This window comes from Streptomyces sp. NPDC016845 (genome assembly GCF_044332585.1).
Lineage (GTDB): Bacteria > Actinomycetota > Actinomycetes > Streptomycetales > Streptomycetaceae > Streptomyces.
The window spans coordinates 896,092-953,400 of record NZ_JBIRPI010000001.1; the positions used below are offsets into that span (position 1 = coordinate 896,092).

Sequence of the window (57,309 nt, forward strand, 5' to 3'; positions counted from 1 at the left end):
AGCCTGCCGATGCTGCTCGACCGCCGGATCGACGTAGCCGTCGCCGTCGAGTACCGGGGCGCCCCGGGCGCCGACGACGACCGGATCACCAGGGTCCCCCTCTATGCGGAACCCTTCGACGCGGTGCTCCCGGTCTCCCACCGCCTGGCCGACGCCGACCGCGTACCGCTCGTGCCGGTGGCCGAACTGGCGAAGGACACCTGGATCGGCCCGTACCCCGGCAACCCCTGCCACGACGTGGTCGTCCTGGCCTGCGAACACGCCGGTTTCTCCCCGCAGTTCGAGCACCTCTCCGACGATTTCCGCGCGGTCGTCGCCCTCGCCTCTGCGGGCGCGGGCGTGGCCCTCGTACCGCGCTCGGCGCTGGTCGGCATGGACCTGAGCGAGGCCGTCGTCCGCCCGATCGAAGGGGTGGCGCCCACGCGGAAGGTGTTCGCGGCGGTGCGGCACGGGGCGGAGACGCATCCGCTGATCCGGCCGGTGATCGAGGCGCTGGGGGAGGCGGCGGGCAGCTGAGCCGAGCTGGGCTTCGCCGGGTTTGGTCGGGTTGGGCTTCGCCGGGTTTGGCTGGGCTGGGCTTCGCCGGGCTTAAGGTGCGGCTGATCCGGGCGGTCTGCTCGCGGACACGGTGAACGGCGGCAGCTCCCTCGGCCTGTGGCACGAGCGAAGGCCCGCCGTCGAGCGCGGCGACCTGACCGTGTGGATCGCCGAGGACGGGACCGGGACCTCGGCCCGTTGCGTCGGCGCGATCCCCCTGGCGCGCAGCGACAAGGCCACCGACTGCCACCGGGCCGAGGTGCTGATGTCGATGGTGCATGGTGCATGGTGCACAGCTCGGCGCGTCTGATCGGCAGGTGTGAGAGCGGAGGAGTACGCGCACGGCCCCGAATGTGCATGGAACACGTACGGGCATGGAACGCGTACGAGCACGGAGGGCGCCCGCCCGTCCGCGACCGTGCCCCACAAACTGCAGCCCGGGACCAGGAGCCGCCCCATGACCGACCCCGCGTACACCACCAGCGTGCTGAGCACCGGCGACGGCGCGACCGTGGCCACGTACACCTGGCTGCCCGAGGCAGCCAGGCCGCGCGCGTTCGTGCAGATCGCGCACGGCGCCGCCGAGCACGGCCTGCGCTACGACCGCTTCGCCCGCCACCTGACCGCGCAGGGCTACGGCGTCATCGCCTCCGACCACCGCGGCCACGGCGCGACGGCGCCGAGCACGGGCGGCTACGGTGTGACGGACGACGCCGAGCCCGGCACGGTCGACGCCTGGATCGCGATCGTCGAGGACCTCAAGGCCATCGGCGACCAGGCGCGGGCCCTCAACCCGGACGTGCCCTTCGTCCTGCTCGGCCACAGCCTCGGCTCGCTCCTCGCCCGCGAATACGCGCAGCGGCACGCGGACGACCTGGTCGGCCTGATCCTCTCGGGAACGTTCCGCTCGCTGCCCGGCTCGGACACCGAGGGCTCGATCGCGGCCCTGGAGGAGGCCATCGCCCGCGCGGGCCGCGCCGCACCCTCCTCCTACGTCACCGACCTCTTCGCCTCCTTCAACGACCCGTACGAGCACCGCACCGGCTTCGAATGGCTGTCGCGGGACGAGGCGGAGGTCGACGCGTACGTGGCCGACGAGCGCTGCGGCTTCCCCTTCGCGGCGGGCCTCACCCTGGACTGGGTCCGCGCCGTCCGCCGCATCAACGACCCGGCGAACCTGGCCCGCATCCCCGCCGACCTCCCCATCCACGTGGCGGTGGGCACCGAGGACCCCTGCAACCAGCGCATGACCCTCGTCCACGAACTCCTCGAGGACTTCCGCTACGCCGGTGTCACCGATCTGACCTGGCGCGGTTACGAGGGCGCCCGTCACGAAATCCTGAACGAGACGAACCGGGATGAGGTGCAGGCGGATCTGCTGGGCTGGCTGGACAAAAGGGTGCCGTAGCCGGGCGCCTGCCTTGGCCGGGGCGCTGTGATCGGCCGATGTCAGTGCCCTTGGTTACGGTGCTCCTCATGCCGGACGCCGAGGATGTACGCACCATCGCCCTGTCACTGCCGGAGACGACGGAGAAGACCGCCTGGTCGATGCCGACGTTCCGGGTCGCGGGGAAGATGTTCATCACGCTGCCCGCGGAGGAGACGTCGATCGCTGTGCGCTGCCCGAAGGTGGAGCGCGACGAGCTGGTCATGGCCGAGCCGGACAAGTTCTGGGTGGCGGAGCACGAGGCGTACTCCGCCTGGGTCCGCGCCCGGCTGTCGGCCCTCGACGACACGGACGAACTCCGGGTGATCCTCACCGACTCCTGGCGCCAGGCGGCCCCGCCCCGACTCCTGGACGCACACCCGGAGTTGGGTGCGCCGCCCATGGACTGAAATCGCCTGGGGCGGAGCGCGTGCACATGGCATGATCCGCCGGTGCGGCGGGCCGCGACATCCGCCGACATGACGAGGACGTGGCGCTACGAGGGGACGGACGGGCATGACGGGGGCGGGGGAGGCGGGCGACGCGGCGGGGACCGGGAAGACCGGGGAAGGCGCGAGAGGCTGCGACCAGTCGGGGAAGGCCGAAGCCGCCGCTCCTCGACCCCCCGGTACCGATAGCAATACGGGTACGGGTACGGATAAGGGCAGGGGTATCGGTATCGGTATCGGCATCTGGTCCCGCGACTTCGGCCTGTTCTTCACGGCGCGGGCCGTGGCCAAACTGGGTGACACGATGCTGCCCGTGGCGCTGGCCGCGGGTCTGCTGCAGTACGGGTACGGCGCGGGCGCGGTCGGTCTGGCGATGGCGTCGTCCGTAGCCTGTTTCGCCGGGCTCGTCATCTTCGGCGGAGTCTTCGCGGACCGCTTCAGCACCCGCTGGCTCATGATCGGCGCCGACGCGACCCGCCTCCTCACCCAGTCCCTGGCCGCGGCGATGTTCTTCACGGGCCACGTGGTGCTCTGGCAGATATGCGTCATAGGCGCCCTGAACGGTGCGGCGTCCGCACTCTTCCAGCCCGGCGTGGCCAGCACGGTGCCCCGTCTGGCGACCGACGTACAGGCGGCGAACGGCGCGATCCGAGTCGCCGAATCCGGCTCGCAGCTGGCGGGCCCCGCGGTGGCGGGCCTGCTCGTAGCCTTCGCGTCACCGGGCATGGTCTTCGCCGCACACGCGGCCACATACGCCTTGAGCGCACTCTGCCTACTCCTCCTACGCCTCCCGAAGCCACCACTCGAAACCGTCCGCCCGGCCGACAGCGGCTTCCGTGTCGACCTGACCCAGGGCTGGCGCGAATTCCGCTCGCGCCCGTGGCTGTGGGGCGTGATCGCGGTCTGGTGCTTCTTGATGATCGGCGCGTCGGGCCCGGCGATCCCGCTGGTCGCCACGCAGGTCACGCAGGAACACGGACCACGCGTGTACGGCCTGGTGAACTCGGCACTGGGCGCGGGCACCGTCATCGGCGGCCTGATCGCCCTGCGCCTACGCCCCCGCCGCATGCTCCGCGCCGGCTCCATAGCTTTGTTCGGCTTCGCCCTGTTCCCCGCATCGGTCGGCGCGGGCCTCGGCGTACCGGGGATGATGGCGGGCTGCGCGGTGGCGGGCGCGGGCACGTCGTTCTGGGGCGTGATGTGGGCAACCAGCGTCCAGACCCAGGTCCCCCACGACGTCCTGAACCGCATCCACGCCTATGACGTGGCGGGCTCCCTGGCCATGGCCCCGGTGGGCCAGGCACTGGCAGGCCCGGCGTCGAACGCGTTCGGCATCCACCACGTCCTACTGACAGGCGGCCTGGTAACGGTGGCCTGCGCCACAGCCCTCCTCGCGATCCCCCCGATCAGAAACCTCCCCCGAGCGGACACCGCACCCGTGCATTCCTCCCTCCCCACCACCAGGGACCCCGCCCAACGCGCGGCGCGACCGAGAACCCCCTGACCCATCCCCACCGCCGCCCCACCCCACAGCGATGCGCGACCACGCCCCCGAGTGCGGTATGGTTTCTGTGCACGTTCGGCCAGGGGGAAAGCCCAGGTCAGCGGGTATCGGGACGTGGCGCAGCTTGGTAGCGCACTTGACTGGGGGTCAAGGGGTCGCAGGTTCAAATCCTGTCGTCCCGACAAGTTCGAACGATCGAACGTCGCAGGTGAAGGGCCGTTTTCGAACGGCCCTTTTTCTGTTGCTCCCACGCTCCCAGGGGGAGCGTGGCGAGTGGGAGCGTGCTCCCACTGTCCCCTTGCCTGTTTGCTCCCACTCGCACGGATGCACACATATTCGATTCCTTGCGCGGGCGTTCACATCCGTGCCCGGTTTGTGACCTGTGGCTCCCCGTCGTATGGGTGGGTTTCTGGTTATGGGCTGGCGCTCTTGCTGCTGGTGGGGGTTGCTCCCAATGGGAGCGGGGTCGGGAGCGGCGACACCATGTCCGGAATCTGGGTTATGGGGGCGTGCGAAATCTTGACCCCAGTTCCGATTTCGAGTGGGTGGAATGCCGGTTTTCGGGGACGGCTGTTGCGTGACGCATGGAGATGTTGAACGCGGTTGGGAGTGGGTCGGCGGTCTGGCGATCAGCGCGCCGAGGCTGTGACGGGGCCTTCGGCGCTGTAATGCCGGACTCGCTGTTCTGTGCAGCACATCCGGCGTGTCCTATCGACTCCGCGTCCGATCAGATTGCGGCGCGGGTCCGGTGGCGAGTGGACGACGCGACGCGGGGCTGAGGTTCAGGGGGTGGTGTCGGGACGCTGTGCGCGTGAGAACGGTGAGCGCGACATGAAGAGGGTTCTCCGGTTGAGCGTCCGGCACTCGCCGCGGTCGAGAGTGAGTCATCGGAACGCCGTGCCAAGGAGGTAGGGGGCTTGGCTGCCGAGTCGATGTTTTTCCGATGACGCATCATGTGGAGTGCGTGGCGATTCTGGAGCCTGCGGAAAAGGGGCTCTGACCTGCGGCTTTGCCTAGCGGGGTGCGGGTTGCCCCGGTTTCTGCGGGCGGCTGCGGTCAGACGGCGAACATCGAGCCGTCGGCGGTCGGCAGTTCGGTGATCTGCGCGGGGACAGGCCGCCGGAGCGTGTGCTCTGTTCCGTCACAGCGCGGCGCATGCGCGTTCCCGTTCCGGCAGCGCCCGACAAAACATCTGCAACGACTCCTCGGCCCCGCGCTCATACCGGTTCATGACCTTCCCCAACCGGTTCCAGACCCGCCCCTCCGGCATCCGTATGCCCACGGGCTGCCCGAAGTGGGCCCTGCCCCTCGTCGAAGTCCACCCACACGGCACCGGCCCGCCGGGCGAGCACCTCCGTCACGTAGGCCCCGAGCCCGAACAGCAAGCCCCCCTGCCGCCGCATGTCGCACGCTTGTGTCCCGGCCTCAGACATGATGTGCACCCACCCCTTTCAATAGGTCAGCGGGCGAGTGCACTCAGGCATCACAGGCTTCTGTCATGTCGCTTCGCACGGCGAGATCGCGGAGCGCGTACGACTTTCCCGTCACTCGGGAGTCGCCCGGCGTTCCGCGCGCACGACCCGGGCTCACACCCGCGCCGGCCCGGCCGCTCCGGGAGGGAGCCTGATCACCCGATGGCGATCCGAGGATGCGCCCCCGGCTGAATCCATCCCATGATCCGGTCCATCGTGGCGCGCGGCACCGACACGCAACCGGCGGTCGACCCGGCCCCGTTGACGTGAAGGAAGGCCCGCGCCGCGGCCCGGCGTGGCGGGCCAGCGGTTGAAGTTGATGACGAGCGCCTTGGCGTACTGCGTCGGGTGGTCGATGAGGTGCTCGCTGCCACGGTCGCCGCTTTCGGTGAGCGGGAAGTCGACGCCGGACGCGCTGTGCATCGAGTTGTAGTATTTCGATTCGGGGTCCTCGACCCACCAGTGGCTCGAGTTCAGGCGTGTATAGGGCATGTTGGTGCCGCCCGCCTCGACCCCGAAGCCCTCGGTGAGGGTGTAGGTGCCGGAGGGCGTGGTGTATGTGTTTTGCCGCCGTGTCGCACCGTCGACGACCCCGTTGGACCCGACGCGGCCGGCGGTCGTGGACAGCACGGATTTCCAGCCGCTGGTCCCCTTCGCCCAGGCGGTCACGGTGGCGTACGAGCCGCTGGACTTCACGGTGATGACCTGGGTGGCGTTGCCCACGGTGACGAGGACGGGGAAGTTCGGGGCCGGTACGGCGGCAGGGGCCGACGTTCCGCGCGGCGCCGAGCCGGGCGTCGCGGCGTCCGCGTCCGCCCGGCTCGCGTGTGCGGAAGGCGACTTCACCGCGTCCCGTGCAGCGTAAGGCGCGGCCGACCTGCCGGCCGACGCAGATGCGGAAGGAGAAGCCGAGGGGGAGCCGGACCCTTCCGGCGACGAGTCGACACGGTCCCCCTCGACCCCGGGCGACACGACAGCAGCCGCCGAGCCGTCACCGTCGCCGTCGGCACTGCCCCCACAGCCCGAGACGAGGAACAGTGCCCCTGCGGTGGCGACGGCGGATCTGTGTATACGCGAGCGCGAACGTGTTCTGGGCAGCACGAAACGGCCTTTCGACAAGCGGGAGTTGAGTCGGAGGCCGTGGTTATACAACAGGCAAGGGGCTCTTTCGCAAGCGTGGGGACAGATCGGTCAAATACGTGGGGCTTGCGCGGATGTGCCTGTGGCCTGGCTCAGAGCCGGTCGGAGTTCAGCGTGCCCACCGCCGGGAGAGCGGGCGATTCCTGCTCATGTCCGTTGCGCCCCGGAGCCCTTGCGTCTTCCCCGCACCGTCGCCAGTTGATGCGCCGTGGAACCTTGAGACGCTGCGCTACCAGCCCTGGTAGCACAGTCTCCATGGCCGGGCGTTCGCAGAGACGTGGACGCGGCCCCTCTTTGTGATCAGCAGAGGCCGCGTCCGATGTCCCTCATCCGGGGAAACAGCCAAGCCCTATGGGAGGAACTCCCAAGTAGGCCCTCCAGACGTGAGGTTCCGAGAACAAACGGTCACGTCCTCGCCCCTGAGGTACGCCAGCAGCCACTCGCCGAACGTCATCTCGTGAAGGACCCAGGAGAAGCTGTCGAATTCCTGTACCAGTACACGCCAAGGAGACGACGGCCCGTCGGGAATGCGGAGAAATACCGTCTCTCCCGTCATGGCGGCTGCCACCGGCATCAATTGCCCGGGATTCACCCCCACCGGACTGGGCAGAAACTCGATCATGTCGTCCTCGCGCCAGAGTTCGAGATCGCCTCTGATCTCTTCACCCAGGTTGTGCTGGAGGTGACGTGCCGGGTGGCTCAAGTACAGCTGCCCATTGATCGAGATCGAACCGTAGGCGTCCACGATCTGTCGGAAGTCGTCCGGGAAGACCATGCCGAGTTCCTGTTCGAGCTCATTCCATGGAGTGGGGTCCGACCAGTTGAACTGAGGCTCCCCCAACAATGGCGAGATCTCCGCAAGCGTGGACAACTCAGATCCCTTCTAGCAAGTCGAGCCGAATCCGGTCTTCGAGTTGACCGCCGTGCACGAGAACGAGTCTTTGATCTGCCCGTCCCCGTTGTAGACCGTCATCCCGACCTGAACCGATGTGGGCACGGCCGAACGAGGGTCCCCGTAGACGGGGGTGACCGACATGAACAGTTGGTTACCCGAGTTCAATGCCTGCCAGCCGAATCGCTCCACCTTGCTGGCCATTCTCGCATTTGCCCGCCGGTGCACGGCGACCAGATTTCGGGTATCCGCACCAGTGCCCTTGCCCAAATAACCTATCAGGTGGCCGGCTTGCGGCTGTCCGCCACCGGCTGCGATTTCTCCCATTCCTTCTGGCTCGACCGAAGGCTCGCATTCCGGGCACTTTGGCAGTCCCTGTGCCCCTGTCCGTGACCTGCGATCGCTTTTCGTGAGAAAAGCCATCGCGCCCGTGGCCCGGCAGCCCTTCTGTCCCTGGTGATTGGTGTACTCCTCCAAGCCTCCGTAGATCCGACCTCCGTCGAACAGGGGCATGGTGTTGCAGGAGGAGTCGTCGTCACCGTCCGTCCGAGGCTGGGGCCTCGGCATGGGACCCGGAGTGGGCGATGGGGTCGGTCCCGTGTCCGGCTCGTTGTCCGAGTCGGACGAACTGGCTTCGTCGGCAGATGGCATCAGCAGGTCGCCGAATGCCTCGCTGGCGTCCCGCAGATTCTGTTGGCCCTGCGGAGTCGCGGCGTACAGGGCCGTGGCCAAAGCCGCCACCGCCAACACACCCAGTGCGATGGCGAAGTGGCCGTCGAGCTCCACCGCAGACACAGGGTTGCCGCCGGCGAAGGCGTATCGGTTGCCGGTGTAGGGGTCGGCACCGAGGTTCATGTCGGCGAGGGCGCCGTTGTACATGTCCCGGGTGGTGAAGCGGTTGAGCCCCGGGTTGTAGTCGCGGAAGCCCATGTCGTAGGTCCCGGACTGGGCGTCCCATCGCTTGGCGTTGAAGCGGTAGGGGTTGTAGTCCTCCTTGGTCGGGTCGGTGGTGTCGGGCTTGTCGATGCCGGTGAACTCGGAGTCGTCGTTGCCGCCGTAGGGGGACTGTAAGACGTTCGGCTCTGCCAAGATTTTCGTAGCCGGTGATCGGCTGTGCTCCGTGATCAGTTGATGAGGATGCGGTGGCGGAGGAGGCGGAAGCCTGCCCGCCCGTACATCTGCCGCTTGATCAGTTTCGTTTTCGTGTTGACGCCTTCGGCGCCGCCGTTGTGGAAGGGGAGGGTGAGGGCGTTGTTCACGGCGTCCTGGTCCCGTTCGAGGCCGCGAGTGAAGGCGTGCAGGTGGGGAAGGTCGTCCTCGCGGACGGCAGCGGTCCAGTCCCGAAGATGCTCGGCGTTGTCGGCGTCGGGGGTGAGCAGGCCGGCGAAGGTACGGATGTGTGAGGCCAGGGCGGTCATCTCCGGGCAGCTTGCGACCAGGGGACTAAGGAGTGCGCGGTCCTTGTCCTTGAGGTAGTCGGGTGAGGTGCACAGCAAGCGGGCCAGGCGTTTCGGTGAGACGGCGGTTCGGTCGGCCTCGACGCGCCCCTGGTTGATGTACTTGTAGAGCAGATTCCGGCTGCCGCGGTAGCCCATCTCCTTGATCTCGTCGAGGAGTTCGGTGACGAAGACAGCGGGCTCCTCCTCGCGGCGTCGGCGTAGGTGCTCGCGGAAGGGGTCGACCAGGCAGGGCCGGTACTGCGGGGCCTTGACCAGGCGTTCGGGCTCGGCGGCCCGGGCGTAACGCTTGACGGTGTTGAGGGCGAGTTGGAGTCGCCTGGCACATTCGAGCAGGCCCACGCCCTGGTCGAGAAGACCGTGGATCTTGCGCCAGCGTTCGCGGGTCGTCTCCTCGCGACCTTGAGACTGCGGTGGCGGACCGCTCTTCGCCCAGCAGGAGGCGTGGGCGTGGACCTCGCGGCGCACGGCCTCGGTGAGGTTGTGCCACAGGTGCCAGCGGTCGGCGACCTGGATCGCCTCGGGCAGCGCGTCGGTGATGGCCTGGGCGTAAGTGGCCGAGCCGTCCCTGCACACCACCAGCACGCCAGGATGCGTGCGCAGCCAGTCGGCGAGCGTGTCGGCATTGCGGTCGGCCAGTACGTCGATCCGCTCCCGGGTGACGGCGTCGATCAGGATCGTGGCGTACCGGCGCGAGCGCCGCAACGCGAAGTCGTCGACCCCGAGGACCGCGGGCACCACCGGTTCGGGTAAATCGATCCGTAACAGCCAGGCCAGCACGGTCGCGCAGCTCAGCGTCTGGTGCAGCTGTCCGAGCAGCCGGGCCCCGGCCTTCCCGGCCAGCGCCCGGGCGACCTCGGCGACCACCGTCTGCAGCGCGGGAGTCCGCCGCTGATACCGGGTGGTCAGACCCGTAATCTGCTCGGCGAACGTCGTCTTCGGGCAGTCGGTGTTCTCGCAGTACAGCCGACGGACCGACAGATCGATCCGTACCGGTCGGCCGCCGACCGCCTCGTCGGCGACATGCCGCAGGTAGCGGCTGTGCTGCCAGTCCGAAGGCCGCCCACAGCCGGTGCAGTTGGCTGGGCCATCACGCGTGCGCGCGGTGATGACGACCGTATCGCCGTCGACGACGACCGATCCGACGTCCACGCGCTGCAGTTGAGGCAGGAGCAACAGAAGGAGTTCGTCGGACACTGCCCAGCGTCCTGCTATCCGACTGCGCTGTCACGCCCTGCCAAGACCGACGATCACCGGCTACGAAAATCTTGGCAGAGCCGCTCGTTTGACAGTCCCCACCTTCGAAGCAGTCTTCAAGGCCGACGACGTGGAGATCCTGCTCAGTCCGCCCCGGGCATCGAGGGCCAACGCGATCTGCGAGAGAGTCGCGGGTACCCTCCGCCGCGAGGTACTCGACCGGATCCTGATCTACAACGAGGCCCACGCCGTGGCAGTAATGACCCAGTACATCCGGCACTACAACCGGCACCGCCCCATCAATCCCGGCAGCAACTGCCTCCGGACAGGCCCGAATCACCCGCCCCGGCCACCGTGACCGACCTCCAGACCCACGGGATCCGGGGACGGTCCGTCCTGGGGGGCTTGATCAACGAGTACCACCACGCCGCCTGATGGAACGGCATCGCCGCAGCACGCACCACTGAATCGCATGTTCGAGCGGCACAGGCCCCTCCAGGCCCGTGGTCGACGTTGCCGTGCCCGCCGCAGCAGCTCCTGGATCTGGAGGGCCGCAACGGCGTTGGGGTTTTCGCCGGTCTGGTCCTGCGCACCCCGGGCCTGCACCAGAGGGAGCGGCCTGCCATCTCCCTTGGGGGTAGTGCTGGGGTCATGCTGCCAGGCGGGTGCCGCGACGCCAGATGGCGCGGGTGTTGAGGGTGTCGCTGATGTCGCTCGTCGGGTCGCCGTCGACCAGGAGGAGGTCGGCGCGGAGTCCCTCGGCGATGCGGCCCCGGTCGCTGAGGCGGAAGCGCCGGGCCGTGGTGGCTGTGGCGGCGCGCAGGGCGCGTGCGGGTGTGAAGCCGGCTGCCACGAGGTACTGCAGTTCGTGGTGCAGGCTTGCTCCGTGTGCCAGGCCCCCGAAGAACGTCTCGGGCATGGAGGCGTCGGTGCCGGCCAGCACGTCGACGCCGGCGGCGTCCAGAGCGCGCACGGTGTCGTACACGTCGTCGAGCTTGCCCTGCGGGTAGCGGTTGTAGCTGGAGCGCAGGGTCTGGTCCCACTTGCTGTCGAGGCGTGCGGCGACCCTGGGGTCGTCGGCGAGTTCGCCGCCGGTGATCCCCATCATCGAGGCGTTGAGAGTGATGCAGGGGATGACGAACATGCCCGCGTCCTTGATGGCGCTGATGATCTCGGCGGTGTGCGGCTGGTCCATGAACACGTGGGTGAGGCCGTCGATGCCGGCTTCGGCGGCCATCCTGGTGGCGTCCACGGTCAGTGCGTGGGCCACGGTGAGGGCGCCGTACTTCTTGGCCTCGGCCACCCCGGCGTTCACGGTGGCCTGGTCGAGCGCGGGCAGCCCGGGGTGCCCCTCCACGCTGCCGTCATCGATCATGAACTTGATGAAGTCCGAGCCGCGGCCGAGCAGTTGAGGCACGAAGGCTGCCGCTTCCTCGGGCGTGGTGGAGAACGGCATCAGGGGCATCACCGGGGGCAGCTCCCACTTCGGCCGGAATCCTTCCGGCATCAGCTCGCTCGGGTGACCGCCCGGCGGGGTGATGGCGAAGCCGGAAGAGCGCACGTCGGCCAGGGCGTCGTCGTCGGTGATGAGCCCCCGGTTCTCCCGGGTGTTCATCCCCTGCATCTCCAGTTCGGTCGTCACCCCGAACCGCAGGGCGAGCGCCAGGGAACCCGGGGCGGAGTGAACGTGGGCGTCGATGAGTCCCGGCAGCAGGGTGGCGCCGCCGCCGTCCACGATCTCGCTGCCCTGAGGAGCGTCGCCCCCGATGCGGGCGATCCTTCCGCCGTCGATCACGACGGTCTGCACGCCTATCGACTTCTCTCCGTCGAAGATCTGCGCGTTGGTGATCGCGGTGAACGCCATAGCGGTCCGCCTCGTTTCGTCGCTCGTCCAAAAGTACATACCGGATGCTATGTACTTGTCACCTGGTATGCAAATGTGCGGACCGGGCCTAGACTCGGGCACATGAGTAGCGCGTCCTTCTCCGAGCAGTCCTCCGATGACCTGGCGCTGGACCAGATCGGCCCGGCGCTGTCACGTCTGCGGCGACGCGCACCGGCATCGAGCAAGGACCTGTCACGCAACCTCGTGCTCAATGTGATCGCCGATGCGCCGGGCGAGGTGACCGTCGGAGGTCTCGCCGCCGAGATGGGTGTCGCCCAGCCGGTGGCCAGCCGGACCGTGGCCGCCTGTATAGAGGAAGGGCTGCTGCGCCGGGCGGCGTCCCAGGCCGACGGGCGTCGTACCGTGCTCGAACTCACCGAGCACGGTGAGGCCGAACGCAGCCGCTTCGCCGCAGAGCAGCGCGAGGCGTTCCAGGAGATCACCGCCGCCTGGTCGCGGGAGGAGCGAATCCAGTTCGCACACCTCCTGGCCCGATACGGAGCCGACGCCACCGCCTGGTCGAGGAAACAGGCCACAAGCCGCGACTGAACGAGCAGTAGGCGATGCCACGACCGGCGTGAGAACCCGAACACCGGACGCGCCAGCCCTTTGACCTGCGTCTTCAGGTTGCCGGAAGCGCATTCTTTCAACGACCCGTGTGGCGAGGCGCCGGTACCTACGAGGACGGGGCGTCCGGGTGCTGGACGGCCGGGGTGGAGAAGGCGGCGAACGCGGCGCCCAGCAGTTCGCCGAGGTTCTGTTGGCCGCCGCTTCCCTCGCTGCCTCACCGCTCGGCCGCTGGGTCGAGCGCGCCCTTCCGGCTCGGTCGCGCCTCGGGTCGGGAGGTGAGCGGCGAAGCCCCGTGGGCGCAAGGACCCCGCTCCCCGCTGGGCATGGCCTACCGGAACGCGCGGCGCCCTCGACTTCCCGGTCCGCGGCCCGGCCCGCCGACGGCTCAGAGCCGGTTGGGCTCGGGTGGAGCGCTCCGGTCGGGACGCCAGTTGGGCAGTAGGGCGTCGACTGCGCTGTGCAGAGTCGTCGCGGCCACCCCGTCACGCAGCTGTGTGGAGAGGCCGAGAAGGAAGCTGTGAATCATGGTGGTCACCGTGTCGGCGTCGACGTCGGCATAGAGTTCACCGGCGGTGATGCCCCGCTCGACGCAGGCCCTGATGCGCACCCGGTCCGCTTGACGTTGTGCCGCGACGGTGGCGCACACCCCGGCGTGCTCGTCTCCCGGTGCCCGCATCGTGCCGGACAGTGCGATGAGGCAGCCGGTGGGGTGGGACGAGTCCGCCTGCATGTCGATCGAGCGGTGCAGCAGGTTGTTCACGGCCTCTCGTGGGCTGACCGTCTCGTCCTCGATGACGTCGGTGACGCTGCCCGGCCCCTTCACGTAGTGCTCGACGACCTGCTTGAACAGTCCTTCCTTCGAGCCGAAGGCGCCGTACAGGCTCGCGGATGACAGCCCAGTGGCGGCTCGCAACTGTGCCAGGGAGGTCGCTTCGTAACCCTGCTCCCAGAACAGCAGCATCGCAGCCTCCAGTACGGCCTCCGTATCGAAGGCGCGGGGCCGGCCGGCCGACGGCATAGGGACCTCCTGCGTGAAAGACGAGCGTTCCGGCGTGGGAGCACTTACGTAGCTCCCATATTGGACCAACCGCTCCACAAAATGCCACGCGCCGAGACGCCGGGGCGGTGAGCGCGCATGGTGACCCTGGTCACTTATGGATCGATCGATCTGGAATCGCTTGACCGGCCCTCCGAGTGGCGACAAGTATTCCGGTATGAACGATCCAGAATGCAGTAAGGGCGGCACAGGCGGCCGCTCCACGCTGAGCCGCCCCATGGTGCTTCTGCTGGCGGTGACGTGCGGCGCGGCAGTTGCCAACATCTACTACGCGCAGCCACTGCTGCCCGTCGTCTCCAAGGCGCTGGGAGTCTCCGAGGGGGCCGGGGGGCTGATCGTCACCGCCTCACAGATCGGCTACGCGCTCTCGCTGGCACTCCTGGTACCCCTGGGTGACGTACTGGAGCGGCGCCGGCTGGTGAGCGGGCTGCTTGCTCTGAGCGCCATCGCTCTCCTGGGCGCGGCGGCCTCCCCATCGCTGGGCGCGCTGTACGCCTCGGTGGCACTGGTGGGAGCAACCTCGGCCGTGGCGCAGATCGTGGTGCCGATGGCCGCTTCGCTGGCGGCCGACCATGAACGCGGCGCGGTGGTGGGCACCGTCATGAGCGGGCTGCTCATAGGCATCATGCTCGCGCGGACCGTCGCCGGGGCGCTGGCCGAATACGGGAACTGGCGGCTGGTGTTCGTCTTCGCGGCGGGCGTCATGGTGGTGCTGGCGATCACCTTGCGTCTGGTGCTGCCTCGCGTACCGCCGACCGCGAGGACGCCCTATCCGCGACTGCTGCGCTCGGTGGTGACGCTGGTGCGCACCGAGTCGCTGCTGCGCCGGCGCATGGCGCTGGCCGCGGTCGGCATGGGCGGCTTCACGGTCCTGTGGACCGCGTCGTCGTTCCTGCTGGCCGGGCCCGCCTACGAGTACGGACCGGCGATCATCGGCCTGTTCGGTCTTGTCGGGGTGGTCGGGGCCGCCGCCGCGTCGGTGACGGGCCGGCTGGCGGACCGCGGTCACGGCCGCCAGGTGACGACCGGCGGGCTGATCGTGCTGACGGGCAGCTGGGGTGTGCTCGTCTTCGCCGGGCGGGGAGGTCCGCTCGGTCTGGGCGCGCTGATGGCCGGCATCGTGGCGCTCAACCTGGCACAGCAGGCACTGCTGATCAGCCACCAGAGCGCCCTGTACCGCTGCGTCCCACACGCACGCAGCCGGGTCACCACAGCGCTCATGGTCTCCGCCTTCGCCGGCAGCACCGTCACCTCCGCGCTGACGGCCGCGCTCTATCCGCTCGTGGGCTGGGCCGGAATCTCCGCGCTGGGAGCGGTGATCGCGCTGCTCGGCCTCGCGATCTGGGCCCTGGAACTCCTCCGCCCGAGCCCCGCGGAACCGCTCGCCGCGCCGGAGGCCGACGAAGAAGCCCACGCGGGGCGCACCTCTGGCGTCCGCACGGACCCCGCCCGCGAACACACGGAGGAGACCACCCATGCCTGAGATCCGCCGAGTGGCGATCCTGGACGACCACCAGCACGCGGCACACCGGTACGCCGCCTGGCATTCCCTGCCAGAAGGCGCCCGACTCACCTTCTTCCACGAGCACTTGGGCGGGCCCGAAGAGGTGATCGCCGCGCTGGAGCCGTTCGACGTGGTCGTCGCCATGCGCGAGCGCACCCCCTTCCCCGCCGAGGTGCTCGACAGGCTGCCGCAGCTGCGCCTCCTTGTGACCACCGGTCCGGCCAACGCCGCCATCGACATGGCCGCGGCCGCCCGGCGCGGCATCGTGGTGTCCGGCACCCGCGCCGCGGGACTGACCTCGACGGCCGAACTGACCTGGGGGCTCCTGCACGCCCTGACCCGTTCGCTCCCCGCGGAGGAGCGTCACCTGCGCGACGGCGGTTGGCAGCGGACCGTGGGGCGTGACTTGCACGGCGCCCGCCTGGGCGTCGTCGGCCTTGGCGGTGTGGGCAGTCGCGTGGCCCGGGTCGGGCTTGCCTTCGGCATGGACGTCGTCGCCTGGAGCGCCCACCTCGATCCCGGGCACGCGACAGCACTGGGCGTCACACCCGTCGGCAAACGAGAACTGCTGACCACGTCGGACGTGGTGACGCTGCACGTCCGGCTCTCCCCACGCACCGTCGGCCTCATCGGCACCGAGGAACTCGCCCTGATGCGGCCGGACGCGCTGCTCATCAACACCTCACGCGCGCCCGTCGTCGACGAGAAGGCCCTGCTGACCGCGCTGCACACCGGAACGCTGGGCGGAGCCGCCCTGGACGTCCATTACACCGAGCCGCTGTCGGCCGATTCCCCTTGGCACAACGCTCCGCGCACCGTGCTCACCCCACACCTGGGCTACGTGACCGACGGCGCCTACGAAATCTTCTACCGCGACGCACTCGACGACATCCTCGCCCACGCCGCCGGCGAACCGGTCCGCGTCCTCACGCCGTGACCGGACCAGGCCCCGCCACTTCCCCGCACGAACAAGGAAAGCGTCCCACCATGAGCTCCAGCGACCAGCCCACCACCGCCTACGCGCAGCACGATCCCGCAAACAGTTCGGGGGGCCGCATGCCACGCCTGTGGACGCGCACCCTGGGCGACCTCACCCTCACCTACGTCCCCGACGCGGGCGTCCACATGATCCCGACCCGCGTCTACCCCGCCTCGGCCGATGAGGACTGGACGGACCACGGGCCCCACATGACGGACGCGGGCCACCTGGCCATGGGATGCGGCGCGCTGCTCGTCGAGCGTCGCGGGAAGCGCCTGCTCCTGGACGCCGGCCACGGCCGCATCTCCGGCGAGGAGCCCGAACACTTTCAGCACGGCTTCGACCACGTGCAGAGCCTCCCTCAGCACCTGCGGAGCCTGGGCGTCGACCCCGCCTCGCTGGAGACGGTCGCCTTCACCCACCTGCACGACGACCACACGGGGTGGGCCCGGCCGGACGCCGTCGACGATCCGCGCAGCCTGTTCCCCAACGCGCGCTGGATCGTCGGGGAAGGAGAGCTTCGAGGCCTGGATCCCGCGTCCGGCCCACGACTTGCCGGCCAGAGCGAACGGACCGTCGCCGTCGCCGACGGAACGGAGATCGCGGAGGGAGTACGGGCCTGGGCGCTGCCCGGGCACACCACCGGGCACACGGCCTGGGTCCTCGACACCGGTGACGGCCGCCGGATCGTGGCCTTCGGTGACGCCATGCATTCCCCCGTCCAGGTCCGGCACCCCGACTGGGAAGTCGTCCTCGACCACGACCGGGCACAGGCCGAGCACTCGCGTCGCCGACTCGTACGGTTCATGGCCCAGGACGACGTCTTCGGCTTCGGCGTGCACTTCGCCGACCAGCAGCTCGGCACCGTGGACGACGCCGGCGGCTGGCTCCCGTGGGAGGACGAGGGTAGCCGATAGGAACCCGCTACACGTTCGCTGAAGGCCCGCCGGTCCGCAGTGCTCCTCCGCGCTGCGTCGGCGGGCCTTGCGCGAAGGTCAACAGGAGTGGCGGCGGTTGCGTGCACTGGTCCGGTCGATATCCGTCGAGTGCAGCTTTCTCCGGTGAGCCCTATGGAACAGGTGGCCCTTCGCGGTGTCCTGATGCGGGTATGGGGAGTCGGAGAACCTGGAATCCGTACCTTGCACCCGACAGTCGGCATGGTTCTCCTCGTGGTGGCGGGGCCACGAGGAGGTGCCCGAACGGCACACGAGCGTCGGCGGGACACCGCAAGCATCCGTGAACGGCGTGGTACGGAGCTCGGCTTCTTGGAGAGGGCATACGGCATACGACTGGCGGGCCACTTGAAGGCGGTGCAAGTGGGAGGAGAAGCAGGGGCGTTCAACAGACGCGTATGACTCCGAGTGGAGCGAAGTTCTGTGAACCGCACGCAGTAGGGCGTGGGACCCGGGGGCGGGAGCGACCGCACTGCTGGGGGTCAAGGGGTCGCAGGTTCAAATCCTGTCGTCCCGACAAGTTCGAACGATCGAACGTCGCAGGTGAAGGGCCGTTCTCGAACGGCCCTTTTTCTGTTTTTCGTTCGCTACCTGGTGGGAGCGGGGGAGTGGGAGCGTGCTCCCACTGTCCCCATGCCTGTTTGCTCCCACTTGGGACGGTGCGCGCATATTCGATTCCTTGCGCGTACGTTCACATCCGTGCCCGGGTTGTGACCTGTGGCTCTGCGCCTGCCGAAAACTCCATCCGCGCAGGTCATGCGGCATGGTGGTACTCGTGCAGGATGCCGCCGAGGCGTGCACGTCTTCGTATGTCCAGGCGCGCGATCTCCTGTGGATCGACTGGCACAGGCGCGGGACGAAGCGGGCGGGCATTCGCGATTCCCTGGTGAGGCCGATGGGAGTTGTAGAAGGCCGATGGGAGTTGTAGAAGTCTTCGAACTCCCGCAGGGCGTGGCGGAGATGGTGTTGGTTCCAGATCAAGGTGCGATCCAGGAGTTCACGTCGGCAGGTCTGCATCCACCTTTCCATGATTGAGTTCATTCTCGGCATCTGGACGCCGCTGAGCACGACCTCGATCCCCGCATCGCGCAGGATGGCGTCGAACAGATCGGGGAACTTGCCGTCCCGGTCCCGGATCAACAACTTGGCCCTGGAGCCGGCATCTTCGAGGTCCATGACAAGGTTCTTCGCGGCCTGCGCAACCCAGGAGGCGGTCGGGTGCGCGGTCGCGCCCAGGACCCGAACCCGGCGGGCACGGTGCTCGATGACCGCGAAGACGTACAGCCTCGACCCGGACAAGGTGATCGTCTCCAGGAAGTCACAGGCCAGCAGGGCCTCGGCCTGCGAGCGAAGGAAGTCCGCCCAGACGGGCTGTTCGACTGCTGTATCGGGATGGGCAGTGCGTTCCCGGCGCCGAGCCGTAGAATCCGGCGGTGCACGCCAGCGCCGTCCGGTCGTGCGTTCGCTCGCAGGGAGGATATGTCATGCAGGACCGCTCGGAGTCGTCGAGCATCGAAACCGGGGAGAATGACGCGGACACCGCCTCAGCGACCGCATCGACGGTCATCGCAGAGGTACTTCCGGGCGTCGCTGTCGTCTTCGGCGAGGAAATACCGGAGCTCAAGCCCGATCTACTCGACTTCGGTCTCGTGTCGAAAGCCGACCGCATGCAGATCTCCACAGTTCTCGCCTCGATCGGAAACACGGCGACCGTGGCAGGCAACCTCGGCAACGCGTTAGCGAGCGCGCAGGGAATCTACAAAATCGGTAGCGCGACACAAGCCCTGCTGAATTCTGGCGCGACGCTCGCCATCAAGGACGGCGCGAACCTCGGAACAGTGATGTACCAGGGGCGTATCGTCGCTCAGGCCCGCTTCATCCCCGCGACGTTGGTAAGCGCCGCGCAGACCGTAGCCATGATCGGACCGGCGCTGGCCATGGTCGCCCTGCAGATGCAGCTCAGCGAAGTCACGCGTCTCGTCCGGACCAACATCGCGCTGACGAGCCAAGTGCTGTCGACCATTCGCAAAGAACAGTGGGCCGAACTGACGGGGCTCGTCGCCACGCTCGATCGCGCGGTCGATCAAGCGCGTGAAATCGAGGCCGTTCCCGCCTCCCTGTGGGAAAGCGTCGCGAGCAGTGAAGCGATCTTGCGTAAACAGCTTGAGCTGTACCGGAACAACGTCGAAGACCATGTGCAGCAGATAGACCGGGCTGACCCGCGTCGCCGCCGTGAATACCTGCAAACGAATGCTGAGGCGATCGTCTTCGACGCCTTCGCCCTCCTGGACTCTCAGAAGGCATGGACCGGGTACAAGGCGCTGCACGCCGGAAAAGCGAGAGACGCCGGACATGGTGACGCGGCCGAGGCACGGCTCGTCGAGGTCATCGTGCGCGACACCCGCGCCGAACTCGACTCGGCTCTCGCCGACACGACGCGTCTCGTCGACGCCCTGACGCGCGAGCTCCACATCCTCGCCGAGCTCCCCGGACACGAAACGCTGTCATTGCCGGGGAAGCGCAAGGACGCGAAGGCAACGCGTGCCATCGCCGCCCGCCTTCTGGAAGCGGTCGAGCCTCTCGCCGACGCTCTTCGTCCGCCGGTCCCTCCGGTAGAGGCCCCCAGCGTGATCTGTGCTCCCGAAGCGCTCGATCTCAAGTCGTACCTTCGCGTCCTGCGATGGTGTCTCGCAAACGGCGAGACACTCCAAGCCATCGGGTTCCCCGAGCAACTTGAGGCCCTCGATTCGATCGCCGCGATCATCGGCGGAGCGAAAGGGAAACTGGCCGCGGCGAGGGACAAGGGCGTGACAACAACCATGCTCGCCGTCACGGATCGCCGCGTCATCACAGCCAGGACGAACGCGTTCCTCGAACAAGGCGAGATCCGTCAGGATATTCCGCTCGACCAGGTCCGATACGTCCGTGCAGCGACCACTTCAAACAAGGGTACGCGCTCATCCGTCGACCTCATCACCCGCGACGAGAACATCCGATGGCTGTTTCCTCCCGGCATCGACAACGCTCATGTGGACGCGTTCGCCGGCGTGCTTGCCGAGTCGATGACCATCCCTGAGAGCGAACGTGATGCGTTGAAGCGGCGGCGGTACGCCGTCGAGGAAGGGGGTGAAGAAGGGCCGAGTACCGCCACAGGGCCCGCTGAAGTGACGGAATCGGTGGCGACAACTGGCAACACCGTCTGAAACCTGTCCTGCACGGTGCGCTTGCCGGAAACTCCATCCGTTCTGGTCACGCCGCATGTTGGTACTCGTGCAGGATGCCGCCGAGGCGCTCGCGTTTCCGTATGTCGAGACGGGCGATCTTCTCTGGATCGGCGATGGGTGAGGGTAGTGGGCGGAGCGGCCGGGCGTTCGTGATGCCCTGATGGGGCCGATGGCCGTTGTGGAAGTGTTCGAACTCGCGCAGGGCGTGGAGCAGGTGCCGCTGGTTCCAGATCAAGGTGCGGTCCAGCAACTCGCGTCGGCAGGTCTGTACCCACCTCACCATGATCGAGTTCATCCGCGGCATCCGGATCCCGCTGAGCACAACCTCAAGCCCCGCGTCCGCCAGGATGGCGTTGAACAGGTCAGGGAACTTCCCGTCCCCGTCCCGGTCCCGGTCCCGGGCCCGGATCAGGAAGCGTGTCGGCAACCGGCATCCTCGGGGTCCATGAAGAGATTCTTCGCGGCTTGTGCCCCCCAGGTGGCGGCCGGGTGCGCGGTTTCGCCCAGGATTCGGATCCGCCGGTGGGCGTGCTCGATGACTGCGAACACGTACATCCTCGCCCCGGACAGGGTGACCGTCCCGGAGAAGTCGCAGGCGAGCAGGGCGTCGGCGTGGGAGCGTAGGAAGGCCGCCCGGGTGCTGGAGGCGCGTTCGGGTGCCGGGTCTATGCCGGCCTCCTTGAGGATCTCCCATACCGTGGAGGCGGCCACCTCCACTCCCAGTACGAGCAGGTCGCCGTGCAGGCGTCTGTAGCCAGCTGGGATTTTCTCGTGCCAGGCGCAGCACATCCCTCGGAAGCCGGTATAGGAGCGCCGCCAGGAACGCCCGATCGCTCGGGTCGAACCGCGGCCTGGCCTTGCCGAGTTGGTGCTTCAGCACCGTGATCTGATGACGCAGGGCGAGGATCTCCGCGTCCTTTGACGCAGGGCGAGGATCTCCGCGTCCTTGTCCCGATCGCTCATCGGTAGCAGGCGCAGCATGGCGAACGCGTTCGTCACGCCGAGGTAGGTCAGTCGCAACAGCACGGTCGATCATCATGCCGCGCCCACTGCGAGCCGCGTGGGAGCGCTGACTCGAGCGACCGCGGCTGGCGCCATGGAAGACCGCTCCCACCTGTGTGGATGAGGTATTCGACAAGGGCAATGTCGGCGTCCCCGTCGTCTACGGGGCGCTGTCCTCGGGCCCTTACAGGTTCCACTCGTCGACCAGCAGCCCCACGAGCCGCCGCTGCCGCTTCTGCAGCACCGTCGGCGCCCACTCCTGGTGCTGCAGGACCTGGCTGGTCAGGGCGAACGTGGATACGCCGTGCCTGCCGGTGAAGTACTTCGCCTTCTTCTCGGCGAAGTCGTAGTTCTGTGCATAGGCGTTTTTCCTTCGGCTGAGCAGGACGAGGTTGCCCAGCCGGTGCGTCCACTGCCCACGCTGCTCATCGGTGAAGTGATGCAGCCATCGCGACCCCTGCTTCGGATTTTGCGGTAGCACGTGCTCGACAGTGATCACGTTGTGGTCGTACGAGACTCCGGGTTGCCCGGCCAGCATTTCGTCCAGGCGCAGCAGGACATATCTACGGGTCTTGGTGACGAGGTAGATGTCGCCGTCGAGGCGCGCGAGGGTCTCGGCCTTCTCCGTGTCCGTCAGGGGCAAGGAGATCGAGTCGAGGCCGTGGCCCGCGTCGAGTTCCCGCAGGAGGTCCGCGTAACGGGTGACGCGCGGAGTGGTGTAGACACGGCGGATGAACATGCTCGCCGCCAACCGCTCCAGTGCTCCGAGGAATGTGTCGAGCCAGGCCGGGTCGTCACCGTGATTGTGCAGCGCCCAGAGGGCCGCGGGATGCCAGTCGTTGTTGTCGATCTGCTGAAGCCGTTTGAACCAAGCGTTGACTTGCTCCGCTCCGGAGGCCGCCGAGTAGTCGGCGTCACGGATCTGCACGTAGGCATCCGCGTACGGCACGACGACGTCATTGACGAACGATTCGGCCTTGCCAGGAAGGTAGCGGCTGAGCACCTGCTCGGGAAATTCCTTGAGCAGTTCTCGTTCCGCTCTCTTCATCGCGAACACCATGCGCAGGTGGAGGAAGAGGTCGGCGAAGTCGTCCCGCCCGAGAGCCTCCTCGGCGTCCTCCCACTTGCGGGCGCACCTTTCTGAGGCCTTCTCGTCCAGCGCGCCGATGATGTGCGACTTGAAGATGTCCGTGGGCGAAAGATCCATGCCCCGGGAGTTCATCACGCTGAAGATGCGGTGCGCGCTGTCCAGATCGGGGGTGCTGACGACGACCAGGAAGGTGCGCTCACCCAGCATTTGGACCAGGTCCAGTCGCCGCTCCTCCGACCAGTCGGCAAGTGTCGCGTGTAGCGCCCTCGCGTTGCGCAGAACGGCCTTTTGGGCGTCCGTGGCCAGTGTTTCCTCCTTTAGCGTCCGTAGTGTGTCGGTGGTTCCCTTTGTCTGGACGTACTGGTGGAAGAAGCCGGCATCCCGGAAGCGCAGGGTGAGTCTGGGCTTGGGGTCGAGGCGACGAACCTTGTTGCCGGGCTCCGTGACGAGTTTGTCAAGGTCGTTGCGTAGGTCGGGGTCTTCGGTGAGGTCGCGAAGGAGGGCGAGCAGGATCGTCAGGGTGGTGAGGCGCTGCTGGCCATCGATGACCTCTGCGGACGTGTCCCCCTTGGCCTTGACGAGCACGATGGAGCCGAGGAAGTAGGGTTCGACCGCCCCTCTGTCCAGCGACTCCTCCAAGTCCGTCAGCAGTTGCACGGCCTGCTCGACATCCCAGGCGTACGGCCGCTGGTAATCCGGAATTCTGAAGTCGTAGTCACTGCTGAACACCTTGTGCAGGGACACTTCCTGCGCCTCGAGTTGCTGCATCGCTCAATGATGTAGGGCTGTTGCCGACATGTCTCGGGAATCCCGGTAGCTGAACGAAACGCGGGTGGGTCCTGTCCTGGTGAAGCAGTAGGGGGCGTATGCCCCGTGGATCGCGTTCATGCGGTGTGATCCGGTACGTGGCTGAGCGCCGTTGCACACGCCCTCGGTGCGCATGAACAGGTCGGCCACGCCAACCTGAGAGACCCTCGCATCGGGCAGTCGTGGCCGTCACCCTGGTGAGATCGTCCAGTACAGCGTCTAGCTTGAATACACCGACGATGCGAAGACCGCTGTGCCCAAGTGGCAACCATGGAAGCCGAAGGCGACCGAGGCTTCCAGCTCAGAGCCGAGTTCCAGAACCCCGATCATGCCGCGCAGCAGATCCGACGCAGGAGCGGAATCGAATGAGTCCCCTTGAGCGCCTCACGGAGCTCTGCCCCCCTCCCGCCGTCCGCCAGCCGCTGGTGGACTGGGCACAGGTCGAGTCCGACTCCGGGAGCAGATGTGATCTGATCCAGTTCGGGGCATCTACCCGGCGCCGGTGGATTCCTCGCTTCTGCTTACCTTGGTGGCGCGAACAACGGTGAGTGAACCGTTCCGGGTTCGGTAGAGACTCGATTCCGTGAAAGGATTGAGTCATGGCACGTCCCTCCTCCTATCCCGTTGAGCTGCGCAAACGAGCCGTCCGCATGATCGCCGAGGTCCGTGGTGAGTATCCGAACGAGTCGGCCGCGCTGCGGGCCGTCGCCCAGAAGCTGGGCATCGGTTCGGCGGAGACCCTGCGGAACTGGGTGAAGCGCGACGAGGTCGACTCCGGGCAGCGTCCGGGGACGACCACGGAGGAGTCCGCGCAGATCAAGGCGATGAAGAAAGAGATCGCCGAGCTGAAGCGGGCGAACGACATCCTGAAGGCTGCGGCGTCTTTTTTCGCGGCCGAGCTCGACCGGCCACACACTCGCTCGTAGCGTTCATCGACGAGCACCGGGCCCGCTTCGGCGGTGTCGAGCCGATCTGCCGTGTGCTTACCGAGCACGATTGCAAGATCGCCCCTTCCACCTATTACGCTCACCGCAAGCGGCTCGAGGCCCCGTCTGCCCGCACCGTCCGCGATGCCGCGCTGAAGCCACTCATCCAGCAGATCTTCGAGGTCAACTACCGTGTGTACGGGGCCCGGAAGGTCTGGCGTGAGCTGCACCGTCAAGGCCACGTCGTGGCCCGGTGCCGGGTCGAACGCCTCATGCGTGAGCTTGGCGTCACCGGTGCCGTCCGCGGGAAGAAGATCATCACCACGATCCCGGACGGTTCCGTCGAGCGGGCCCCGGACCTGCTGGACCGCAACTTCGTCGCGCCGGCCCCGAACCGCTGCTGGGCCGCCGACTTCACCCATATCAGCACCTGGTCGGGGGTGGTCTACGTCGCCTTCGTCGTGGACACCTTCTCCCGCCGGATCGTCGGCTGGTCCGCCGCCACGTCGAAGGAGACCACGCTCGTGCTGGACGCCCTGGACATGGCTCTATGGCAACGCGACCGCGACGAACACCCGCACCAGAAAGGCGAGTTGATACATCATTCCGATGCCGGGTCGCAATATACGAGTTTCCGGCTCGCCGAGCACTTGGACACGGCCGGCATCGCGGCCTCGATCGGATCTGTCGGCGATGCATACGACAACGCCCTGATGGAGAGCACGATCGGCTTGTTCAAAGCCGAGCTGATCAAGCCCGGACGGCCCTGGCGAACCCTTTCCCAGGTCGAACTCGCCACCGCAGAGTGGATCGACTGGTACTGCCACCGCCGGCTCCACGGTGAAATAGGGCACATCCCACCCGCCGAACACGAGGCCAACTACTACCGCGCAACCACCAAACCCCAGGTCACAACCACAACCTGAAGTCTCTACCGAACCCGGAACGGTTCAGAGCGACTGTTCTGGGTGACCGATCCGCAGGGGCAACCGGACGCCTGGACGATCGCTGTCAACGAAGCACGGGGCCCCGTTGGTTCACCTTCGCAGGAGACCTGACGCAGTTTCTGGTGTCTGTGTATCTCCCAGACAGTGGAGGCGGCAACCTTGATGCCGAGGGTGGCGAGTTCGCCATGCACCCTGAGATAACCCCACGACGGGTTTTCTCGCGCCAGGCGCAGGACCAGCGCGCGGATTGCGCGGATAGTGCGTGGCCGACCCGGTCTTTTCGGCCGGCAGGTATGGGCGTGGCACCGTTTCATCAAATCGCGATGCCAGCGCAGCACGGTGTCGGGTCGGACCAGTATCCGGAGCCGGCACAGAACTTCACGGGGCACGGGCGCCAGTAGGGCGGCAATGAGGGCCCGGTCTTCCGGAGCGAACTTGGGCAGGTCTGCTCCGAGCTGTCGCTGAAGGACGGCGAGCTGGTGACGCAGGGCGAGGATCTCCGCGTCTTTGCCGCGGTTGCCCATCGGCAGCAACCGCAGTGCGGCGAACATATTGGTGACGGTCAGGTAGGCGAGACGAGGCAGCACGAGTGCTCATCCTGCCGCACCGTTGGAGACGCTTCTGAGCTGTGTGGACGGCATTTTCGGCAGCCGCAGTGCCGTCCCGGAGGTGACCCGCCCCGCGCCGGCCTGTGTGCTCGTGGACGCGCGGGACGGGCTCGCCCAGGAGGCCTTCGAAGCCGCCGCGGAGACCCTGTTCACCGCGGTGCGGGAGAACGGCATGGTGGCGCTGTGGATCCGCCGCTCCTGCGGCGAACTCGGCCACTACCCGCGCCGCGCGGCCGAGCACGGGTTCACCGCAGTGGCCTGCGCCAACAACCCCGCCCGGATGTCCCCCGGCGGCTCGGGTGGCCCGGTCCTCGGCACCAACCCGCTGGCGTACGCGGTCCCGCGCCCGGACGCTGCGCCCCTCGTCATCGACCAGGCATCGTCAGGGACCGCCCACGTGAACGTACGCGGGAAGGCCGAGGCCGCTGAACCGATCCCGGAAGGCATGGTGGTCGGCCCCGACGGCGCCCCACCACCGACACCTCCGCCGCCCTCGCCGGCGCGCTGCTCCCCTTCGGCGGCCACCGCGGCGGCAACGTGGCCCTGCTCGTCGAACTCCTGACCACGATGGGCGGCGGCGCCTTCTCGCTGGACGCGCCCCCGTTCGACCACGGGAACGAAGCGCCACCGGCCCGGCACGCCCAATCACCGGCCGCCGAGGGCTGCTGAGCCCGCTCGCCCAGCGCGCCGAGCCCGCGCTGAGCGGCCCCGGCTCCATGACACCGCCCACGGTGATCTCCTGCGGGCGCCGTGAGCCGGGCTTCGACCAAGGGCCCAGGGGGACTCGACGAGGGAACGAACCTCACGGCACGGGCTGACGGATCACCACGCTTCCTGCGCGGCGAAGAAGCGCCTCCAGAAGTCGAGCCGTTCGGGCGAGGCGACCGCGACAGGTCCGAAGCGGTCGCCGACCTCCATGACCGTGGGCGAAGTCGTCCTGAAGGCAGGCCAGTCGGGTAGTCCGCGGCCGTTGGGGTCGCCTGTGGTGGCGTAGTCGGCCCAGTAGGACGACATGACGTCCGCGATCTCGTGGTCCTTGGCGGTCCAGTACGTGGTCGGGTTGGCGAAGACGTAGGCGATCTCGGAGGCGTGGTAGGCGCCGCGGATGTCGTGGTCGGGGCCGGGCGGACGGTGGGTCCAGAAGTAGGTGTGCACGGGGCGGTCCGTGTGGCGGGTCCAGCGCCTGGCCCACAGGTACGTCGAGCTGCGGGCGTTGTCGCGAACAGCGTCGTTGCTCGCGCGGGCCGCCTCGTCGTCCGTGGTCGCGGGATAGAGCCGGAGGAACTCGTCGGCCATGGTGCCGAACTTCCGCCGGGCGTCGCCGGTGTAGTCGTCGAGGGTGACATGGATGGGTGGCGCGCCGGGGCGGTCGGGGTAGCCGGTCTTCCGCCAGTAGTCGAAGGCGGTCTCCGGGACGGCGCCGCTCTCGTCGAGGTTGTTGCCCGCGAGGAAGGACACGTCGTTCTGCGCGCCGCGGGTGAGCGTCGTGGCGTAGTCGGACGGAATCAGCCAGCCGTCCACGACCGGTCTGAACAGGGGCGGCTTGGCGATGCTCCCGGTGTCGACGGTGGTGTCCGGGAGCGCCGCGGCGTCGTTCAGGTCCTGCCAGCGCAGGGCGCGCAACTCCTTGAGGTTTGCCGCGCCGTGCGAGGAGGCGTAGGCGCTGCCCTGCTCCTCGGCGGTGGCGGCCTTGCGGTAGGAGGTGCCGAGGTAGCGCAGTTCGGGATCGCCCGGGTCGCGGACCTGGCTCTCGGCGATCGAGCGTCGGAACAGCCCCGTGGCGAGCGGTGACATGGACAGGAACCCGACCGAGCCCGCGCCGGCGGACTGGCCGCCGATGGTCACGTTGTCCGGGTCGCCGCCGAACGCGGCGATGTTGCGTCGCACCCACTTCAGGGCGGCGACCTGGTCGAGCAGGCCGTAGTTGCCGGAGACGCCGTGCGGTGACTCCGCGCTCAGCTCGGGCGTGGAGAGGAAGCCGAGCGCGCCGAGACGGTAGTTGAAGGTCACGACGGCCACGCCCTTGCGGGCCAGGTTCTCGCCGTCGAACAGCGGGTCCGAGCTGGTGCCGCCGGAGAATCCGCCTCCGTAGATCCAGACGAACACCGGCCGCTGCCGGTCTCCGTGCGATGCGCCGGTCCACACGTTCAGGAACAGGCAGTCCTCGCTCATCTTCAGGCTGCCGTCCGCGGCCTGGGCCTGCGGGGGAGAGGCGCCGAACGCGTCGGCATCGCGCACACCCTTCCATGGCGCGGGCGGCGTCGGCGGCTTCCAGCGCAGGTCCCCGACCGGGGCGGCGGCATAGGGGATGCCCTTGAAGGCGGTGATGGACGCGTCGTTTCCCGGGGTGCCGCGCAGCATGCCGGACGCGGTCCGTACGGTGCGTCCGGTGGCGGCCGATGCCGGGCCCGCCGTGGCGAGGACCGGTCCGGCGGCCGCGGCCAGGAGCGCGGAGGCGATCAGGGAGCGCCGGGTGGGTGTCGTATCGCTGAACTTCATGCTCCGGGTCTCCTCAGCTCGCCAGGTAGCTCGTCGTTGCCGGATCGAATTCCAGGACGACCTGGTCGCCGGGCCGGCATCCGAGGCCGGCCCGTGTGGAGACCGTAATCGGCATGTCGGCGGAGCGGACGACCAGTTCGAGGCGGTCGCCGAGGAATTCGCAGGACTCCACCGTGGCGAGGAACTCGGCGTCTCGCAGCGCCGGTTCCTGCCCCTCGACGGTGGTCCGCACCTGGACGTTCTCCGGGCGGACACACACGTAGCCGCCGCTGCTGGATCGCTGGTCCTCTTCGGTCGACGAGCGGCCGCAGACCACCGGGCCGACGTCGGTCTTCGCCGTCACGCCGTTGCCGTCGCGCAGGGGCGAGACATCCTGCACGGGCAGCAGGTTGGCGCTGCCGATGAAGTCGGCGACGAAGGACGAACGGGGGTGGTGGTAGAGCCGTTCCGGGTGGTCGATCTGCTCGATGTGCCCGTGGTTCATCACGACCACGATGTCCGACAGCGCCAAGGCCTCCGCCTGGTCGTGGGTGACGTAGAGGGCGGTGACTCCGAACTGCTCCTGGAAGGAACGGAGTTCCTGGCGGAGCTTGGAGCGCAGCTTCGCGTCGAGGTTCGACAGCGGCTCGTCGAGGAGGAGTACCTCGGGGTCGCCGAGCAGGGCACGGGCGAAGGCCAGGCGCTGCTGCTGCCCGCCGCTCAGCTGGGTGGCCCAGCGGTCCGCCATGGGGGCGAGACCCACCTGGTCGAGCATGTCCAGGGCGCGCGCCCGGATGTCCTGGCCCCTGCGGCGGTTGCGTCCGTGCCGCATCGGGAAGGCCGCGTTGTCGAGGACGGTCATGTGCGGCCAGATGCCGTAGGACTGCGGGACCATCGCGATGGGCCGGTCCTCGGGGCGGACATGGATCTTCTGCGGCACATCGAACATCACCTGCCCGCCCATCTCGATCCGTCCGCCCGTGGCCTGCTCAAGGCCCGCGACACAGCGAAGGGTCGTCGTCTTTCCGCACCCACTGGGCCCGAGCAGCGTGACGAACTCCCCCTTGGGGACATCGAAGGAGACACCGTCGACCGCGTACGTGGACTCACTGCCGGCCGCCCGGTCGTAGGACTTGCGCAGCTCCGTGATGACGATCGAGTTCACGGGATTCCTGCTCATCGTTTCCACCATCTCTCTCATGCCTCCTGCATGTCGCTGCGCCGGTTGACGAGCCATACCGCGACCGTCGAAATCACCACGAGGACCACGGCCAGGGCGCTCGCCGTGGGGTTGTCGACGCTGGACGTGAACGTGTCCCACAGGACCACCACCAGCGTGCGGTTGTCCGAACTGGTCAGCAGCAGGGCGATCGGGAGCTCGCCCAGCGCGTGGGCGAAGACCCACAGCCAGCTCTTCCACAGGGTCGGCCGCAGCAGCGGGAGCAGTACCGTGCGGGTCACGGTGGACGGGCTCGCGCCGGTGACGCGCGCGGCCTCGACGAGGCCGTCGTCCAGTTGCAGGAGTGCCGTCTGCACCATGCGGGAACTGCGGGGGAGGAAGCGGGTCACGAGTGCGACGACGATGATCCATACGGTGCCGTAGATGGGGATCGGGACGAACAGGTACAGGAACAGGACGGCGGCGCCGAGGACGACGCTCGGAATCCCGAAGACCGCGAACTGCGTCTCGAACAGGAGCGTGCTGCCCCGGAACTGCCGTCGTGCCGCTGCCACGGCGATCCACACCGCCATCGCGGTGGTCACCGTGGCGGTGACCAGGACGACCTCGGCTGTGTTCAGCAGTATCTTGCCGATGTCCGGGATGTCGAGCAGGTGGCTGTAGTTCGCGAAGGTCATCGACTCGACCCCGGACCATGTGATGGGTCGGGTGTAGGGCGAGAAGCTCGTCCACAGCAGGGCCAGGATGGGCAGCACGATGCCGATGAACATGTAGGCGCAGACGACGATGAAGACCGGGATCCGCCACTTCCCGAGGCTCACCCGGGTCTGGCGGTAGCCCTTGCCGACCACGACCCGGAACCGGTTGGTGTCACGGACCCGGCGCCGGTACACGGCGAGCAGGATGAGTGACACCACGAGGATGAGGACGCCGTAGGTGCTGGCCTGCCCGTAGTTGGGGATTCCGCCGGGTGGTTGCAGCGAGTACTGGATGAGGCTGCTGAAGACGAAGATCTTGTCCGGCAGCCCGAGGATCGCGGGAATGGCGAACCCCTCCAGGGCCACGACGATGAACAGGATCCCGGCAGCGGACACGGCAGGTGTGACGAGCGGCAGAACGATCAGTCGGAGGCGGCGCCACAGGGAGGCACCCACCGTCGCGGCGGCCTCCTCGAGTTCGGGATTGAGCCGGGCGAGGGCCGGGGCGATCATCAGGTACATGCTGGGCACCCCGAAGATGCCCATCACCAGGATCATCCCGGGGATGGAATAGATGTCGATCTGCACGCCGAAGATCTTGTGGACAAGGATCGCCAGCGGCCCGTTCGCGGGGTTCGCGACGAGTGCCCACGCGATCGCCATCACCGTGACCGGAACCGCCATCGGGGCCAGCGCCATCGGACTGAGGAACTTGCGTCCGGGCAGGTCGGTCCGCTCGAAGAGGTAGGCGAGGCTGAGGCTGAGTACGAGGGCGACAAGGAGCGAACCGACCACGTAGATGACGGTGTTGAGCGTCACCGTCCCCAGCCGGCTGGACTCGAACACGGCCTGGAAGTTGTCGAGCGAGAAGCCGGGGACATCGAAGGGGAGCTCGGTGGGGGACGGCTTCAGGCTGCTGTAGATCAGGATCGCGAGGGGGACCAGAACCAGGTAGCCCACCAGGACTGCCATCGCCACGGACAACAGCGTGCCCGCTGCCGGTGCGAGCTTCCGCAGTTTCACGGCGGGGCTCTTCGCCGGGGCAGTGGGCGGTGCTTCCATCGCCGCCGGCGGCGGTGTTTCGTCGGTTTTCAGGACCATCGCGGGCCCCCGGACTTCTTCATATCGCTAGCCCACATCGGTCCCGAATTCCTTCTCTACCTTTGGATAGAACGTGGAGAGCTTGTTGTACTCGGCGAGTGTCTTGGTGCCGTACCACTTCAAGTGCGCCGCGCACAGCGCCTGGAGGACGGCGGTGTCACCGGGATCCGAGCAGTCGGTGTCCACCGGGATCCGGGAGTTGTAGCTCTTCGCGAGCACCTTCTGGGCGGCGTCCGACGACAGGAACGAGGTGAGCAGCGCCGCGGCGGCCGGGTGTCGGGCACCCTTGGGGACGTAGAGATACGACTCGCTGGCGCTGGTCGGCGAGATCGGCGCGATGCCGACGGGCGCTCCCTTCGCCTTCGCGGCGAGGGCCAGACTGGCGAGGCTGGTCCCGATGCTCACCTGCCCCGACTCGATGGGTGCTTCGGCCTGGGTGACGTTCGGCGAGTAGTGCGGCTTCAGGGCGCCGAACTTCTTGGCCCACGCCAGCGCCTTCGTCTCGCCCATCGCATCGTCCAGATCCCATACGGACATGAACGACGCGCGCGACTCCGCCGAGATCTTGCCACCGGACCACTTGGTGTCGAGCAGATCGTCCCAGGACATCGGCACGTCAGCGGGTTTGACCTTGTCGGTGTTGTAGGCCCACACCTTGGGGGTGGCCCACACGTAGACGAAGTTCTTGGCGAAGACGTTCTGGTCGTCGACGCCGTATTTCGACCAGTCGACGTCACCGGCCAGCTTGACCGCCGGTGTCATGGTGAGTCCGCCGGCGTTCGCCACGTCGATCGACACCTTCTTGGCGGCCTGCTCCATCCTGAGCTGGCTGACCTGGTCCGGTGCCTTGATGTTCGTGTACTTGACCTCGATGCCGGGGTGCTTCTTCCTGAACAGGTCGATGGCGGGCTGCATCTGGGCTTCCGGGTTCCAGGAGGCCCAGACGACCTCGCCCTCCTTCTTCGCCTGCTTCTCCAGGGCAGTCATCGACGCGGGGAGTGCGGTCTGCTCGGCTCCCGCTCCGCAGCCGGTCGCGACGGCCGTCGTGAGCAGCGCGAGCGCCGCGCATCCGGTGGCACTGCGCCGTGTCACCCTTCTCTTCACGTAATGACTGATCGCCATCCCCTCCTCGGGGGTACGCGCCCAACGTTGCGCAGGGCACCTGGTCTACGTCACGCGCTCAGCGGCAGCGGCGCGTCACGTTCTTCTGCACAGCAACAGGGATGAACGTGGGGGCGGGGCACCAGGCGGCGACGACCTCTGGTCGACACGGGCAGGTGCCAGGCCCTGGCGGTGCGGACGACTGTGAGTGGACCGTGGCGGCCCCTCGCGGCTCAGACGCTTTGTCAAACAAAATGGACCGTAGCACCGGCCCTGCTCGACGTGAACCCCGTCACGCGAAAATCCCGTTCCCTCGCTGTTTCCGCCTGTTGTGTGCGTGGACAGGTGCCGCAAAGCTGCTGGGTGTAGGGGCGTGACGGTCGTGGTCAGACCCCTGTTCCCGTACCGGACGGTCTCCTATTGTTGGACAACCTTGTGATGCGGGACGTCCGGGGGAGGAGAACTGGATGAGTGAGCGGCCGTCGAGCGGGCCGGAGGCATCGTCGTCGAGCAGGTTCGAGCGGGCCTACCGGGACCTGCGAAACCTGATCGTCTCGGGACACTTCGAGCCGAACGCCCGCCTCACCGAAGCGGAGTTGACGAGCCGCCTCGGTGTCTCGCGCGGCACCATCCGGTCGGTTCTGGTGCGCCTCGCGCAGGAGGGGTACGTCACCAGCGAGCCCAACCGGGGTGTCAGGACCCGCGTGTTCACCGTCGAGGAAGCGGCCACCGTCCTGGAGGCGCGCGAGGTCCTCGAATCGGCGCTGGCCGCCAAGGCCGCCACCTGTGCCACCGACTCCGAGCTCCGGGAACTCGCCGGCATCTGCCGGCAGATGGGCGACGCGGAGGAAGCGCGCGCCGAAGCGGACTACTCCCGGCTCAACAGGCGCTTCCACCGGCAGGTGCGGGCGATGGCCCGGCAGCCCATCCTGTCCGGGTTCGTCGACGTCCTCGTCTACCCCTTGGTGATGCGGCAGTTCCGTGACCGGACGCGGACCCACCCGAGGGCGAACTCGCTGAACGAGCACCGTGCCATCGTGGCGGCGCTCACGACGCGCAACCCCGACGCGGCCGCCGCGGCGATGCGGCACCACGTCGCCTCCGCGAGGCAGGCGCTCTTGCTGAACGCCACTCGGGCGACCGACGGCTGAAGGCACCCGTTGGGTCGGATTGTTTGACGATTCTCATGCCGGAACCTTGTCGTTGGGGCGAAACGACTGTTAGCTTCCCCGCATTGTCAAACAAAATAGTCCGGTGAGGAGAACGACATGATCAGTCAATGTCGCCGTGACGCAGGGCTTCGCAGGGACTACCGAGGGGTCGCACGATGACACGACTCTCGGTGGCCCTGCGTCGCTACCCGCACACGGATCCGCTGATCGACGGCGCTGTGAAGGTCGCCGGCTGCGATCTCGACTTCCCGGAGGTCGAGCCCATCCACCGGGCATTCGCCCCGATGGTCCGTGAGCTCCGCTACGACGTCTCCGAGCTCGCCATCGCCACCCTGCTGCAGGCCGTCGAGGCCGGTGTCCAGGTCGCCGCGCTCCCCGTGGTCCTGCACGGCAACTTCCACCACAAGTCCATCTCCGTCTGGGGCGGCGAGGGGCAACTCCGCCCCGAGGACCTGCGCGGACGGCGGGTGGGTGTGCGTGCCTACAGCCAGACGACGGGCCTGTGGGTCCGTGGTGTGCTCAGTGACACCTACGGAGTGCGGTCACAGGACGTGACATGGGTGACCCGGGAGGGCGCACATGTCGACGGTGTGCCCGAGCCGTCCAACGTCGAGCGCACGTCGCGGCCCCTGGTGGAGGCCCTGCGGGACGACGAGCTCTCCGCGGTCGTCATGGGTGCGCGCTCGGCCGATCACGTCGACGGCCTTGTCCCGCTGATCACTGACTGGAAGGCCCAGCAGGCGCAGTTCCTGGAGGACCACGGCTGGGCCCCGATCAACCACCTCGCCGTCGTGCGCAAGGACCTCCTGGAGTCCAGGCCGGACCTCGTACGAGAGGTCTACCGAGGTCTCTGCGCAGGCATCGACGCCGCCCGCCCCGTCGAATCCACCGGCTCCACCCGCGAGCTGGTGGTGCAGCACGGTGTCAGCGACACCCTCCTGGCCACGCTCCAGACGGCCATCCGCTATGCCCGGGAGCAGGACCTCATCAAGGACGACCTGGACGCGGCGGACCTCTTCGCCGACTTCAACCGCTACGTGGGCCGCCCGTGACCGGCTCACGAGGCCCCCTTCGCACGCCGCTGTACCGACACCGTTCAGAGGAGAGCCGATGCGCTACTTCGACACCCACACCCATGCCATCTCCAGCGACGCCGACACCTACCCGCCGAAGCCGCTCGGCGGCACCCGCTCCGAGTGGTCCCGGACCCGGCCCGTGGATGTCACCGGCCTGATCCGCAGCCTCGACGACGCGGGCGTCGAGCGGGCCGCCCTCGTCCACGCCTCGACCGTGTACGGATTCGACAACCGGTACGCGGCCGACGCCCTGGCCAAGTTCCCGGACCGTCTGGTGGGCGTCTGCGCCGTCGACTTCCTCTCCGATTCCGCCGTGCCGGACCTTCGGCACTGGATCGAGGAGCGCGGCTTCAGCGGTGTCCGCATCCGGGTGTCCGACGGCACCACGAAGGTCCCCACGCCGGGCAGTGGTCTCTCGGACGAGCGGATGGCCGCGGTGTGGGACTACGTGGAGAGCCGTGGTGTGCCGGTGTGCATCCAGATGCACTCGAAGGACACCGGCAAGCTCCTCCAAGTCCTCGAAGCACACCCGACGTTGACCGTGCTGCTCGACCACGCCGGACGCCCCGACGCCAGTGGTGGCCCCTCGTACCCGAAGCTCGACGAACTCGGGCGGCTGGCCCGCTTCCCGCGGGTCAACCTCAAGATCACCCCTCCGGCGCTGCGGCGCCTCAAGGACACGGAGGGCGCGGATGTCGTCGAGGTGCTGCGACGCCTCGCGGGCGTCTTCGGTGCCGATCACCTGATGTGGGGATCGAACTTCCCGGCGTCCGACGGCTCCCTGAAGGACCTGCGCGACTCCATCGAGGGCCTCCTGTCCTGGATGTCGCCGGACGAACTCGCGGCCGTTCTCGGCGGTAACGCGGCCCGTGTCTACAACGCACCCGCGATCAACCGATAGCCACTGCCGACCCCGCGTGGGCTGACACGACCTGAGGACATCATGTGACGGGACAGGAACGAAGGAGCGGGACGGGTCGCAAGCGGTTCGCCCTGACGGCGGCCACCGCGCTGGTCGGCGCGGCCGCCATGGCCGGCTGTGGCGCGAAGGCCGAGAGCGCCGATCTGCCGGAGTCGATGGACGCGCTGGTGAAGCAGGCGAAGCAGGAGGGGGAGGTCGAGTGGTCGGCCCCCAAGCCGCAGCAACAGATGCAGCCGGCGATCGACCTGTTCGAGAAGAAGTACCCGAGCATCAAGATCAAGTACACCAACACCAAGGCTCCCGACCAGGTGAGCCAGCTCAGGATGGAACAGGCCGCCGGGAAGGTGTCGGTCGACGTGGCCAACGCCGGCGGGATCACCGTGACCCCGTCCGCCGACATGGCGGACGACATCGACTGGTCGAAGTACGGCATCGGCTCCGAGAACCTCCTCGACAAGAAGCTGGTCTACATCTGGGCGGTGCCGAAGGTGTGGGCCTACAACACGGAGAAGGTCAAACCCGCTGACGTGCCGAGGAGTTGGAGCGATCTGCTCGACCCGAAGTGGTCCGGCGGCAAGATCTCGGCGGAGTCGCGCGCGTCGTTCCTGACCCCCTGGGCGCTTGATTCGTCCATGGGCGAGGCGGAGGCGCTGTCGTGGGCGAAGAAGTTCGCCGCGCAGAAGCCCCACTTCACACCGAACACGACGCAGTCGGAGGCACCGATCGAGTCGGGAGAGGTGAGTGTCGGCACCAGCCTCATCAACCTCGTCCTCCAGGCGAAGAAGACCGGCGCGCCCGTCGAGGTGGCCCCCATCTCGCCGACCAACGCCAACGAGTCGTACCTCTACGTCCCGAAGGGCGCACCGCACCCCGCCGCCGCGGCGCTGCTCACCTCGTTCCTGTCCTCCGACAAGGCCCAGCAGGCCCTCGCCACGACGTACAACTCCCGGATCCCGGCGAGCACCGACTGCTCGGACACGAGTGACACACCTGTCCTGGAAGCCGTCTGCGAGGCGAAGCTGAAGTGGTACCCCACCGCGACGCTGGCCGAGTACGACAACCTCACGACCTTCTTCCCCAAGGGGGAGGACGCGATGGGTACGAGTGTCGGGTGAGGACACGGGACTGAGCCCTGGCCCGACCCATGACGAGGGCCGCCCGGGCAGCTTCGCCTCGCTCAGGATCCGCAACTACCGCCGCTTCTCCATCGGGCAGTTCACGTCGGTGGCCGGCAACTGGATGCAGAACATCGCCGTCGGCTGGCTCACCCTCGAACTCACCGGCAGCGGAACCGTGCTCGGCATCGTGACCGCCGCCCGGTACCTGCCGATCCTGCTGCTCGGGGCCTGGGGCGGACTCGTGGTCGACCGCCATGACACGCGCCGACTGCTGCTCCTCACCCAGATCTGCTTCGCCGTCCAGGCCGCGTTCCTCACCGTACTGTCGTGGGCACACCTCGTGACGCTGCCACTGCTCATCGTGGTCATGCTCGGGCTCGGCCTCACGAACGTCTTCGACAGTCCCGCACGTCAGAAGCTGATCAGTGAGCTCGTCGACACGGATCACCTGTCCAACGCCATCGCGATCAACTCCACCCTCGTCAACACGGCCAAGCTAGCCGGGCCCGGCATCGCCGGATCCGTGATCGCGGCCCTGGGGGTGGCCCCGTGCTTCGCCCTGGACACGGTCTCGTTCCTCGCCGTCATCGTCAGTCTGCTCAGGCTGCGGACGGCGGAGATGTATCCGGGAGAGCGGGAGGTGCGGGCGAAGGGCCAGATCCGGGCCGGCCTCCGCCATGTCCGGCGCACGCCCGAGCTGCTGTACCCGATGGTCATGGTGTACGTGACGGGCATCCTCACCTGGGAGTTCCCGGTGAGCCTGCCGCTGCTGACGAGGTCGGTGTTCGGGGCGGGACCGGCCGGGTACGGCACGGCGATGGCCGTCATGAGCGTGGGCGGGGTGCTCGGAGGCCTGGTCGCGATGCGCAGGCGCCGGCTCGGCACCCGGCCACTGTCGGTGTCCGCGGTGATCTGGGGCGTCCTCATCTGCGGCGCGGCTCTTGCGCCGACGCTGCCGGTGGCGCTCGTCGTGCTCGCGTTCGTCGGCTCCGCCTCGGTCACGTTCAACTCCTCGGCCAAGACTCTGATGCAAGTGTCGGCAGCCCCGCAGATGCGTGGGCGGGTGCTGTCCATCTGGTCGATCGGCTGGCTCGGGGGCACCGTCATCGGCGGTCCTGCCGTCGGAGCGATCGGCGCGTCCTGGGGCGCCCGCAGCGCGCTGCTCGTCGGCGGGCTCGCGTCGGCCGGTGTCGGCCTCACCGTACTGCTGGCCCTGTCGATGACCCGGGGCGCGCACGGACACCACTGAGTACGCCCCAACTGCGGGCTTGTGCGGCGCCATGGGGTTCTCGCCGCCATCCGGCCGGTTCGTTGTCGGACAATGCTGAGCCGATCGCGCTCGGTGTTTCTGTGAATGCAAGGTTCTTCCTGCAGGCTTCTTGTCCCCTCCTGGAGGCGGTGTTACGTTCGCATCACTGGTTGTCCGACAATCCCGGAGGCGAAGAGGGTCGCCGAGATTGCCTCAGCAAGAGCACGTTCACTGCACTGCCACCCATGAACGCCGGGGCCGAGGAGACAGATATGTCGACCACACAGCGCAACTCCCACTCGGAGGCACTCCGACTGGAGAACGTCACCCTGCAGTTCCCCGGCACCCATCGACCGGCGATCCAGGACGTCACGTTCAACGTCGATCGCGGCAAGGTCGTCGCCGTGATCGGACCCAGCGGGTGCGGGAAGAGCACCATCCTCAACCTGGCCGCGGGGCTGCTCACTCCCACGCAGGGAGAGGTGCACTACGCCGGCGAACCGGTCATCACCGTCAACTCCGATGCGGCGTACGTGACCCAGCAGTCCCACCTGCTCCCCTGGCTGAGTGTGCGGGCCAACGTCGGCCTGGCGCTCAGGTTCCGCAAGGTCCCCAAGGAGGAGCGCGAGGCGCGCATCGCCGACTGGATCAAGCTCGTCGGCCTCACCGGATTCGAGGACCACTTCCCCCGGGAGCTGTCCGGCGGCATGCAGAAGCGCTGCGCGATCGCGCGGGCGCTGATCTACAACCCGTCCATCGTGCTGATGGACGAGCCGTTCGGGCCGCTCGACGCCATCACGCGCCTCAAACTCCAGCAGGAACTGCTCAACATCTGGCAGGAGCAGAACGGGACGCTCATCTTCGTCACGCACGACCTCAACGAGGCCCTGTACCTGGCCGACGAGGTCGTCGTGATGTCACGGGGTCCGGGCACGATCCGCCGAGTCATCAAGGTTCCCTTCGAGCGGCCCCGCAGCATCGGCTCGCTCGTCGAGACCCGCGAGTTCTCGGAGCTCTACAACGACCTCTGGGGCCTCTTCGCCTCCGAGCAGCGGGAAGCCGCCTGACGCGGCAGGGCCGCAGCCCCACCAGCCAATACATCGCAGAGCACGCCGGCACGTTCCTTTCGGAAGCCGTCACGCCTGCCGCCCAGTGAGGTTCACAGAGTTGCTATCGATCACGGAAGAGATCGCCGTACCAAGTCCGCCCAGGCGTGTCTGGGAGGTCATCTCCGACCCCCAGGCCGTCGTCTCGTGCATCGGCGGCGCAGAGCTCGGCCCCTCGCACGACGACGGGTCGTTCGACGGAACCCTCGTCGTCAGGTTCGGCGGCATCCGGGTCAAGTTCGGCGCCCGGGTCTCCCTCGACCTGGACGAGTCCGGGCACGAGGGCAAGCTCACCGCCCGCGGCAAGGACGGACAGGGCGCCACCCGCTTCAGCGCCCAGGCCACCTTCCGGGTCGTCGAGGGGAAGACCCCCGACACCTCGCTGGTCTCGGTCGACGGCGAGATCCAACTCAACGGCAAACTCGCGAAGTTGATCGAGTCGGGTGCGGGTGCGGTGATCTCCCGGATGACCAAGGAGTTCTCCGACCAGCTGATCCAGAAGTGCGCGCCGCCCGCCGAGCCGGTCACGGCAGCGACCCCCGAGACGCAGTCCGCAACCGCCGTCCGCCCGGCCCCGGCCCGCCCGACCGGCCTGTTCGCCCGGCTGCGTGCCTGGTGGGCGGGGCGGCGCTCCAAGCGCGGCGCGCAGCAGTCACAGGCGGCAGCCGGTTCCGCGAACAAGTCCGGTGAAGCACTCGGTCGAGGAGGTCGACGATGACGACGATGACGACGAAGGCAACATCCAGGCACAACCAGGTGATCGGCGCCCTCGAGGCGGGCGAGCACGTCTTCGCGACCTTCTCGGCGGCCGACCCGTCGGCCGCCATCGAGCTCACCACCACCAAGTACGACACCGTGGTGTTCGAGATGGAGCACAAGCCCTGGGACATCAACGCGCTCCGGGACAGCTTCCAGTACCTGCTCAGCCGCCGCCAGATCTTCGGCGCCGACAGCCTCGCCCCCGCCGTCACCCCGATGGTGCGCATCCCCGCCAACGGCGCGGAGAAGGCGCAGTGGCACGCCAAGCAGGCCTTGGACCTCGGCGCGTTCGGCATCATCTGGCCGCACATCTCCACCGTGGAGGAGGCCCGAAACGCCGTCGCCGCCTGCCGATACCCGAGTCTGCCCGACGCGCCCCGATACGAGCCCGCCGGCCTGCGCGGCGACGGCCCGCACGCCGCGACCCGCTACTGGGGCATCTCGAACATCGAGTACTACGCCAAGGCCGACGTCTGGCCGCTCGCCCCGGACGGCGAGATCCTCGTGGGCCTCATGATCGAGGACCAGCGCGGCATCGAGAACCTGCCGGACATCCTCGACCAGGTGCCGGGCATCGGCCTGATCCTCATCGGCGAGGGCGACATGAGCCAGGAGCTCGGCGTCCCCCGCCAGTACGAGCACCCGAAGGTCCTGGAGTGCAAGCGGCGGATCCTCGACATCTGCGCCGAGCGCGGTGTCGCCGTCGGTCATCCGCACGTGACCGCCGACAACGTCAAGCAGGTGCTCGACGACGGCTACCGGTTCCTGATGTCGGCGCCCGTGCGCACCTACCCCGGCCTGGAGAAGGCCCGTGAACTGACCGGCCGTGACAGCTGACCGGCCGCGACCGACGGCGTCCACCTCCCGACTTCGGAGCAACTCATGATCATCGACAGTCACGGCCACTTCACCACGGCGCCCCCGGCGCTGGGGGAGTGGCGGCAGAAGCAGATCCAGGCGTTCGAGGAGTCGGGCGCGCGCGTCTCGCCCGACCAGCTGCACATCACCGACGACGAGATCCGCACCGCCATCGAGAACGGCCAGCTGAAGCTCCAGACCGAGCGCGGCACCGACCTCACCCTGTTCTCGCCGGGCGCGGGCAAGATGGCCCACCACTACGGCGACGAGCGCACCAGCCTCGACTGGTCCCGGGTCAGCAACGACCTCATCGCCCGGGTGTGCGGCCTCTTTCCCGAGCGGTTCGTCGGGGTGTGCCAGCTCCCGCAGTCGCCGGGCGACGCCCTGCCCGCCTCCATCGCCAACTCGGCCACCGAACTGGAGCGCTGCGTCGAGGAGTTGGGCTTCGTCGGCTGTCTGCTCAACCCGGACCCCTCCGACGGGTTCTACCAGGCCCCGCCGCTGACCGACCGGGTCTACTACCCGCTCTACGAGAAGCTGGTCGAGCTCGACGTCCCGGCCATGGTGCACGTCGCCATGTCGAGGAACCCCGCGCTTCAGGGCACGTGCGCGCACTATCTCGCCGGTGACACCGCGGCGTTCATGCAGCTGTGCGAGTCGGACCTGTTCAAGGACTTCCCGACGCTGAAGCTGATCCTGCCGCACGGCGGCGGCGCCGTCCCGTACCACTGGGGCCGCTACCGCGGAATGATGCAGGACCGCGGCCGGCCGCCGCTGGAGGAGTCGATCCTGCGCAACGTCTCCTTCGACACCTGCGTGTACCACAAGCGCGGCATGGAGCTGCTGCTCGACATCATTCCGGTCCAGAACGTCCTGTTCGCCTCGGAGATGATCGGCGCCGTCCGCAGCGTGGACCCGGAGACGGGCCGGCGGTTCGACGACACCAAGTACACCCTCGATTCCATCGACACGCTGAGCGACACAGACCGGCAGTCGATCTACGGAGGCAACGCGCTGCGGGTCTTCTCCCGGCTCGACGGCGTCCTGAAAGCGCGGGCGACGGCCGCGGCGAACGTGAAGGAGCTCCACAAGTGAAGGTCTACGAAGCCCTGGCCGAGGCATTCGTCAAGGAAGGCACCACCGATGTCTTCGGCATGATGGGCGACGCCAACATGCACTGGATGGCCGCCCTCGCCGATCAGGGCGTGCGCCTGTACGAGGTCCGCCACGAGGGCTCCGGCCTCGGTATGGCGGACGGCTGGGCGCGCGGCGCCGGACAGCCTGGCGTGGTCACCACGACCAGCGGCCCCGGTGTCTCGCAGCTCGCCACCTCCATGATCGTGGCGAGCCGGGCGCGCACCCCGCTGGTCGCGTTCTGCGGCGAGACCCCGCTGGGCGACGAGGGCGCCACCCAGTACCTCGACCAGCGCCGCTTCGCCGCCGCGATCGAGTGCGAGTTCATCCACGTGACCCGGCCCGAGAACGCCCAGGACGCGGTGCGCAAGGCCTTCTACCTGGCGCGCACCGAGTCCAAGCCGGTCATGATCAGCGCACCGTTCGACGTGCAGACCGCCGAACTCGACGACTACGACGACGAATACGTGCCGTCCACCGCGCTGATCGAGAAGCCCCGGCTGCTGCCGGACCCGGCCGGGATCCAGGCCGCCTGCGACCTGATCCAGGACGCCAAGCGTGTGGTGATCATCGCGGGTCGTGGCGCGCGCAAGGCCGACTCCGGCGAGGAGATCCTCGCTCTCCAGGAGCAGACCGGAGCCCTGCTGGCCACCACACTCCAGGCGAAGAACTGGCTGTGCGACCGCACCGACTTCCACGTCGGACTGTCGGGCCTGTTCGGTGACAAGCCGTCCATGGAGCTGCTCCAGGAGGCCGACTGTGTCATCGCGGTGGGCGCCAGCCTGAACCACTACACGATCGAGAGCGGCTACCTCTACCCCGAGGCCAAGTACGTACAGATCGACACATCGCCGCACGTGGTGATGGGCAACGGCAAGGTGGCGGACTGCTACCTGCAGGCCGACGCGGTCACCGCGCTCACCGAGCTGGCCCGCGAACTGCGCGCAAGGTCCGTGCAGTTGGACGGCTACCACACCGACGCGGTCAAGCAGCACCTCACCGCCCGGATCCAGCAGCCCGAGTACGTCAGCGAACCCGGACGGCTCGACCCGCGCGAGGCGATCTGGATCCTCGACCACGAACTCCCCGGCGAGATGGGCCTGGTGCTCGGCAGCGGCCACCAGACCGACTTCGGCACCATGCTCTTCCAGCGCTCCCGTGATGTGCTCTCCAACTACGGCATGTTCGGCGCCATCGGCCAGGCCCCGCTGATCGCGCTCGGTCAGCTGATCGCGCAGGGCAACAGGCCGGGCTTCGTGGTGGAGGGCGACGCGAGCTTCATCATGCACCTGGCCGAGTTCGAGACGGCGGTCCGCTACGACGTCCCGCTCCTCGTCGTCGTGATGAACGACCAGGGCCTCGGCGCCGAGTACCACAAGGCGAAGGCCAAGGGCCTCGACCCGGACCTCGCGACCATCTCCACACCCGAACTCGGCGCGGTCGCCGAGTCGTTGGGCGGCGGCGGAGCCACGGTCCGCACGGCACAGGAACTGAGCGACGCGCTCGCGGAGTACGTGCGCGAGCCCCGGCCCACCGTGATCGACGTCCGTATCACCCGCGAGGTGCTGAGCACCCCGTACAGGCGCATCCAGTACGGAGAGGACGTGTGAGCGGCATGGACCGGAAGACACCACTGAGTGTGGTCCTCGGCAACCACCCGCACACCCGTCCGTTGAAGGACGGCACTGTCCCTGTGGACGGGGTGGCATGCCTGTACCCGGAGTTCTCCCCGCTGCCGCCGGCCTTCGCCCGGATGGTCCGCGACCTGGCCTACGACATCTGCGAGATGCCGATGGCCACCTACCTCCAGGCCCGTGACGCCGGCGTGCCGGTGACACTGCTGCCGGTGGTCCTGGTGGGAAGCACCCACCACCGGTCCCTGACCCGGCTGCCCGAGGGCGAGGCCCTCGCCCCCGAGGAACTCGTCGGGCGACGCGTGGGTGTGCGCTCCTACGGCCAGACCACCGGCCTGTGGGTGCGGGGCTGGCTGCGTGAGGAGTACGGCGTCGAGTCCTCGGACGTCACATGGGTGACCACCGAGGACGTCCACGTCGCCCAGTACCGCAACCCGGCCAACGTAGAGCGCTCGGACAGCGGGCGGGTCGCCGACCTGCTGCGCGCCGGAGATGTCTCGGCGGCGGTGCTCGGCCCGAAGGCGATCGGCGGGCAGGGGGCGGGACTCGTCCCCCTCGTCAAGGACGCGGAGGACGCCGGACAGGCGTGGATCGAGCGGCACGGCACGGTTCCGGCGAACCATCTGCTGGTGGTGCGTGACGACACCCTGCGCGACCGGGAGGACGAAGTGATCGCCGTGTACCGGGCGTTGAAGGACGCGATCGTCTCGAGCGCGGGGGAGCGCGACGACTCGCCGGCCGGACGCGCGGTGACGGCCGGCTGGAGCGACTCGCTCGTGGCCTGCCTGGAGATCGCCGGACAGTACGCCCTGGAACAGGGCCTCATCGGGGAACCGGTGGATGTCGCGGCGATCGAGGAGAAGGCGGCCTTCCTCGCCAGGTGAGGAGGCGATCGGCACGGGTGCGCCCTTGGGCGGCGCACCCGTCATGGAACAGTGACAAGGAGGAGCGGCGATGGTGGCGCTGCGCAAGCGGGGCAACGCGCCCACGCGCAAGCCGGAGGTCTGGACACCGGATCTGCTCGAGAAGGTCGCCTGGCGGGTGAAGGCGGCGAACGAGCCCTTCCGGGGAGTGGGGACGTCGGACGGCATCCGGCCGGGACTGTTTCCGCTGCGCGACACGGGCGCCGACGTCCGCAAGGTGTACCGGGCCGCGGAGGACTACCTCGCGGGCCTGACGGAGAAGCAGCTCGCCGATGGCCGCTTCCCCGTGGACGACGTGAGCTGGCGCCACTGGAACAACGGCGCCCGGTACTTCCTGCGGCACGGCATCTGCCTGGAGGAGCTCGACGAGACGCAGCGCGAGCGCGCCATGGCCGTCGTCCGGGAGAGCCTCAGCGCGGACGGCTACGGCCAGATGGTCGACCTGATGCATCTCAACCTGACCATCGGGGAGTTGAGCGACAACGAGGACGGCCTCAACGAGTGGCTGTACTGGTTCTCCGTGTACGGCGAGCCCGAGAACGGCGGCCCGTGGGGCTGGCAGCTCGACGGCCACCACGTCAACGTCAACTGCGTCTTCGTCGGTGACCGGATGGTCCTCACCCCGTCCTTCCTCGGCGCCGAACCGGTCATCGCCGGGTCCGGCAAGTACGCCGGGACCGTGGCCTTCCGGCACGAGGAGGCGCTCGGCCAGGAACTCTTCACCGGCCTCGCACCCAAGCAGCGCGAGCGGGCCGTCATCGCGGACACCCTGCCGCCGGAACTGTTCGTCGGAGCGTTCCGCGACAACTTCGAACTCGACTACCGGGGCCTGCCGTTGAGCGGAATGTCCCCGGGGCAGCGCGGCACCGCGCTCCAACTCCTCGGCCGGTACGTGAACCGGGCCGGCGACCACCACGCCCGGGTGCGCATGGAGGAGGTCCTGGCCCACGAGGGAGACACCCACTTCGCCTGGGCCGGGGACCCCGACGGCACCTTCTACTACCGGTTCCACAGCCCGGTCATCCTCGTCGAGTTCGAGCACATGCCCGGCGTCATCTTCGGCAACGACTATCCCTCGCGCCGACACATCCACACCATCGTCCGCACCCCCAATGCCGGTGACTACGGCGTGGACCTGCTGCGTCAACACCACGAGCGGCACCACAAGCCGCGAACCACGGACGACGAACGCACAAGGAGAGAGAAATGAAGTTGGTGCTCGGCCGCGACGATCTCGCGGCAGCCGCGGAGGCGGCGATCCGCGAGAGCGGAACAGAACCGGAGCGGCTCGACATCAGCCCGGTGCACAAGGCGTCCCGCGGCTTCGTGAACCAGTCGAACGCGGACCTGTGCGAAGTGGCCATCGCGACCGTCCTCCAGGCCGTCGACCGCGGCAAACCGGTACTGCTCCTGCCGGTCACCACGCTCGGACGCCACCAGCACCAGACCCTGGTCACCCTCGGCAAGCTGTCGGTCGCCGACGTGGAGGGGCACAGCGTAGGCGTCCGCTCCTGGAGCCAGACCACCGGCGTGTGGATGCGCGGCTTCCTCAGCGAGCAGTACGGCATCGACCTGCGCAAGGCCGACTGGACGACGTACGAGGGCAGCCACGTCGACGGCACCGACGACCCCTCGTGGGTGAAGCGGGCCCCCGAGGGTGCCAAGCTGCAGGCAGACTTCCTCGAAGGCCGGCTCGACTTCGGGATCATGGGCAACGGGCTCCCGGACGACGACCGCATCCGTACGGCCATCGACAACGCCCGCGAGACCGCCGAACAGTGGTCCAAGGACCAGGGATTCATCCCGGTCAACCACGTCGTCGGCGTGGCCGAGCAGGCCGCCGCGGAGCACTCCGCCGCCATTCTCGCCGCCTACGACGCGATGAAGTCCGTACTGACCACCGACGCCGAGCCGGGCCCCGTGCCGCTGCACCCCGTGGGCTTCGAGGCGCTGCGCGGCGCGTTCACCAAGGCCGCCTCCTACGCCTACGAGCAGGGTGTGATCGAGCGGGCGGTCGACTACGACGAGATGGTCGAGCGGTCCTGCGCGGCGCTCAAGGTGACACCGGACCGCCTCGGCGGCTGAGCCCGCACACATACAGCAGCCACCACCACAAGACGTACAGAAGCAAGTCGTAAAGAAGCAGTCGTAAAGAAGCAGTCGTAAAGAAGCAGGAGAGAGCTGAGCATGGACAAGCTCACGATGGTCCTCGGGGAATACCCGCACGGTCAGGCGCTGCTCGACGGCAATGTCGAGATCGACGGCTACGCGGTCGACCCGGTCGAGGTCAAGCCGGTCATCGGCGCCTACCGGCGGATGATCCGGGACCTGGAGTTCGACGTGTGCGAACTGGCCCCGGTCTCCTACCTGATGGCCCGCCAGGAGGGCATGGCGCTGACCGCGGTGCCGGTGTTCCTCAACCGCCGCTTCCACCACGGCGACGTGCAGTGCGCCGCCAACTCCGGCATCCGCGTGCCGCGCGACCTCGAGGGGCGCCGGATCGGTGTGCGCGCCTACTCGGTCAGCACCGGTGTGTGGGTGCGGGGTGTGCTGCGCGACGAGTACGGCGTGGACATCGACAAGATCACCTGGGTGGTCGACGACGACGACCACATCGAGGGCCGCGTCCCCGCCAACGTCGAGCGGGTCACCGACGGCCGCTCGCTGGGCGAACTGCTGCGCGCCGGGGAGATCGACGCCGCGCTCACCGGCAACGCGGGGACCGGCCGGGCCGGTGCGCCGCGGGCCGGCTGGACCGCCTCGGCCGAACCGGAGCCCGGGGCCGACGACAGCCCCTACCCGCTGTTCCCCGAGGCCGGCACGCTCGCCGTCGACCACTACCTGCGCAAGGGCGTCTACCCGCTGCACTCGCTGATCTCCGTGCGCACCGAGCTCGTGGAGCGCGACCCCGAACTGCCGACGAAGCTGTACGCGGCGTTCGCGGAGAGCAAGCGCCGCCACCTCGCCGAGCGGCCCGACTGGGCGGCGGTGCCCCGCCTCGCCCGCCAGGGCCGCGCGATCGCCGCCGACCCCGTCCCGTACGGCATCGGGGTCAACGAGCCAAGCCTGAACGCGATGGTGCGGTTCGCGAAGGACCAGGGACTGCTCGACCAGGACTTCCCTGCCGACCTGCGCTCGCTGTTCGCCGCGGGCGAGTACCCGGACGCCTGATCCCGGACCCAGGACCCTTACAGCACACCCCCGAAGACCAAGGGAGCACCTTCATGCACATCGTCGACGCGCACTGTCACATCATCTCCGAGGACGAGACCGCCTATCCCCGTGCCCCGCTCGGGGGAAAGCAGTCGACGTGGGCCGCGACCCGCCCGGTCACCGCCGAGGGCATGATCAGCCGCATGGACGACACCGGCATCGACCAGGCCGTCCTGGTCCAGGCCACCACGAACTACGGCTACGACAACTCCTACGTACTCGACAGCTGCCGGCGCTGGCCCGAGCGCTTCGTCGCCGTCGGCACCGTCGACCCGCTGCGCCCGGACGCGGCGGCCTCCCTCAAGGCCGCGGTCGGCGAGGGCGGGCTGTCCGGGGTGAGGCTCTTCACCAGCGGCAGCACGGTGCCCACGCAGGGGGAGTGGTTCGCCGCCCCGGAGACGTACTCCTTCTGGGAGCGGGCCGGGGAGCTCGGTGTCCCGGTGTGTCTTCAGATGCGCCTCGGTCCCGCCACCAAGCAGCTGGTGGAACTGCTGGAGCGGTTCCCCGGTGTGACGGTGCTCCTCGACCACATCGGCTACCCCGACATCGCCGCCTCGCCCGCGCAGGCCGGCGCCGAGGTGGCGGAGCTCGGCGTGCACCCTGGGCTGCACCTCAAGCTGACCCACCGCAATCTTGAGCGGCTGCAGGACGCGGGGGAGCGGGCCGGTGCATTCCTCACCCCGGTCGTCGAGGCGTTCGGTGCCGAGCGGATCGCCTGGGGCTCGAACTGCCCGGCGGCCGAGCAGTCCCTACCCGAGCTCCTCGTCCTCGCCGAGGGCGTTCTCGAGGCTCTTTCGGAGCAGGACCGGCAGCAGATCTTCGCGGGCACGTCCCGGCGTCTGTACGCGGGCCTGGGCGGATAGGGAGCTGGGCTGACATGCCGTCGGTTACTGTTCCCGCCTCGGTCCTCATCTCCACGGAACGTAAAGGCGGTCAAGGTGAACAGCTCGGGCAGCGAGAGCATCGGTGCGGAATCCGGGGCGAAGGCGTCGGGCACGCGCTACAGCCACGCGTACGAGGGACTGCGCTCCCTGCTCCTTTCGGGCAGCATCCCGCCCGACACGCGGTTGACCGAGGCGGACCTCACTCGGATGTTCGACGTGTCACGGAGCACGATGCGTACGGCTCTCGCGCGGCTGACGCAGGAGGGCTACATCTCCGGCGAGGTCAACCGCGGGGTGCGGACCAGGAGCTTCTCCGTCGACGAGGCGGCGGACATCCTGGAGGCGCGGGAGATCCTGGAGGCCGCGCTCGCCGCGAAGGCGGCGGAGCGGGCCACGGAAGAGGAGATCGAGGAGCTGCGCCGCATCCTTCAGGACATGGAGGAGGCACAGTCCCGGGGCGACCAGGACACCTACTCGCGTGGCAACCGCCGCTTCCACCAGCAGATGAAGGCTGCCGCACACCAGCAGACCCTGGCCCGCGCCTACGACACGCTGCTGTACCCGCTGGTGATGCGCCAGTACCGCAATCTCTCCGCTCCACACCCCAGGACCGGTTCGCTGGAGGAGCACCAGGCCATCTTCCTGGCCGTCGTCACCCGCAATCCCGATGCCGCGCACGCCGCGATGCGCCACCACGTCGGCTCCGCCAGAAGGGCGCTGCTGCTCGACACGTCCCCGGAGTCGTCCGCCAGTTGACGGGCGGCCGGGGCGGAAAGGACCGAATGCACCGCCCCATCGCGGACACCGAGGCCGGCCCCGTCCAGGGCGTCCTCTGCCGGGACCGCACCGTCAGCGTCTTCCGAGGCATCCCCTATGCCGCCGCGCCCGTCGGCGGACTGCGCTGGCGCCCGCCCGAGCCGCCGCACCGCTGGGAGGGTGTGCGGCAGGCCGACCGGTTCGGTCCCATGTGCCCGCAGGCACCCACCGAGGCGGCGGCGACCGGAGTCGATGTGCCGATGAGCGAGGACTGCCTCAGCCTGAACATCTGGACGGGCACGCCGTCCCTCGACGAACGCAGACCGGTGCTCGTCTGGATCTACGGGGGCGGCTTCCGCGAGGGCACCGGGGAGCACCCCCGCTACGACGGCGAGAACCTGGCCCGTCAGGGAACCGTCGTCGTCACCTTCAACTACCGCCTCGGCGCCCTCGGATTCCTCGCCGCCCCCGAGCTGAGCGAGGAGTCGGAACACGGCTCGTCCGGCAACTACGGACTGCTCGACTGCGTCGCCGCCCTTCGCTGGGTGCGCGACAACATCGAGCATTTCGGCGGTGACCCGAACCGAGTCACCATCGCGGGCCAGTCCGCGGGCGCGGGCCTGGTCAACTTCGCGGCCATGTCCCCGCTCGCCCGGGGCCTGTTCCACCGGGCCATCGCCCAGAGCCACGCCCGCTACTCCCGCGACCCCGAACTGCGCTACCTGTCCACCTCGTACCGCCTTCCGGCCGACGCCGAGAGCGCCGGCACCCGGTACATACGCGAGCACGGCGCACGTACCATCCGTGAACTGCGCGCCATGGACTGGCACAAGCTGATCGACGGCAACCACCCCGTCGACCCCGGCGTCGACACCGGCGGCGCCGCGGCACCCCCGCTGCTCCGCCCCGTCCTCGACGGGTGGGTGATCCCCACCGGCTACGACGAGACGTACACCAAGGGCCTGCAGAACGACGTCGACTACCTCACCGGCAACAACCTCGACGAGAGCGGCGCCGTGCCCGGGTCGCTCGTCGCCGCGCTGCGCTCCGGCCGGCGCACGATACGGCCCGGATCACCTCCGGTCCATGTGACGCTCGAGCAGCACCGGGCCGCAGCGCACCGCAAGTTCGGCCCGCTCGCCGAGGAGTTCCTGCGGCTGTACCCGGCCGCCACGGACGACGAGGCCGCGCACGCGAGCAGCATGGCCGCGCGCGACAACTCCCGCCTCTCCACCCACCTGTGGGGCGAGGACTGGAGCCGGCACACCACCGGCCGTCTGCACACCTATTTCTGGACCCATCGCAGCGGCATGCGCGGCGCCTCGCACGGGTCCGAGATCGACTACATCTTCGGCAACCCCGAGGGTGGCACCGCCACATGGACCGACGAGGACCACGAGATAGCGCGGACCCTCTCCGCGTACTGGACCAACTTCATCGCCACCGGCGACCCCAACGGCGACGGCCTCCCCCATTGGCCCGCCTTCCGGCCGGACGCGGACTCCGTCATGGAGATCGGCGCGGACTTCCGGCCCCTCCCCGTCGCGGACCCGGAGCGCACGGACTTCTGGCTCCGCTTCTTCCGCACCCAACAAGCTTGGTGAACGCAGAGCTTGGTGAACAAAGGAGTTCCCATGCGACATCGCACCATTTCACGGATACTCGCGCCGACCTGCGCCGCCCTCCTCGGCGTCACCCTGCTGACCGGCTGTGGTGACCAGGGCGCGGTCAAGGTCGGCGCCGACGGCAAGACGACCCTCTCGGTCGGTGTGAGCGGCAACATCTTCGACCTGTCAATCCGCGTGGCGGACGAGAACGGCTACTTCGCCCGGCACAACATCAAGGTCAAGTACGTGACACTGAACGCCTCGACGGGCACCGCCGCCCTGCAGTCGGGATCCGTGCACGTGCTCAACTCCAGCCCCACCGGGTTCCTGGCCGCCCTCTCCAAGAAGCTCCCCATGGAGTCCGTCGCCACCAACGGCGGAGGCAACCCTCTCGGCATCGTCGTCAGCACCGAGTTCGCGAAGAAGCACCATCTTACGGCCGACTCCTCCGCGGACAAGGTGGCCAAGGCCCTGGCGGACTCGACGGCCGGTGCCAGCTCCGCCAACACACAGGGCGAGGCCGGCCTCTACCTCAAGGCGCACGGTGTGGACCCGGACCAGCTCAAGTGGGTCTCGCTGCCGAGCCCGGCCGCCGACAAGGCCGCCCTCACCAAGGGCGAGGTCGACTGGTTCATCACCTCGGAGCCGATCCCGCTCCAGGTGCAGAACGAGGGCGACGGCGTCGTGGTCGCCGACCCGCTCAAGGTGCCGCAGTGGTCCTACGAGGACGCCGGATACGGCCAGGCCGTCACGGTGAAGAAAAGCTTCGCCGAGGACAACCCCAAGATTTTGAAGGGCTTCGCCACCGCCGTCCAGCAGGCGACTGCCTACCTCAGCACGCACAAGTCCGACGACAAGGCCGTGCTCGCCGCCGCGCGCAAGACACTGCCGGGTCTGCCCGACGACGTGCTGAGCGCCTCCGTCGCGCAGGTCGACTGGCCGAGGAGCGCCCAGCAGAACGCGGCCGGGTGGAAGAAGACCCAGGCCTTCGTCAAGGCCATCGGCGCGGCATCCGACACGGACGTCGGCAGCGACGACTGGACCAACACCTACCTGCCGTGACAGCGGCCGACCCCGACCGAAAGGAGCAGACCATGGCAACCGTCACCGAGAAATCCGTGGCCGAAACCGCCGCGCCACCGGCCCAGAAGTCCGCCACCCGCCTGCGCGGTACCGGCACCGTCATCGTGCTGCGCATCCTGGTGATCGTGGCCGCACTCATCCTGTGGCAGCTGTTGAGCGGCCCGGTCGTGCCCGAGTACGCGGTCAGCAAGCCGACCGATGTGGCGCAGTCGCTCGCCGACATGCTCGGCTCGGCGTCCGGCTGGACCGACATCAAGGTGACCACCGTCGAAGTGCTCGCCGGCTTCGGGCTCGGCGTCGCCATCGGCACCGTGATGGGCCTGGTCCTCGGCTCGTTCCCGCTCCTGGGACGCGTCATGGAACCCCTCGTCGCGGCCCTCAACGGCATCCCGAAGATCGCCCTCGCGCCGCTGTTCCTGCTGTTCTTCGGCATCGGCTCCTGGTCGAAGATCACCATCGCCATGACCGGCGTCGCCTTCGTCGTCTTCTACAACATCTACCTCGGCCTGCGCCTACGGGAACGCGAACTCGTCGAGGTCGTCCAGGTGATGGGCGGACGACGCCACCATGTCCTCGGCTACGTGACGATCCCGACGCTCGCCGCGCCGTTCTTCGCCGCGCTCAAGACCGGCGGACCGCTGGCGATCCTCGGCGTCATCGGCGGCGAGTTCATCGCCTCGACCGAAGGTGTGGGCCACGAACTGTTCACCGCGGCCCAGAACCTCGACGCGGCCGCCGAATTCGCCGGCCTGATCGTCCTCGTCGTGCTGACCCTCGTCCTGAACGGAGTCCTGACAGCCCTCGACACGTACGCCCTCAAGAGCCTCGGCCTCGCGGCCCGCCGCAGGCCCAGCGCGAAGCCCTGAGAGCGCGCGCCGCGCATACCGGACAAGGGCATCCCTTCACCGGACCGGACAAGGGCCCGGCAACGGGTTGACCGCCTCCGGTCCGGTCCGCCCTTGGCATCTCCCTCTCACCAGCGCATGTCGGGTTGGCCGAGTGCCGCTCGTCGTTCGTCGGTGAGCTTGTCGGCGCGGCGGCGGGCGTCGGCGGTGCACCTGCCCAGGCCTGACCAGGACGGTGTCCTCGGGGGTGATCTGGTGAGGTCATTCCAGGCGGGAGCGGGCACGCTGCAGGAGATGGGCGGAGTGCTTGATGACGGCGACGGCGACGGCGACGGCGACGGCGACGGCGATGAAGTTGAGGTTGAGGGGCGGCTCATGCCGCCCGGCATACCGCTCGGTGTCGTCTCCGAGGCGTCCGGGGTGTCGTTCTCGGTGGACCTCATGAGCCGATGACCTGCCGCGATGGCTGAGGGGGCGGCGGGGTTCATCCGCCGGAGGCGAGGGTCTGCCAGCCGTTCTCAAGGAGATCGAAGGCGAGGGTGATCGCCTGGCGGGGGTCGTCGTGTCCGCGGGCCGTGCGAGGCGCTTCGAGGGCGAAGTGGGCCAGGGCGGTGCAGCCGGGATCGTCGGCCGGCCGGCCGCTCTCCTCGGCGATGACCTGGGCGAGGGCGGCGGTGTGGCGTAGCCACATGGACTGTGAGTAGTCACGCAGGGCCGGCGTGCTGTTCACGAGGTCGAGATACGTGATGAAACGGGCGTCGCTGCCTGCTGTGGCCATGCGGGAGCGCAACGCGTGCTCGCGCAGTGCCGCGGGGATCGACTGCCCCTTGGGGCGTTCGCGCACGGCGGCGAGCAGGTGCGCCTCCTGGTCCGCGTCCTCGTCGAAGACGAGGGCTTCCTTGACCGGGAAGTGTTTGAACAGCGTGGTGGTGGACACATCGGCGGCCTCGGCGATCTCCCGGATGCCGACGTCGTCGTAGCCGCGCTCCAGGAACAGGCGTAGCGCGGCGTCGGCGATGGCCTGGCGGGTGGCGGCCTTTTTGCGCTCGCGGCGCCCCACCGGTGCGGAGCCGTTCTCGGTGTCGCTCATGCTCAGACTCTACCCCGCCGGGTTGCCCGGTTACAAAAGTTGAGCTGTTGCACTTATTTAACCGTTGTGCTCTTCTGGGGTGGTCGCAGTGGGGACACAGCCCGGCGGCCCTCTCTCCTGCGTTTCTCTTGCGTTCCTCATCTCCGAAAGGAGTGATCAGGTATGTCCACGTCCGATTCGCTCCCCACTTCCGGCCCCTCGCCCGCCCTCAAGAACGTGCGCTGGGTGCTGCTCGGCATCATGCTCGCGATGCTCCTGTCCATGCTCGACAACATGGTCGTGAGCACCGCGATGCCGACGATCGTCGGGGACCTGGGCGGCCTTGAGCACATCTCCTGGGTGGTCACCGCCTACACGCTGATCACCGCCGTCACGACGCCGATCTGGGGCAAGTTCGGCGACCTGTTCGGCCGCAAGCCCATGTACCTGGCGTCGATCGCCGTGTTCCTCGTCGGATCCGTGCTCTGCGGGGCCGCCCAGTCGATGACCGAGCTGATCGCCTTCCGTGTCGTACAGGGCATCGGCGCCGGTGGGATCGGAGCGGGTGCCTTCGCTCTGATCGGCGCGCTCGTGCCGCCCCGCGAGCGCGGAAAGTATCAGGGCATGACCGCCTCGGTGATGGCGATCGGCACCATCGGTGGACCGCTCCTGGGCGGGTTCGTCACCGGCCACTTCGACTGGCGCTGGGCCTTCTACGTCAACCTGCCCCTCGGCCTGGCCGCCCTGGTGTGGCTCCGGCTGAAGTTGCATGTGCCCGCCCAGCGCATCGAGGCGAAGATCGACTGGGTGGGCATCGGCCTGCTGACCGGCTCCATCACCGCGATCGTGCTGGCCGCGACCTGGGCGGGGACCACCTACGCCTGGGGCTCCTGGCAGATCCTCGCCCTCGGTGCGGTGGCCGTGATCGTACTGGCCGCGTTCATCGCTGCGGAGAAACGGACCAGTGAGCCGCTGCTGCCGCTGAGCGTGTTCACGAACCACCGCAACTTCCCGCTCGCGATGGTGCTGATCCTCGTCGCCGGTGTGGTCATGTTCGGCGCCGGCCTGTACCTGCCGCTGTTCCAGCAGACCGTGCAGGGCGCCTCCGCCACCAACTCGGGGCTGCTGATACTGCCCATGATGATCCCCGTCCTGATCGTCTCGACCATCGCGGGCAAGGTCATGTCGGCCACCGGCAAGTACAAGATCTTCCCGGTTCTCGGCACTCTGTTCCTCGCGGCCGGCCTCGGGCTCCTGGCCACCATGAGTACCGACACCTCACCGTTGCTGACCAGCCTGTACATGGTCCTCGTCGGCATCGGCCTGGGCTTCACCATGCAGATGTCGGGCACCATCGCGCAAAACAGCGCGCCCCTGCGCGACATGGGCGCCGCGATGAGCTCCGTCAACCTCTTCCGCACCCTGGGCGGCTCCGTCGGCGTCGCCGTCTTCGGCTCGCTGTTCACCCGCGCTGTCCAGCCCGCGCTGCCCGCCGGCGCCGAAACCGGCCCGGCCGCCCTGCACCACCTGCCCGCCGGCGCCAAGGACGCCTACCTCCGGGCGGTCGCCACCGGCACCGGCCACATCTTCCTGACCGCCGCAATCCTGTGCGGGCTCGCCTTCGTCGCCGCGCTCTTCGTCATCGAAGTCCCCCTGATGAAGGCCGGACCGCCCGCCCCCTCGGCCGACAGGGCCGACAACACCTCCGCCTGCGCCGCCAACTGACGCGGCACACGGCAACACAGCACCCGCACCACACGAACGGAGCACCACCATGAACACCGCCCCCACCCCGCGCATCGCCATCATCGGCGCCGGCCCCGGCGGCCTGACCTGCGCCCGCATCCTGCAGCGACACGGCATCCCCGCCACCGTCTACGACCACGAGAGCGGCCCCGACGCCCGCAACCAGGGCGGCACCCTCGACCTCCACGAGGACAACGGCCAAATCGCCCTGCGCGAGGCCGGACTGCTCGATGCCTTCTTCCGCGTCTCGCGCCCCGAGGGGCAGGAGATGCGCCAGCTGGACACCACCGGCACCATCGTCTTCCATCACGTCCCCGAAGAAGGCGAATGCTTCAAGCCGGAGATCGACCGAGGCGCACTGCGCGACCTCCTGCTGAACTCACTCGAGCCCGGCACGGTGCGCTGGGGCCACACCCTGCGCTCCGTCGACGGGCCCACAACCAGTCCCCGCCAACTCCACTTCGCCGACGGCACCGTCATCGAGGCCGACCTCGTCGTCGGAGCCGACGGCGCCTGGTCCAAGGTCCGCCGCGCCGTCTCCGACGCCACCCCTGAGTACAGCGGCGTCAGCTTTCTCGAAGCCTGGTTCCACGACGTCGACACCCGGCACCCCGAGATCGCCGAACTCGTCGGCCAGGGCAGCGCCGCAGCGGCCGACGGCGACCGCTGCCTGTTTGCCCAGCGCAACAGCGGTGACCACATCCGCGTCTACATCATCCAGCGCGTTGCCGCCGACTGGATCGCCGCAGTCGGCCTGGCCATCGAGGACACCGACGGCATCCGCGCCCTCCTGCTCGACCGCTACCGCGACTGGTCACCGAACCTGCGCCGCCTGCTCACCGACAACGACGGCCGCTACGTCGACCGCCCCATCAACGCACTGCCGGTCCCGCACACCTGGGAGCACAACCCCACCGTCACGCTCCTGGGCGACGCCGCCCATCTGATGCCCCCGCTCGGCGTCGGCGTCAACCTCGCGATGCTCGACGCCTGCGAACTCGCCCTCGCCATCGTGCAGCACGACACCGTCGACGACGCCGTCCTCGCCTACGAGACGACAATGGTGCCGCGCTCCGCCCAGATGCAACAGCTCCTCGACCACGGCGCCGAAGAACTACTGTCCACCGAGCTACCTGACTTCGCCCAGGACACAACGGCCATGGACTGAAGGGCGCGGTGCCGTCGGTGGATGGTGCGGTGCGTCTCGTACGCGGCCAGAACGTTCCCTCGTAGGTTTTTGGGCAGCAGCTGGGCCAATGCCGCCGCGATCACTGCCCGGCCCGCCCACGAGAGGTGTGCCCGGCCAACCCGGCTGCGACAACGGTGAGTTGGTGCCGCGGCGCGAGAGTCTCCGCATTCTTGGAAGTCTTCGATCGCGCCGGCAACGCAATCCACCCCAGGACCTTCGAGCCCAGGCCGGCGCTGCCTGCAAAGGGGTGCCCGCATCGAGCTTCGCGTCGCGGCCGAGCGTGGTGCCTCGTCCCTCGGGGCATCGGTCGCCGTTCGTCGCTCCAGGTGCGCATCGGACGGTGTCCCCAGTCGTCCAGCGCGGTCGGGTGTCACTCCATCACCTCCCGCGCCGCCTTCGCATCCGGCTGGGACCCCAGCCGGGTCGGGTCCGAGGCTGGGGAGCGCCGGGACTGGGGTCGTTCCACGGTTCGAGCGGGCGCGGCCGGGTGTTGTCCTTCGGCAGGACTTATCGCCGGCCGTACCGCACCACCGGCGATACCGCACCACCGGCACCGCACCCACCGACCCCGCACCACCGACGCGAAAGGCATGTCCATGAAGCCGTTGCCCTGGAATGCTCTGGCGGACCGCCGGGCCCTGCTGCGGGCGGCGGCCGCGCTGCCCGCCGCTGCCGTCGCCGTCGGTGGACTGGAGGGCGAGGCCGCTGCGGCCGAGGCTCCCGGCCTTCCCGATTTCGCGCCGGTCCCGGCCGCCGCGACCGGGCCGAAGGTCAACGACTCG

At 68.4% G+C, this 57,309-nt stretch carries 50 protein-coding genes, 1 tRNA gene and 3 pseudogenes (2 of these 54 cut by a window edge); 38 read left to right on the forward strand and 16 right to left on the reverse strand.

What is annotated here, in order from left to right; all coding sequences use genetic code 11:
- The 6 genes from ACH4RC_RS03735 to ACH4RC_RS03760 form a co-directional block, all read left to right on the forward strand.
- On the forward strand, positions 1-516 hold the 3' portion of the coding sequence (locus ACH4RC_RS03735) for a LysR family transcriptional regulator (RefSeq protein ID WP_398194646.1). 396 nt of this gene lie to the left of the window's left edge; only the last 516 of its 912 coding nucleotides appear in the window; its start codon lies beyond the left edge, outside the window; its stop codon occupies positions 514-516.
- A gap of 112 nt (positions 517-628) precedes the next feature.
- Positions 629-847, forward strand: coding sequence for a hypothetical protein (locus ACH4RC_RS03740; RefSeq protein ID WP_398194648.1), 219 nt, complete (start codon positions 629-631; stop codon positions 845-847).
- Between the two features lie 147 nt (positions 848-994).
- Positions 995-1,945 (forward strand): alpha/beta fold hydrolase, encoded by a 951-nt coding sequence (locus ACH4RC_RS03745; protein WP_398194651.1) that lies wholly within the window; start codon positions 995-997, stop codon positions 1,943-1,945.
- A gap of 68 nt (positions 1,946-2,013) precedes the next feature.
- Positions 2,014-2,373: an MmcQ/YjbR family DNA-binding protein gene (locus tag ACH4RC_RS03750; RefSeq protein ID WP_398194652.1), complete on the forward strand. Its 360-nt coding sequence runs from the start codon at positions 2,014-2,016 to the stop codon at positions 2,371-2,373.
- Between the two features lie 106 nt (positions 2,374-2,479).
- Entirely contained in the window at positions 2,480-3,916 is a 1,437-nt protein-coding gene (locus tag ACH4RC_RS03755; RefSeq protein ID WP_398194655.1) for an MFS transporter, read from the forward strand.
- Positions 3,917-4,024: 108 nt separating this feature from the next.
- A tRNA-Pro gene (locus ACH4RC_RS03760) sits at positions 4,025-4,098 on the forward strand.
- A gap of 1,404 nt (positions 4,099-5,502) precedes the next feature.
- Here the strand turns inward: ACH4RC_RS03760 and ACH4RC_RS03765 are convergent.
- From ACH4RC_RS03765 to ACH4RC_RS03785, 5 genes and pseudogenes are all read right to left on the reverse strand, one after another.
- Positions 5,503-6,111 (reverse strand): hypothetical protein, encoded by a 609-nt coding sequence (locus ACH4RC_RS03765; RefSeq protein ID WP_398194657.1) that lies wholly within the window; start codon positions 6,109-6,111, stop codon positions 5,503-5,505.
- 766 nt (positions 6,112-6,877) lie between these two features.
- Positions 6,878-7,399, reverse strand: a complete 522-nt coding sequence (locus tag ACH4RC_RS03770; RefSeq protein ID WP_398194659.1) for an SMI1/KNR4 family protein — start codon at positions 7,397-7,399, stop codon at positions 6,878-6,880.
- Positions 7,400-7,411: 12 nt separating this feature from the next.
- A complete protein-coding gene (locus ACH4RC_RS03775) occupies positions 7,412-8,071 on the reverse strand; it encodes a DNA/RNA non-specific endonuclease (protein ID WP_398195695.1) in 660 nt (219 codons plus the stop codon).
- A 113-nt stretch (positions 8,072-8,184) separates the two neighbouring features.
- Positions 8,185-8,479, reverse strand: a pseudogene (locus tag ACH4RC_RS03780) (RHS repeat-associated core domain-containing protein); the annotation flags it as partial.
- Positions 8,480-8,544: 65 nt separating this feature from the next.
- Positions 8,545-10,074: an ISL3 family transposase gene (locus tag ACH4RC_RS03785; RefSeq protein ID WP_398194661.1), complete on the reverse strand. Its 1,530-nt coding sequence runs from the start codon at positions 10,072-10,074 to the stop codon at positions 8,545-8,547.
- A gap of 130 nt (positions 10,075-10,204) precedes the next feature.
- Between ACH4RC_RS03785 and ACH4RC_RS03790 the strand changes: the two genes are divergently transcribed.
- The gene (locus tag ACH4RC_RS03790) at positions 10,205-10,432 is read left to right on the forward strand and encodes an integrase core domain-containing protein (RefSeq protein WP_398195698.1); all 228 of its coding nucleotides are present in this window, start codon (positions 10,205-10,207) and stop codon (positions 10,430-10,432) included.
- Between the two features lie 291 nt (positions 10,433-10,723).
- On the opposite strand, the gene ACH4RC_RS03795 is transcribed toward ACH4RC_RS03790, so the two are convergent.
- Positions 10,724-11,938: an amidohydrolase family protein gene (locus tag ACH4RC_RS03795; protein ID WP_398194663.1), complete on the reverse strand. Its 1,215-nt coding sequence runs from the start codon at positions 11,936-11,938 to the stop codon at positions 10,724-10,726.
- A gap of 102 nt (positions 11,939-12,040) precedes the next feature.
- Between ACH4RC_RS03795 and ACH4RC_RS03800 the strand changes: the two genes are divergently transcribed.
- Entirely contained in the window at positions 12,041-12,508 is a 468-nt protein-coding gene (locus ACH4RC_RS03800; RefSeq protein WP_398194666.1) for a MarR family winged helix-turn-helix transcriptional regulator, read from the forward strand.
- 406 nt (positions 12,509-12,914) lie between these two features.
- Here ACH4RC_RS03800 and ACH4RC_RS03805 read toward each other — a convergent pair whose 3' ends face one another.
- The gene (locus ACH4RC_RS03805) at positions 12,915-13,547 is read right to left on the reverse strand and encodes a TetR/AcrR family transcriptional regulator (protein ID WP_398194668.1); all 633 of its coding nucleotides are present in this window, start codon (positions 13,545-13,547) and stop codon (positions 12,915-12,917) included.
- 196 nt (positions 13,548-13,743) lie between these two features.
- On the opposite strand from ACH4RC_RS03805, the gene ACH4RC_RS03810 reads away from it, so the two are divergent.
- Genes ACH4RC_RS03810 through ACH4RC_RS03820 form a run of 3 tightly spaced genes read left to right on the forward strand, consistent with a single transcriptional unit; the run spans position 13,744 to position 16,986 of the window.
- The gene (locus tag ACH4RC_RS03810) at positions 13,744-15,069 is read left to right on the forward strand and encodes an MFS transporter (protein ID WP_398194671.1); all 1,326 of its coding nucleotides are present in this window, start codon (positions 13,744-13,746) and stop codon (positions 15,067-15,069) included.
- A complete protein-coding gene (locus ACH4RC_RS03815) occupies positions 15,062-16,027 on the forward strand; it encodes a D-2-hydroxyacid dehydrogenase family protein (protein ID WP_398194673.1) in 966 nt (321 codons plus the stop codon). Before ACH4RC_RS03810 ends, ACH4RC_RS03815 begins: the two co-directional genes overlap by 8 nt.
- A 50-nt stretch (positions 16,028-16,077) precedes the next feature.
- The gene (locus ACH4RC_RS03820; RefSeq protein ID WP_398194675.1) at positions 16,078-16,986 is read left to right on the forward strand and encodes an MBL fold metallo-hydrolase; all 909 of its coding nucleotides are present in this window, start codon (positions 16,078-16,080) and stop codon (positions 16,984-16,986) included.
- A gap of 534 nt (positions 16,987-17,520) precedes the next feature.
- Here the strand turns inward: ACH4RC_RS03820 and ACH4RC_RS03825 are convergent.
- Positions 17,521-18,198 carry an integrase core domain-containing protein gene (locus ACH4RC_RS03825; RefSeq protein ID WP_398194676.1) on the reverse strand — a complete coding sequence of 226 codons (678 nt, stop codon included), beginning with the start codon at positions 18,196-18,198 and terminating at the stop codon, positions 17,521-17,523.
- Positions 18,199-18,506: 308 nt separating this feature from the next.
- Between ACH4RC_RS03825 and ACH4RC_RS03830 the strand changes: the two genes are divergently transcribed.
- Positions 18,507-20,225: a hypothetical protein gene (locus ACH4RC_RS03830; protein ID WP_398194678.1), complete on the forward strand. Its 1,719-nt coding sequence runs from the start codon at positions 18,507-18,509 to the stop codon at positions 20,223-20,225.
- A gap of 46 nt (positions 20,226-20,271) precedes the next feature.
- Here ACH4RC_RS03830 and ACH4RC_RS03835 read toward each other — a convergent pair.
- Positions 20,272-21,272, reverse strand: a pseudogene (locus ACH4RC_RS03835) (integrase).
- A 160-nt stretch (positions 21,273-21,432) separates the two neighbouring features.
- Positions 21,433-23,106, reverse strand: a complete 1,674-nt coding sequence (locus ACH4RC_RS03840) for a DUF262 domain-containing protein (protein ID WP_398194679.1) — start codon at positions 23,104-23,106, stop codon at positions 21,433-21,435.
- A gap of 638 nt (positions 23,107-23,744) precedes the next feature.
- On the opposite strand from ACH4RC_RS03840, the gene ACH4RC_RS03845 reads away from it, so the two are divergent.
- Positions 23,745-24,997 (forward strand): IS3 family transposase gene (locus ACH4RC_RS03845; protein WP_398194681.1). Its coding sequence is split into 2 segments (ribosomal slippage): positions 23,745-24,027 and positions 24,027-24,997, totalling 1,254 coding nucleotides; the frame shifts between segments, so codons are not numbered across the junction.
- A gap of 146 nt (positions 24,998-25,143) precedes the next feature.
- On the opposite strand, the pseudogene ACH4RC_RS03850 reads toward ACH4RC_RS03845, so the two are convergent.
- Positions 25,144-25,605, reverse strand: a pseudogene (locus tag ACH4RC_RS03850) (helix-turn-helix domain-containing protein); the annotation flags it as partial.
- A 43-nt stretch (positions 25,606-25,648) separates the two neighbouring features.
- On the opposite strand from ACH4RC_RS03850, the gene ACH4RC_RS03855 reads away from it, so the two are divergent.
- Both ACH4RC_RS03855 and ACH4RC_RS03860 read left to right on the forward strand, forming a co-directional pair.
- Positions 25,649-26,188, forward strand: coding sequence for an Ldh family oxidoreductase (locus tag ACH4RC_RS03855; protein WP_398194683.1), 540 nt, complete (start codon positions 25,649-25,651; stop codon positions 26,186-26,188).
- Positions 26,164-26,295: a hypothetical protein gene (locus ACH4RC_RS03860; protein WP_398194685.1), complete on the forward strand. Its 132-nt coding sequence runs from the start codon at positions 26,164-26,166 to the stop codon at positions 26,293-26,295. Before ACH4RC_RS03855 ends, ACH4RC_RS03860 begins: the two co-directional genes overlap by 25 nt.
- Positions 26,296-26,448: 153 nt before the next feature.
- On the opposite strand, the gene ACH4RC_RS03865 is transcribed toward ACH4RC_RS03860, so the two are convergent.
- From ACH4RC_RS03865 to ACH4RC_RS03880, 4 genes are all read right to left on the reverse strand, one after another.
- Positions 26,449-28,125, reverse strand: coding sequence for a carboxylesterase/lipase family protein (locus ACH4RC_RS03865; protein WP_398194687.1), 1,677 nt, complete (start codon positions 28,123-28,125; stop codon positions 26,449-26,451).
- Between the two features lie 13 nt (positions 28,126-28,138).
- On the reverse strand, positions 28,139-29,284 hold the full coding sequence (locus ACH4RC_RS03870; protein ID WP_398194689.1) for an ABC transporter ATP-binding protein: 1,146 nt from the start codon (positions 29,282-29,284) through the stop codon (positions 28,139-28,141).
- A 17-nt stretch (positions 29,285-29,301) separates the two neighbouring features.
- Positions 29,302-30,954, reverse strand: a complete 1,653-nt coding sequence (locus ACH4RC_RS03875; RefSeq protein ID WP_398195700.1) for an ABC transporter permease — start codon at positions 30,952-30,954, stop codon at positions 29,302-29,304.
- 156 nt (positions 30,955-31,110) lie between these two features.
- Positions 31,111-32,175 (reverse strand): ABC transporter substrate-binding protein, encoded by a 1,065-nt coding sequence (locus tag ACH4RC_RS03880; protein ID WP_398194690.1) that lies wholly within the window; start codon positions 32,173-32,175, stop codon positions 31,111-31,113.
- Positions 32,176-32,651: 476 nt separating this feature from the next.
- Between ACH4RC_RS03880 and ACH4RC_RS03885 the strand changes: the two genes are divergently transcribed.
- The 20 genes from ACH4RC_RS03885 to ACH4RC_RS03980 all read left to right on the forward strand — a co-directional run bounded on the left by ACH4RC_RS03885 (position 32,652) and on the right by ACH4RC_RS03980 (position 52,976).
- Positions 32,652-33,335 (forward strand): GntR family transcriptional regulator, encoded by a 684-nt coding sequence (locus tag ACH4RC_RS03885; protein WP_398194691.1) that lies wholly within the window; start codon positions 32,652-32,654, stop codon positions 33,333-33,335.
- 176 nt (positions 33,336-33,511) lie between these two features.
- Positions 33,512-34,408, forward strand: coding sequence for a hypothetical protein (locus tag ACH4RC_RS03890; protein WP_398194694.1), 897 nt, complete (start codon positions 33,512-33,514; stop codon positions 34,406-34,408).
- Between the two features lie 58 nt (positions 34,409-34,466).
- A complete protein-coding gene (locus ACH4RC_RS03895; RefSeq protein WP_398194697.1) occupies positions 34,467-35,333 on the forward strand; it encodes an amidohydrolase family protein in 867 nt (288 codons plus the stop codon).
- Positions 35,334-35,377: 44 nt separating this feature from the next.
- Complete coding sequence (locus ACH4RC_RS03900) at positions 35,378-36,469, forward strand: ABC transporter substrate-binding protein (RefSeq protein ID WP_398194700.1); 1,092 nt, start codon at positions 35,378-35,380, stop codon at positions 36,467-36,469.
- Entirely contained in the window at positions 36,459-37,721 is a 1,263-nt protein-coding gene (locus ACH4RC_RS03905; RefSeq protein WP_398194702.1) for an MFS transporter, read from the forward strand. The genes ACH4RC_RS03900 and ACH4RC_RS03905 overlap by 11 nt, the downstream gene beginning before the upstream one ends.
- 272 nt (positions 37,722-37,993) lie before the next feature.
- Positions 37,994-38,788 (forward strand): ABC transporter ATP-binding protein, encoded by a 795-nt coding sequence (locus ACH4RC_RS03910; protein WP_398194705.1) that lies wholly within the window; start codon positions 37,994-37,996, stop codon positions 38,786-38,788.
- A gap of 100 nt (positions 38,789-38,888) precedes the next feature.
- The gene (locus tag ACH4RC_RS03915; RefSeq protein WP_398194707.1) at positions 38,889-39,545 is read left to right on the forward strand and encodes an SRPBCC domain-containing protein; all 657 of its coding nucleotides are present in this window, start codon (positions 38,889-38,891) and stop codon (positions 39,543-39,545) included.
- Complete coding sequence (locus ACH4RC_RS03920; protein WP_398194709.1) at positions 39,542-40,423, forward strand: HpcH/HpaI aldolase/citrate lyase family protein; 882 nt, start codon at positions 39,542-39,544, stop codon at positions 40,421-40,423. The genes ACH4RC_RS03915 and ACH4RC_RS03920 overlap by 4 nt, the downstream gene beginning before the upstream one ends.
- Positions 40,424-40,468: 45 nt before the next feature.
- Entirely contained in the window at positions 40,469-41,539 is a 1,071-nt protein-coding gene (locus tag ACH4RC_RS03925) for an amidohydrolase family protein (protein ID WP_398194711.1), read from the forward strand.
- Positions 41,536-43,188, forward strand: a complete 1,653-nt coding sequence (locus tag ACH4RC_RS03930) for a thiamine pyrophosphate-binding protein (RefSeq protein ID WP_398194714.1) — start codon at positions 41,536-41,538, stop codon at positions 43,186-43,188. The genes ACH4RC_RS03925 and ACH4RC_RS03930 overlap by 4 nt, the downstream gene beginning before the upstream one ends.
- A 5-nt stretch (positions 43,189-43,193) precedes the next feature.
- Positions 43,194-44,096: a hypothetical protein gene (locus ACH4RC_RS03935; RefSeq protein WP_398194716.1), complete on the forward strand. Its 903-nt coding sequence runs from the start codon at positions 43,194-43,196 to the stop codon at positions 44,094-44,096.
- A gap of 70 nt (positions 44,097-44,166) precedes the next feature.
- A complete protein-coding gene (locus ACH4RC_RS03940) occupies positions 44,167-45,345 on the forward strand; it encodes a DUF3500 domain-containing protein (protein ID WP_398194719.1) in 1,179 nt (392 codons plus the stop codon).
- The gene (locus tag ACH4RC_RS03945) at positions 45,342-46,220 is read left to right on the forward strand and encodes a hypothetical protein (RefSeq protein ID WP_398194722.1); all 879 of its coding nucleotides are present in this window, start codon (positions 45,342-45,344) and stop codon (positions 46,218-46,220) included. Before ACH4RC_RS03940 ends, ACH4RC_RS03945 begins: the two co-directional genes overlap by 4 nt.
- A gap of 102 nt (positions 46,221-46,322) precedes the next feature.
- Positions 46,323-47,306: an ABC transporter substrate-binding protein gene (locus ACH4RC_RS03950; RefSeq protein ID WP_398194725.1), complete on the forward strand. Its 984-nt coding sequence runs from the start codon at positions 46,323-46,325 to the stop codon at positions 47,304-47,306.
- A 53-nt stretch (positions 47,307-47,359) separates the two neighbouring features.
- Positions 47,360-48,211 (forward strand): amidohydrolase family protein, encoded by an 852-nt coding sequence (locus ACH4RC_RS03955; protein ID WP_398194727.1) that lies wholly within the window; start codon positions 47,360-47,362, stop codon positions 48,209-48,211.
- A 75-nt stretch (positions 48,212-48,286) separates the two neighbouring features.
- A complete protein-coding gene (locus ACH4RC_RS03960; RefSeq protein WP_398194730.1) occupies positions 48,287-48,988 on the forward strand; it encodes a GntR family transcriptional regulator in 702 nt (233 codons plus the stop codon).
- A 26-nt stretch (positions 48,989-49,014) separates the two neighbouring features.
- On the forward strand, positions 49,015-50,592 hold the full coding sequence (locus ACH4RC_RS03965; RefSeq protein ID WP_398194732.1) for a carboxylesterase/lipase family protein: 1,578 nt from the start codon (positions 49,015-49,017) through the stop codon (positions 50,590-50,592).
- 30 nt (positions 50,593-50,622) lie between these two features.
- Positions 50,623-51,657, forward strand: coding sequence for an ABC transporter substrate-binding protein (locus tag ACH4RC_RS03970; RefSeq protein WP_398194734.1), 1,035 nt, complete (start codon positions 50,623-50,625; stop codon positions 51,655-51,657).
- Between the two features lie 32 nt (positions 51,658-51,689).
- Complete coding sequence (locus ACH4RC_RS03975; protein WP_398194737.1) at positions 51,690-52,544, forward strand: ABC transporter permease; 855 nt, start codon at positions 51,690-51,692, stop codon at positions 52,542-52,544.
- Positions 52,545-52,778: 234 nt separating this feature from the next.
- The gene (locus ACH4RC_RS03980) at positions 52,779-52,976 is read left to right on the forward strand and encodes a hypothetical protein (RefSeq protein WP_398194739.1); all 198 of its coding nucleotides are present in this window, start codon (positions 52,779-52,781) and stop codon (positions 52,974-52,976) included.
- 31 nt (positions 52,977-53,007) lie between these two features.
- On the opposite strand, the gene ACH4RC_RS03985 is transcribed toward ACH4RC_RS03980, so the two are convergent.
- Positions 53,008-53,613 carry a TetR/AcrR family transcriptional regulator gene (locus ACH4RC_RS03985; protein ID WP_398194742.1) on the reverse strand — a complete coding sequence of 202 codons (606 nt, stop codon included), beginning with the start codon at positions 53,611-53,613 and terminating at the stop codon, positions 53,008-53,010.
- A gap of 162 nt (positions 53,614-53,775) precedes the next feature.
- Between ACH4RC_RS03985 and ACH4RC_RS03990 the strand changes: the two genes are divergently transcribed.
- From ACH4RC_RS03990 to ACH4RC_RS04000, 3 genes are all read left to right on the forward strand, one after another.
- Positions 53,776-55,317, forward strand: coding sequence for an MDR family MFS transporter (locus ACH4RC_RS03990; protein WP_398194747.1), 1,542 nt, complete (start codon positions 53,776-53,778; stop codon positions 55,315-55,317).
- 49 nt (positions 55,318-55,366) lie between these two features.
- A complete protein-coding gene (locus tag ACH4RC_RS03995) occupies positions 55,367-56,506 on the forward strand; it encodes an FAD-dependent oxidoreductase (protein WP_398194750.1) in 1,140 nt (379 codons plus the stop codon).
- Between the two features lie 617 nt (positions 56,507-57,123).
- A protein-coding gene (locus ACH4RC_RS04000) for an MBL fold metallo-hydrolase (protein WP_398194752.1) crosses the window boundary here: on the forward strand, positions 57,124-57,309 show its 5' end (the start). 888 nt of this gene lie beyond the right edge of the window; the window shows 186 of its 1,074 coding nt (coding positions 1-186); its start codon is at positions 57,124-57,126; its stop codon lies off the right edge, out of view.

Coding starts and splice junctions, on each gene's coding strand:
- ACH4RC_RS03920 (WP_398194709.1), top strand. CDS start 39,542: ATGACGACGATGACGACGAAGGCAACATCCAGGCACAACCAGGTGATC.
- ACH4RC_RS03750 (WP_398194652.1), top strand. CDS start 2,014: ATGCCGGACGCCGAGGATGTACGCACCATCGCCCTGTCACTGCCGGAG.
- ACH4RC_RS03840 (WP_398194679.1), bottom strand. CDS start 23,106: ATGCAGCAACTCGAGGCGCAGGAAGTGTCCCTGCACAAGGTGTTCAGC.
- ACH4RC_RS03800 (WP_398194666.1), top strand. CDS start 12,041: ATGAGTAGCGCGTCCTTCTCCGAGCAGTCCTCCGATGACCTGGCGCTG.
- ACH4RC_RS03940 (WP_398194719.1), top strand. CDS start 44,167: ATGGTGGCGCTGCGCAAGCGGGGCAACGCGCCCACGCGCAAGCCGGAG.
- ACH4RC_RS03955 (WP_398194727.1), top strand. CDS start 47,360: ATGCACATCGTCGACGCGCACTGTCACATCATCTCCGAGGACGAGACC.
- ACH4RC_RS03925 (WP_398194711.1), top strand. CDS start 40,469: ATGATCATCGACAGTCACGGCCACTTCACCACGGCGCCCCCGGCGCTG.
- ACH4RC_RS03935 (WP_398194716.1), top strand. CDS start 43,194: ATGGACCGGAAGACACCACTGAGTGTGGTCCTCGGCAACCACCCGCAC.
- ACH4RC_RS03865 (WP_398194687.1), bottom strand. CDS start 28,125: ATGAAGTTCAGCGATACGACACCCACCCGGCGCTCCCTGATCGCCTCC.
- ACH4RC_RS03775 (WP_398195695.1), bottom strand. CDS start 8,071: ATGCCATCTGCCGACGAAGCCAGTTCGTCCGACTCGGACAACGAGCCG.
- ACH4RC_RS03875 (WP_398195700.1), bottom strand. CDS start 30,954: ATGGCAGTCCTGGTGGGCTACCTGGTTCTGGTCCCCCTCGCGATCCTG.
- ACH4RC_RS03820 (WP_398194675.1), top strand. CDS start 16,078: ATGAGCTCCAGCGACCAGCCCACCACCGCCTACGCGCAGCACGATCCC.
- ACH4RC_RS03810 (WP_398194671.1), top strand. CDS start 13,744: ATGAACGATCCAGAATGCAGTAAGGGCGGCACAGGCGGCCGCTCCACG.
- ACH4RC_RS03830 (WP_398194678.1), top strand. CDS start 18,507: ATGCAGGACCGCTCGGAGTCGTCGAGCATCGAAACCGGGGAGAATGAC.
- ACH4RC_RS03990 (WP_398194747.1), top strand. CDS start 53,776: ATGTCCACGTCCGATTCGCTCCCCACTTCCGGCCCCTCGCCCGCCCTC.
- ACH4RC_RS03885 (WP_398194691.1), top strand. CDS start 32,652: ATGAGTGAGCGGCCGTCGAGCGGGCCGGAGGCATCGTCGTCGAGCAGG.
- ACH4RC_RS03870 (WP_398194689.1), bottom strand. CDS start 29,284: ATGAGCAGGAATCCCGTGAACTCGATCGTCATCACGGAGCTGCGCAAG.
- ACH4RC_RS03805 (WP_398194668.1), bottom strand. CDS start 13,547: ATGCCGTCGGCCGGCCGGCCCCGCGCCTTCGATACGGAGGCCGTACTG.
- ACH4RC_RS03745 (WP_398194651.1), top strand. CDS start 995: ATGACCGACCCCGCGTACACCACCAGCGTGCTGAGCACCGGCGACGGC.
- ACH4RC_RS03795 (WP_398194663.1), bottom strand. CDS start 11,938: ATGGCGTTCACCGCGATCACCAACGCGCAGATCTTCGACGGAGAGAAG.
- ACH4RC_RS03910 (WP_398194705.1), top strand. CDS start 37,994: ATGTCGACCACACAGCGCAACTCCCACTCGGAGGCACTCCGACTGGAG.
- ACH4RC_RS03890 (WP_398194694.1), top strand. CDS start 33,512: ATGACACGACTCTCGGTGGCCCTGCGTCGCTACCCGCACACGGATCCG.
- ACH4RC_RS03815 (WP_398194673.1), top strand. CDS start 15,062: ATGCCTGAGATCCGCCGAGTGGCGATCCTGGACGACCACCAGCACGCG.
- ACH4RC_RS03965 (WP_398194732.1), top strand. CDS start 49,015: ATGCACCGCCCCATCGCGGACACCGAGGCCGGCCCCGTCCAGGGCGTC.
- ACH4RC_RS03755 (WP_398194655.1), top strand. CDS start 2,480: ATGACGGGGGCGGGGGAGGCGGGCGACGCGGCGGGGACCGGGAAGACC.
- ACH4RC_RS03950 (WP_398194725.1), top strand. CDS start 46,323: ATGGACAAGCTCACGATGGTCCTCGGGGAATACCCGCACGGTCAGGCG.
- ACH4RC_RS03985 (WP_398194742.1), bottom strand. CDS start 53,613: ATGAGCGACACCGAGAACGGCTCCGCACCGGTGGGGCGCCGCGAGCGC.
- ACH4RC_RS03825 (WP_398194676.1), bottom strand. CDS start 18,198: ATGGACCTCGAAGATGCCGGCTCCAGGGCCAAGTTGTTGATCCGGGAC.
- ACH4RC_RS03945 (WP_398194722.1), top strand. CDS start 45,342: ATGAAGTTGGTGCTCGGCCGCGACGATCTCGCGGCAGCCGCGGAGGCG.
- ACH4RC_RS03995 (WP_398194750.1), top strand. CDS start 55,367: ATGAACACCGCCCCCACCCCGCGCATCGCCATCATCGGCGCCGGCCCC.
- ACH4RC_RS03970 (WP_398194734.1), top strand. CDS start 50,623: ATGCGACATCGCACCATTTCACGGATACTCGCGCCGACCTGCGCCGCC.
- ACH4RC_RS03895 (WP_398194697.1), top strand. CDS start 34,467: ATGCGCTACTTCGACACCCACACCCATGCCATCTCCAGCGACGCCGAC.
- ACH4RC_RS03975 (WP_398194737.1), top strand. CDS start 51,690: ATGGCAACCGTCACCGAGAAATCCGTGGCCGAAACCGCCGCGCCACCG.